Annotated in this window: 45 protein-coding genes and 1 pseudogene; 8 read left to right on the forward strand and 38 right to left on the reverse strand. The window is 75.0% G+C overall.

What is annotated here, in order from left to right:
* Positions 1-354: 354 nt before the first annotated feature.
* The 10 genes from trpC to E9565_RS09575 form a co-directional block, all read right to left on the reverse strand.
* A complete protein-coding gene (trpC, locus tag E9565_RS09530; RefSeq protein WP_236826478.1) occupies positions 355-1,164 on the reverse strand; it encodes an indole-3-glycerol phosphate synthase TrpC in 810 nt (269 codons plus the stop codon).
* A gap of 152 nt (positions 1,165-1,316) precedes the next feature.
* Positions 1,317-1,958: a Trp biosynthesis-associated membrane protein gene (locus E9565_RS09535; protein ID WP_236826479.1), complete on the reverse strand. Its 642-nt coding sequence runs from the start codon at positions 1,956-1,958 to the stop codon at positions 1,317-1,319.
* A complete protein-coding gene (locus E9565_RS09540; RefSeq protein WP_236834805.1) occupies positions 1,955-3,466 on the reverse strand; it encodes an anthranilate synthase component I in 1,512 nt (503 codons plus the stop codon). Before E9565_RS09540 ends, E9565_RS09535 begins: the two co-directional genes overlap by 4 nt.
* Positions 3,463-3,840, reverse strand: coding sequence for a phosphoribosyl-AMP cyclohydrolase (gene hisI, locus E9565_RS09545; RefSeq protein ID WP_236826481.1), 378 nt, complete (start codon positions 3,838-3,840; stop codon positions 3,463-3,465). Before hisI ends, E9565_RS09540 begins: the two co-directional genes overlap by 4 nt.
* Positions 3,841-3,865: 25 nt before the next feature.
* On the reverse strand, positions 3,866-4,534 hold the full coding sequence (locus E9565_RS09550) for a hypothetical protein (protein WP_236826482.1): 669 nt from the start codon (positions 4,532-4,534) through the stop codon (positions 3,866-3,868).
* Positions 4,535-4,544: 10 nt separating this feature from the next.
* Complete coding sequence (locus tag E9565_RS09555; protein ID WP_236826483.1) at positions 4,545-6,215, reverse strand: FAD-binding dehydrogenase; 1,671 nt, start codon at positions 6,213-6,215, stop codon at positions 4,545-4,547.
* A gap of 93 nt (positions 6,216-6,308) precedes the next feature.
* Positions 6,309-6,728 (reverse strand): hypothetical protein, encoded by a 420-nt coding sequence (locus tag E9565_RS09560; protein WP_236826484.1) that lies wholly within the window; start codon positions 6,726-6,728, stop codon positions 6,309-6,311.
* A gap of 29 nt (positions 6,729-6,757) precedes the next feature.
* Positions 6,758-7,156, reverse strand: coding sequence for a hypothetical protein (locus E9565_RS09565; protein WP_236834807.1), 399 nt, complete (start codon positions 7,154-7,156; stop codon positions 6,758-6,760).
* Between the two features lie 25 nt (positions 7,157-7,181).
* On the reverse strand, positions 7,182-9,017 hold the full coding sequence (locus E9565_RS09570; RefSeq protein WP_236834810.1) for an ABC transporter ATP-binding protein: 1,836 nt from the start codon (positions 9,015-9,017) through the stop codon (positions 7,182-7,184).
* A complete protein-coding gene (locus E9565_RS09575) occupies positions 9,014-10,789 on the reverse strand; it encodes an ABC transporter ATP-binding protein (protein ID WP_236834812.1) in 1,776 nt (591 codons plus the stop codon). The genes E9565_RS09570 and E9565_RS09575 overlap by 4 nt, the downstream gene beginning before the upstream one ends.
* A 137-nt stretch (positions 10,790-10,926) precedes the next feature.
* On the opposite strand from E9565_RS09575, the gene E9565_RS09580 reads away from it, so the two are divergent.
* Positions 10,927-11,538 (forward strand): TIGR03085 family metal-binding protein, encoded by a 612-nt coding sequence (locus E9565_RS09580; RefSeq protein ID WP_236826488.1) that lies wholly within the window; start codon positions 10,927-10,929, stop codon positions 11,536-11,538.
* On the opposite strand, the gene hisF is transcribed toward E9565_RS09580, so the two are convergent.
* Genes hisF through E9565_RS09600 form a run of 4 tightly spaced genes read right to left on the reverse strand, consistent with a single transcriptional unit; the run spans position 11,535 to position 14,333 of the window.
* Complete coding sequence (gene hisF / locus E9565_RS09585) at positions 11,535-12,329, reverse strand: imidazole glycerol phosphate synthase subunit HisF (RefSeq protein WP_236834814.1); 795 nt, start codon at positions 12,327-12,329, stop codon at positions 11,535-11,537. The two genes, E9565_RS09580 and hisF, sit on opposite strands and share 4 nt — an antisense overlap.
* Positions 12,326-12,718, reverse strand: coding sequence for a RidA family protein (locus tag E9565_RS09590; protein ID WP_236834817.1), 393 nt, complete (start codon positions 12,716-12,718; stop codon positions 12,326-12,328). Before E9565_RS09590 ends, hisF begins: the two co-directional genes overlap by 4 nt.
* Complete coding sequence (gene priA / locus E9565_RS09595; protein ID WP_236826491.1) at positions 12,715-13,446, reverse strand: bifunctional 1-(5-phosphoribosyl)-5-((5-phosphoribosylamino)methylideneamino)imidazole-4-carboxamide isomerase/phosphoribosylanthranilate isomerase PriA; 732 nt, start codon at positions 13,444-13,446, stop codon at positions 12,715-12,717. Before priA ends, E9565_RS09590 begins: the two co-directional genes overlap by 4 nt.
* 38 nt (positions 13,447-13,484) lie before the next feature.
* The gene (locus E9565_RS09600; RefSeq protein ID WP_236826492.1) at positions 13,485-14,333 is read right to left on the reverse strand and encodes an AraC family transcriptional regulator; all 849 of its coding nucleotides are present in this window, start codon (positions 14,331-14,333) and stop codon (positions 13,485-13,487) included.
* A 37-nt stretch (positions 14,334-14,370) separates the two neighbouring features.
* Between E9565_RS09600 and E9565_RS09605 the strand changes: the two genes are divergently transcribed.
* From E9565_RS09605 to E9565_RS09620, 4 genes are all read left to right on the forward strand, one after another.
* Positions 14,371-14,919 (forward strand): TIGR03086 family metal-binding protein, encoded by a 549-nt coding sequence (locus E9565_RS09605; protein ID WP_236826493.1) that lies wholly within the window; start codon positions 14,371-14,373, stop codon positions 14,917-14,919.
* Between the two features lie 33 nt (positions 14,920-14,952).
* Positions 14,953-15,555 (forward strand): nitroreductase family protein, encoded by a 603-nt coding sequence (locus tag E9565_RS09610; protein ID WP_236826494.1) that lies wholly within the window; start codon positions 14,953-14,955, stop codon positions 15,553-15,555.
* 56 nt (positions 15,556-15,611) lie between these two features.
* Positions 15,612-16,844 carry a phosphotransferase gene (locus tag E9565_RS09615; protein ID WP_236826495.1) on the forward strand — a complete coding sequence of 411 codons (1,233 nt, stop codon included), beginning with the start codon at positions 15,612-15,614 and terminating at the stop codon, positions 16,842-16,844.
* A gap of 94 nt (positions 16,845-16,938) precedes the next feature.
* Complete coding sequence (locus E9565_RS09620) at positions 16,939-17,268, forward strand: hypothetical protein (protein WP_236826496.1); 330 nt, start codon at positions 16,939-16,941, stop codon at positions 17,266-17,268.
* A gap of 55 nt (positions 17,269-17,323) precedes the next feature.
* Here E9565_RS09620 and E9565_RS09625 read toward each other — a convergent pair whose 3' ends face one another.
* The 4 genes from E9565_RS09625 to E9565_RS09640 form a co-directional block, all read right to left on the reverse strand.
* On the reverse strand, positions 17,324-17,983 hold the full coding sequence (locus E9565_RS09625; protein ID WP_236826497.1) for a response regulator transcription factor: 660 nt from the start codon (positions 17,981-17,983) through the stop codon (positions 17,324-17,326).
* On the reverse strand, positions 17,980-19,563 hold the full coding sequence (locus E9565_RS23180; protein WP_236826498.1) for a cell wall metabolism sensor histidine kinase WalK: 1,584 nt from the start codon (positions 19,561-19,563) through the stop codon (positions 17,980-17,982). The genes E9565_RS09625 and E9565_RS23180 overlap by 4 nt, the downstream gene beginning before the upstream one ends.
* Before the next feature lie 30 nt (positions 19,564-19,593).
* Entirely contained in the window at positions 19,594-19,962 is a 369-nt protein-coding gene (locus E9565_RS09635; RefSeq protein ID WP_236826499.1) for a hypothetical protein, read from the reverse strand.
* A gap of 78 nt (positions 19,963-20,040) precedes the next feature.
* Complete coding sequence (locus E9565_RS09640) at positions 20,041-22,374, reverse strand: M20/M25/M40 family metallo-hydrolase (protein WP_236834819.1); 2,334 nt, start codon at positions 22,372-22,374, stop codon at positions 20,041-20,043.
* Between the two features lie 92 nt (positions 22,375-22,466).
* Between E9565_RS09640 and E9565_RS09645 the strand changes: the two genes are divergently transcribed.
* Positions 22,467-23,231: an SDR family NAD(P)-dependent oxidoreductase gene (locus E9565_RS09645; RefSeq protein ID WP_236826501.1), complete on the forward strand. Its 765-nt coding sequence runs from the start codon at positions 22,467-22,469 to the stop codon at positions 23,229-23,231.
* Between the two features lie 5 nt (positions 23,232-23,236).
* Here the strand turns inward: E9565_RS09645 and hisH are convergent, their stop codons facing one another.
* The 6 genes from hisH to hisD all read right to left on the reverse strand — a co-directional run bounded on the left by hisH (position 23,237) and on the right by hisD (position 28,014).
* On the reverse strand, positions 23,237-23,875 hold the full coding sequence (gene hisH / locus E9565_RS09650; protein WP_236834821.1) for an imidazole glycerol phosphate synthase subunit HisH: 639 nt from the start codon (positions 23,873-23,875) through the stop codon (positions 23,237-23,239).
* 301 nt (positions 23,876-24,176) lie between these two features.
* On the reverse strand, positions 24,177-24,770 hold the full coding sequence (locus tag E9565_RS09655; RefSeq protein WP_236834823.1) for a nucleotidyltransferase family protein: 594 nt from the start codon (positions 24,768-24,770) through the stop codon (positions 24,177-24,179).
* A 35-nt stretch (positions 24,771-24,805) separates the two neighbouring features.
* Entirely contained in the window at positions 24,806-24,982 is a 177-nt protein-coding gene (locus E9565_RS09660) for a hypothetical protein (RefSeq protein ID WP_236826504.1), read from the reverse strand.
* A 16-nt stretch (positions 24,983-24,998) separates the two neighbouring features.
* A complete protein-coding gene (hisB, locus tag E9565_RS09665; RefSeq protein ID WP_236826505.1) occupies positions 24,999-25,595 on the reverse strand; it encodes an imidazoleglycerol-phosphate dehydratase HisB in 597 nt (198 codons plus the stop codon).
* A 5-nt stretch (positions 25,596-25,600) separates the two neighbouring features.
* A complete protein-coding gene (locus E9565_RS09670; protein ID WP_236826506.1) occupies positions 25,601-26,713 on the reverse strand; it encodes a histidinol-phosphate transaminase in 1,113 nt (370 codons plus the stop codon).
* Positions 26,710-28,014 (reverse strand): histidinol dehydrogenase, encoded by a 1,305-nt coding sequence (hisD, locus tag E9565_RS09675; protein ID WP_236826507.1) that lies wholly within the window; start codon positions 28,012-28,014, stop codon positions 26,710-26,712. Before hisD ends, E9565_RS09670 begins: the two co-directional genes overlap by 4 nt.
* Before the next feature lie 117 nt (positions 28,015-28,131).
* Here hisD and E9565_RS09680 point away from each other — a divergent pair, with 117 nt between their 5' ends.
* Complete coding sequence (locus E9565_RS09680; protein ID WP_236826508.1) at positions 28,132-28,935, forward strand: LON peptidase substrate-binding domain-containing protein; 804 nt, start codon at positions 28,132-28,134, stop codon at positions 28,933-28,935.
* Positions 28,936-28,995: 60 nt separating this feature from the next.
* Here E9565_RS09680 and E9565_RS09685 read toward each other — a convergent pair whose 3' ends face one another.
* The 13 genes from E9565_RS09685 to E9565_RS09745 all read right to left on the reverse strand — a co-directional run bounded on the left by E9565_RS09685 (position 28,996) and on the right by E9565_RS09745 (position 45,614).
* Positions 28,996-29,559, reverse strand: a complete 564-nt coding sequence (locus E9565_RS09685; RefSeq protein ID WP_236826509.1) for a hypothetical protein — start codon at positions 29,557-29,559, stop codon at positions 28,996-28,998.
* 47 nt (positions 29,560-29,606) lie between these two features.
* Positions 29,607-33,173: a DNA polymerase III subunit alpha gene (gene dnaE / locus E9565_RS09690; protein ID WP_236826510.1), complete on the reverse strand. Its 3,567-nt coding sequence runs from the start codon at positions 33,171-33,173 to the stop codon at positions 29,607-29,609.
* A gap of 219 nt (positions 33,174-33,392) precedes the next feature.
* Positions 33,393-33,827 (reverse strand): GNAT family N-acetyltransferase, encoded by a 435-nt coding sequence (locus E9565_RS09695; protein ID WP_236826511.1) that lies wholly within the window; start codon positions 33,825-33,827, stop codon positions 33,393-33,395.
* A 33-nt stretch (positions 33,828-33,860) separates the two neighbouring features.
* Complete coding sequence (locus E9565_RS09700; RefSeq protein ID WP_236826512.1) at positions 33,861-34,664, reverse strand: CPBP family intramembrane glutamic endopeptidase; 804 nt, start codon at positions 34,662-34,664, stop codon at positions 33,861-33,863.
* Positions 34,665-34,674: 10 nt separating this feature from the next.
* Entirely contained in the window at positions 34,675-35,622 is a 948-nt protein-coding gene (locus tag E9565_RS09705) for an RluA family pseudouridine synthase (protein ID WP_236826513.1), read from the reverse strand.
* Between the two features lie 74 nt (positions 35,623-35,696).
* On the reverse strand, positions 35,697-36,401 hold the full coding sequence (gene lspA / locus E9565_RS09710) for a signal peptidase II (RefSeq protein WP_308113117.1): 705 nt from the start codon (positions 36,399-36,401) through the stop codon (positions 35,697-35,699).
* Positions 36,377-38,029: a glycoside hydrolase family 13 protein gene (locus E9565_RS09715; protein WP_236834825.1), complete on the reverse strand. Its 1,653-nt coding sequence runs from the start codon at positions 38,027-38,029 to the stop codon at positions 36,377-36,379. The genes lspA and E9565_RS09715 overlap by 25 nt, the downstream gene beginning before the upstream one ends.
* An 86-nt stretch (positions 38,030-38,115) precedes the next feature.
* Positions 38,116-39,423: an ABC transporter ATP-binding protein gene (locus E9565_RS09720; protein ID WP_236826516.1), complete on the reverse strand. Its 1,308-nt coding sequence runs from the start codon at positions 39,421-39,423 to the stop codon at positions 38,116-38,118.
* A 55-nt stretch (positions 39,424-39,478) separates the two neighbouring features.
* Positions 39,479-40,312 (reverse strand): carbohydrate ABC transporter permease, encoded by an 834-nt coding sequence (locus tag E9565_RS09725; RefSeq protein ID WP_236826517.1) that lies wholly within the window; start codon positions 40,310-40,312, stop codon positions 39,479-39,481.
* A gap of 2 nt (positions 40,313-40,314) precedes the next feature.
* Entirely contained in the window at positions 40,315-41,280 is a 966-nt protein-coding gene (locus E9565_RS09730) for a carbohydrate ABC transporter permease (RefSeq protein WP_236826518.1), read from the reverse strand.
* Complete coding sequence (locus E9565_RS09735; protein WP_236826519.1) at positions 41,277-42,584, reverse strand: extracellular solute-binding protein; 1,308 nt, start codon at positions 42,582-42,584, stop codon at positions 41,277-41,279. The genes E9565_RS09730 and E9565_RS09735 overlap by 4 nt, the downstream gene beginning before the upstream one ends.
* 150 nt (positions 42,585-42,734) lie before the next feature.
* Positions 42,735-44,000, reverse strand: a complete 1,266-nt coding sequence (locus tag E9565_RS09740; RefSeq protein ID WP_236826520.1) for a DUF4032 domain-containing protein — start codon at positions 43,998-44,000, stop codon at positions 42,735-42,737.
* 102 nt (positions 44,001-44,102) lie between these two features.
* The gene (locus E9565_RS09745; protein ID WP_236826521.1) at positions 44,103-45,614 is read right to left on the reverse strand and encodes a potassium/proton antiporter; all 1,512 of its coding nucleotides are present in this window, start codon (positions 45,612-45,614) and stop codon (positions 44,103-44,105) included.
* A 129-nt stretch (positions 45,615-45,743) separates the two neighbouring features.
* Between E9565_RS09745 and ileS the strand changes: the two genes are divergently transcribed.
* Positions 45,744-48,914, forward strand: coding sequence for an isoleucine--tRNA ligase (gene ileS / locus E9565_RS09750; protein ID WP_236826522.1), 3,171 nt, complete (start codon positions 45,744-45,746; stop codon positions 48,912-48,914).
* A 19-nt stretch (positions 48,915-48,933) separates the two neighbouring features.
* Here ileS and E9565_RS09755 read toward each other — a convergent pair.
* Positions 48,934-49,297: pseudogene (locus E9565_RS09755) on the reverse strand (hypothetical protein); the annotation flags it as partial.

Genomic DNA, 49,297 nt, shown 5'->3' on the forward strand with positions numbered 1-49,297 from the left:
CCCAGGGCGAGGGCAGCGGGTCCACCAGGGACACCCCCACCCCCACCTGGAAGCTCGCCACCGACGACATGACCGCAGGCTAGGCCGGGGGTACGACACATCCCGGCGTCACGCCGGCGACCGCCGACGCACGGGTCTACCCGGAGCTGGGATGCCGCAGCGGCGGCTCACTCGAAAAGGGCGCGTCCCGGTCAGGGCTAGAGGTCCGGGTTGGGCTCACGCCGAGCGGAGGTGCCGTGCCGGCGGGGTCAGGACCCGGGTGGGGCAGCCGAGGTCCGCCCCACCCGATCGACCGACCCCCGTGAGCGCCGTCGCCGGCGCGGGTCACGGTCCGGAGGTCCGGAACGGAAGCGATCAGCGGGTGGTGCGCGGGGTGGCGGGGTGGCTGCCCGCCGTCACCAGGTCGGCGACCGCCTGGCGGGCGTCGCCGGCGGTGACCAGACCCTCGCCCACGAGCACGGCGTCTGCCCCGGCCGCGGCGTAGCCGATCAGGTCGTGCGGGCCGCGGACGCCGGACTCGGCGACCTTCACGACCTCCGACGGCAGCCCGGGGGCGATCCGCTCGAAGGTGGAGCGGTCGACCTGCAGCGTGGTCAGGTCGCGGGCGTTGACACCGATCACCGAGGCGCCTGCCGCCATCGCCCGGTCCGCCTCGGCCTCGGTGTGCACCTCGACCAGCGCGGTCATGCCCAGGGACTCGACCCGCTCGAGGAGCCCGACCAGGACGTTCTGCTCCAGGGCGGCGACGATCAGCAGGACGACGTCGGCACCGTGCGCGCGCGCCTCGTGCACCTGGTAGCTGCTGACGATGAAGTCCTTGCACAGCACCGGCACGTCGACGACGGCCCGGACGGCGGCGAGGTCGGCGTGCGAGCCCCCGAAGCGGCGGCCCTCGGTGAGCACCGAGATGACGCGGGCGCCACCGGCGGCGTACTGCTGTGCCAGCTGCGCGGGGTCGGCGATGGCGGCCAGGTCGCCCTTGGAGGGGCTGCGCCGCTTGACCTCGGCGATCACCCCCACACCGGGGGCGCGCAGCGCCGCCAGCGCGTCACGTGCGGGGCGGGCCGCCTGCGCGGCCGCCTTCACCTCGGCCAGCGGCACCGCGGCCTCGCGGACGGCGAGGTCGGCGCGGACGCCCTCGATGATCTCGTCGAGGACGTTCACGGCGTGGCCGCAGCCTCGGCCGAGGTCCGGTGGTCGTTCATCGTCGCCACTGCTCCTCGTACGTCGATCCCGGCGGATTCGTGGACCCACTCTAGAGGCGGGTCGGGCACCCCCCGGCCCGGGGGCGGCTCCGCCGATCCCGGGGCGTTCCGCTATGCCGAGCCGCCGGAGCGCGGGGCCGGCGGGGGCTCGGTCGGGTCCTCCCCGCGGTCCAGCGCCTTCCACGCGTCGTCCGCCCGGTCCTCGTCCGACCGCGGCGCGGCCGGGCCAGCAGCGCGCTCGTAGCGCTGCCCCATCGCCGGCCAGGCGGCCCCCCGGGCGACGACGAGCAGCCCGGCCAGCACCGCCAGCACCCCCGCGACGACGGCGAGGCCCGGCCAGACCGCCGCGACCTCCACCGTCGTCCCGGTCACGCTCGTGCCGCTGACGCCGGGCAGGTCGGCGGCCGCGTCGGCCACTCCCCCGGCGAGCACCCGGGCCCCCGACCAGGCGAGCACACCGCCGCAGACCGCCACCAGCAGCCCCACGACCGCCCGCCCCGCGCCGCGCACCGCCAGCAGTGCGACCGCAGCGGCCAGCAGCACCAGCCCGGCGGCGGTGACCAGCGGCGCCGCTGCACCGCCGGTGAGCGTGCCCGACACCGGCGGCAGCGGCGCCCGCCGCTCGGCGGTGACCTCCACCCAGCGCTGGCTCGCGGCCGTCAGCGCCAGGGCCCCGCCCAGCGCGGCGCCCGCCACCGCGGCCGTCAGCTCCCGCCGGGCCCGGGACCGGCCCTCGTCCGGGGGGCCGCTCACCCGAGTTCCCGCAGCCTCTCGGCCGTGGCGATCGCCGACAGCACCGCGCGCGCCTTGTGCCGGGTCTCGGCCTCCTCGGAGGCGGCGTCGCTGTCGGCCACGATGCCCGCGCCGGCCTGCACGTAGGCGCGGCCCTGGTGCAGGACGGCGGTGCGGATCGCGATCGCCATGTCCATGTCCCCGCTGGCGTCGACGTAGCCGACGGTGCCCGCGTACAGCGCCCGCCGGGTCGGCTCGAGCGACTCGATGATCGCCATGGCGCTGGGCTTGGGGGCGCCCGAGACGGTGCCCGCGGGGAACGTCGCGTCGAAGACGTCGAGGGCGTCGCAGCCGGGCCGGACCTCCCCCGAGACGGTCGAGACCAGGTGCATGACGTGGCTGTAGTGCTCGACCCGCATGAAGTCGGGCACCTCGACGCTGCCCGGCACGCACACCCGCCCCAGGTCGTTGCGGGCGAGGTCGACGAGCATGACGTGCTCGGCCCGTTCCTTGGGGTCGGCCAGCAGCCCTTCGGCGAGCCGCACGTCCTCCTCCGGGGTGGCCCCGCGCGGGCGCGTCCCGGCGGGCGGGTGCACGACGGCGGAGGTGCCGGCCACGGTCACCAGCGCCTCGGGCGAGGACCCCACGACGTCGAAGGGGCTCTCCCGGCCGGCGAACCGCAGCAGGTACATGTACGGCGACGGGTTGGTCGCGCGCAGCACGCGGTAGAGGTCCAGCGCCGCGACGTCGGTGACCAGCTCGAACCGCTGGGACAGCACCACCTGGAACGCGTCACCGGCCCGGATGTGCTCGCGCACCTCCTCCACGCCGTCCTGGAACACGCCCGGCGCCAGGTTGCTGCGCACCGACGCCGGCACGTCGGCGGGCTCCAGCACGGCGACGGCCGGCGGCGCCGGCCGGACCAGCGCGGCGGCCATGTCGTCCAGCCGGGCGACCGCGTCGTCGTAGGCGGTCGCCCCTCCCCCGCTGCCGGGCAGCGCGTTGGCGATGAGCAGCACCGAGCCGTCGCTGTGGTCCAGCACGGCCAGGTCGGTGACCAGCATCATCGCCAGCTCGGGCATCCCGAGGTCGTCGGTGCTGATGCTCGGGAGCCGCTCCAGCCGGCGGACGACGTCGTAGCCGAGGTAGCCCACGAGGCCACCGGTCAGCGGGGGCAGGCCCGGCGTGCGGGGCGAGCGCAGCCGCCGCGCCACCACCCGCACCGCCTCCAGGGGGTCCTCGGGCAGGTCGTCGGTGACCCCGGGGACGTCGTCCCCCAGCCACAGCGTGCGACCGTCCCGCTCGGTGAGGACACCGGCGCTGCGGACGCCGACGAAGCTGAAGCGGGCCCACCGCTTGCCCTGCTCGGCCGACTCGAGCAGCACCGTGCCCGGGCAGTTGCCGGCCAGCTTCCGGTAGAGGCCGACGGCGGTCTCGCCGTCGGCCAGCAGGCGCCGGGTGACCGGCACGATCGCCGCCCCCGAGGCCGCGAACCCCTCACGCGTGGGCGCGGTGACCCCGAACCTCACGGCGCGACCCCCTGGACGGCGGGGAGCACGCGGTGGAAGCAGCTGCGCTCGCCGGTGTGGCAGGCGGGGCCCTCCTGGTCGACGAGCAGCAGCAGCGCGTCGCCGTCGCAGTCGAGCCGCACCTCGCGGACCCACTGCCGGTGCCCCGAGGTCTCGCCCTTGACCCAGTACTCCTGCCGGCTGCGCGACCAGTAGGTGGCCCGGCCGGTGGTCAGGGTGCGGCGGAGCGCCTCGTCGTCCATCCAGGCCACCATGAGCACCTCGCCGGTGTCGTGCTGCTGGACGACGGCGGCGACCAGGCCGGCCGGGTCGCGGCGCAGCAGGGCGGCCACCTCGGGGGCCGGCGCGGGTGCGGAGGGGTCGGTCGCGGGCATGCCGCCAGTGTGCCGTGCGCCCGGGTCAGCCCTGCGGGGCGGTGAACCAGTGCCGCCCGGCGCCGAACAGCACCAACCCGAGCGACACCAGCGGGGCGGCGGCGAAGAACAGGCTGAAGACGGCGATCACGCCGCCGACGTCCTCGGTGGCCGCGGCCGGGCCGAGCAGGTCGGTCAGCTGCGCCCACCAGTAGGCGGTGAGCAGCAGCTGCACCCCGTTCGCCACCAGCAGCCCCAGCCACGCCACCCGGTTGCGCCGGCTCAGCGCCAGGATGCCGGCGGCCACCAGCAGCACCACCGAGACCACCTGGACGATCGACAGCACCCCGCCCTCGCGGGCGAAGTCGTAGGCCTGGGTGGGTGCAGCCGTGGGGCTCTCCTCGATCGCCATCTGCGCCAGCGAGGCGAAGAACCACACGTACAGCGAGGCGATCAGCACCAGCACCGCCTGGACGAAGCCGAGCACCGCGGCACCGATCACCTGGCCCGGGCGACGCCCGGCCCGGGGCGGGACCGGGCCCCACGTGCCGGGCCAGCCGTAGGGGCCGGGCGGGCCGTACGGCGGGGGCCCGTAGCCGTAGGGCGGCGCGCCGTAGGGCGACGGCGGGGGCAGCGTGGGCGGCGGACCGGTGTAGGCCGGCCCCGGCTCGGTCGGCGTCGCCGGGTCCGACCAGGGGTCGCGGGGGAAGCTCACCGCTGCCCCGTCACAGGGCGGCCGCGAGCGCGCGGCCCGCGACCCGCCCGGAGAACAGGCAGCCGCCGAGGAACGTGCCCTCGAGCGAGCGGTAGCCGTGCACCCCGCCGCCGCCGAAGCCGGCCACCTCGCCGGCGGCGTAGAGCCCCGGGAACACGTCACCGCCGGGGCGCAGCACCCGGCCGGAGAGGTCGGTCTCCAGGCCGCCGAGGCTCTTGCGGGTGATGACGTTGAGCCGGACGGCGACCAGCGGACCGGCCTCGGGGTCGAGGATGCGGTGCGGCGGCGCCACCCGGATGAGCTTGTCGCCGAGGTAGTTGCGCGCGCCGCGGATGGCGGTGACCTGCAGGTCCTTGGTGAAGGCGTTGCCGACCTCGCGGTCACGCGCCACGACCTCGCGCTCGACCTGCGCGAGGTCGAGCTCGGGGGTGCCGCCGGTGACCCGGTTCATGCCCGCCACCAGCTCGGGCAGGGTGCGCGCGACGACGAAGTCCTCCCCCTTGTCGAGGAATGCCTGGACCGGGCCGGAGACCCCCGCCTTCACGCGCGTCATCAGCAGCCGGAGGTCCTTGCCGGTGAGGTCGGGGTTCTGCTCGGACCCCGACAGCGCGAACTCCTTCTCCACGATCTTGTGCGTGGCGACGAACCAGGTGTGCTCGTGGCCGGTCTGCCCGATGTGCGCGAGCGTGCCGAGCGTGTCGAAGCCCGGGAACAGCGGCACCGGCAGCCGCCGGCCGGTGGCGTCGAGCCACAGCGACGAGGGCCCGGGCAGGATGCGGATGCCGTGCTTGTCCCAGACCGGCGAGTGGTTGGCGACGCCCTCGGTGTAGTGCCACATGCGGTCGCCGTTGACCAGGCTCGCCCCGGCCGCGACCGCCGCCTCCTGCAGCTGCCCGTCGACGTGCGCGGGCACGCCGGAGAGGAGCCGCTGCGGGGCGGGGCCGAGCCGCGCCGGCCAGTACCTGCGGACCAGGTCGTGGTTGCCGCCGATGCCGCCGGAGGTGACGACGACGGCCTGGGCGGTGATCTCGAACTCGCCCACCTGCACCCGGGAGCTGGCCTCGCCGCGGGCGACGCCGCTGGGCTCGAGGACCGCCCCGCGCACGCCGGTCACGGCGCCGTCGCCGACGACCAGCTCGGAGACCCGGTGGCGGAACCGCAGCTCGACCCGGCCCTCGGCCACCGCCGCCCGCACCCGGCGCTCGAAGGGGGCCACCACGCCGGGCCCGGTGCCCCAGACGATGTGGAAGCGCGGCACCGAGTTGCCGTGCCCGGTGGCGGTGTAGCCGCCGCGCTCGGCCCACCCGACGACCGGGAAGAAACCGATGCCCTGCTCCTTGAGCCAGGCGCGCTTCTCGCCGGCGGCGAACTGCAGGTAGGCCTCGGCCCACTGCCGCGGCCAGTGGTCGCTGTCGCGGTCGAACCCGGCCGTGCCGAACCAGTCCTGGCGGGCGAGCTCCAGCGAGTCGCGCACCCGCAGGCGGCGCTGCTCCGGCGAGTCGACGAGGAACAGCCCGCCGAACGACCACCACGCCTGCCCGCCCAGCGACGCCTCGGGCTCCTGGTCGACCAGGACCACCCGCTTGCCGGCGTCCGCGAGCTCGGCGGTGGCGACCAGGCCGGCCAGGCCTGCCCCCACCACGACGACGTCTGCCTCCATGCGGGCCTTCTCGGTGTCCACGACCGTGACGCTAGCGGGCACCCGCTGCAGCGCGCCGTCCTCCGGGGGCGCGACTCGCCCGCCCGGGTGCCGTGGGGGCCGGCCAGGGCACCGTCATCCCGCGGTCCAGCGGCGGACCCGCCGCGTCGAGGCCAGCACCGCGGCGAGGACCGGGAGGACGAGCTGGAGCAGCGCAAGGGCCGCGACGCCGCCGGCAGACTCGGCGCCGGTCACCGCGGCGGCGCCGGTGAAGAGGGCGATCGGCAGCCAGGCCAGCGCCATCGGCAGCCACCCGCGCCGGGCCAGCAACCAGAACGCGGCGAACAGCTGCACCAGCGGGGCGATCAGCAGCAGCCACGTCCACGAGACCCCGGAGGTGACCGCCTGCGAGCCCTCCAGGCCCAGGACGAGGAGGGCCAGCAGCACCGAGGGCATCGCGCCGATGACCCCGATGGCCGCGGCGGCCAGCGCGATGCCGGGGATCCGCGGGGAGGGAGCGCCCGTGTCCCCGCGCGCCCGCGGTCCAGAGCCCATCCCGGCAGGCTAGACAACACACCGGCCGCTCAACCGCGGGTGCGCCGCCGGACGCTGGGCGAAGCCGAGAGCGCGAGGGCGACGAGCAGGCCGGCGAGCAGCAGGGCGGCCGGTCCGGCGATCACCTCCCCGCCATCGGCGAGGGCGCGGACGAGGACCCAGCCGGCCAGCGCCGCGCCCAGCCCCGCACCGCCGGCCAGCACCGACCAGGTGCGCCGGAGCAGCAGCAGGACCCCACCCGCCAGGAGCAGCAGGGCCGCGGCGAGCGGCAGCAGCGCCAGGAACCGCTCCCCGGCCGCCTCGGGCCCCAGCCCGCCGAGCGCCCAGATGACGAGCGCCGCCCACAGCAGGGGCAGCGTGGCCAGGAACGCGAGCACGGCCGACACCACGGCGGCGACGCGGCCGGGGTCCTGCCGGTCCGGAGGCATCTGCCGACCGTAGGGGCTGCACCGCTCAGCGCGCGGGTTCCGGCTCCCCCGCCGAGGAGCGGCGCCAGGAGGCGTGCAGGCGCGCGTAGGGCCCTTCGGCGTCGACCAGCTCGGCGTGCGTGCCGCGCTGGACGACGTGCCCGGCGTCGACCACGAGCACCTCGTCGGCGCGCTCGGCGGTCGAGAGCCGGTGCGCGATGGTGAGCGTCGTCCGGCCCTCGGTCAGCGTGTCCAGCGCCCGGGTGAGCCGCTGCTCGGTGGCCGGGTCGACGGCGCTGGTCGCCTCGTCGAGCACGAGCAGGTCGGGGTCGGCCACGTAGGCGCGGGCGACGGCGACCAGCTGCCGCTCCCCCGCCGACAGCGACTCGCCGCGCTGCCCGACCGCCGTGCCGACCCCGGCCGGCAGGCCGGCGAGCCACGCGCCGAGGCCGAGGTCATCGAAGGCGGCGACCACGTCGTGGTCGGTCATGCCGGGGCGGCCGTAGCGGACGTTGTCGGCGACGGTGGCGTCGAACAGGAAGCCGTCCTGCGGCACCATCACCACCCGCGCGCGCAGCGAGGCGAAGGCGACGTCGGCCAGCGGCACCCACCCGGCGTCGGCGGAGCCGAGGAGCACCCGCCCCTCGACCGGGTCCATGAGCCGGGTGACGAGCTTGGCGAAGGTGGTCTTGCCGGAGCCGGTCTCGCCCACGATCGCCACCCGGGTGCGCGGGGCGATGGCGAGGTCGACGTCGTCGAGCGCCGCCCGGGCGCCGGGCGCGTACCGGAAGGTGACGTGCTCGAACCGCACGCCCAGCGGCCCGGCGGGGAGCTCGCGCACCCGGTCGGGGGTGGCCACGGCCGGGTCGCGGACGTCGGGCTCGGTGTCGAGCACGTCGAGCACCCGCCGGAAGCCGGCGACCGCGTTCTGGGCCTCGTTGAGCACCTCGCTGGCGGTCTGCACCGGGGCCACGAACAGGGTGACGAGGAAGAGGAAGGCCACCAGCGTGCCGGGCGTGATGTCGCCCGCCAGGCCGAGGAGCACGCCGACGACGACGACCGCGGCGTTGGCGACGGCGGCGACGAACTCGCCGCTGACGAACACCGCGGCGGTCACCTTCTGCGCGTCGACCTGGGCCCGGTAGTGCCGGTCGATCGCGGCGTCGAGCCGCTCGGCGGTGCGGGCGCGGACGCCGTAGGCCCGCACCGTCGAGGCGCCGACCACCGACTCGGACACCGCCGCCAGCACGTCGCCGACCCGCTCGCGGACCACGCCGTAGACCTGCACCAGCCGGCGGGCGAACCAGCGGACCGCGAACACCAGCGGGACGAAGCAGACCAGCACCAGCAGCGTGAGCTGCCAGGAGTAGACGGCCATGACGACGGTGGCGACGACGAGCTGGCCGATGCTGACCAGCCCGAGCACCCCGCCCCACTGCATGAACACCGAGAGCTGGTCGACGTCGCTGGTGACCCGCGAGACCAGCGAGCCGCGCCGCTGCCCCTGCTGGTGCAGCACCGAGAGGTCGTGCACGTGGCGGAACGCCCGCTCCCGGAGACCGGCCAGCGCCGTCTCGGTCGTGCGGAACAGCCGCACGTTCATGCGGTAGACCGCGACCGCGGTGAGCACCACGACCACCGCGCAGCCGGCCACCACCCAGGAGACCAGGCCGAGGTCGGGCCCCGCGGGCGAGCCCAGACCACGGTCGATGACCTGCTGCACGGCGATCGGGACGACCACCCGGCCGGCGGTGGCGACCAGCGCCAGCGCGAAGGTGACCGGCAGCCCGCGCCGGAACTCCGGCATCATGCGCAGACCCCGGCGCAGCGTGGCGAGGGCGCCCTCGTGCTCCCGGTCGCGGAGCTGCCCCGCGGCGGTCACGCCGGCACCTCCGCCTGCGCGTAGGCCCGTACGAGCGCGGCGTAGCCGGGGACGTCGGCCAGGAGCTGCTCGTGGCTGCCGCGGGCGACGGCGCGGCCGTCCTCCAGCCACACCACCTCGTCGGCCAGCGCGATCGTCGCCTGCCGGTAGGCGACCACGACCACGGTCGTCGGCGTCCCGCCGGCCCGGAGCGCGTCGAGGATGCGCGCCTCCACGGCCGGGTCGACGGCGCTCGTGGCGTCGTCGAGGACCAGCAGTCGGGGCCGGCGGACGACGGCGCGGGCGAGCGCGAGGCGCTGCCGCTGGCCGCCGGAGAGGGAGGCCCCGCGCTCGCCCACGCGGGTGTCCAGCCCCTCGGGCAGCGCGGCGACGAACTCGTCGGCGGCCGCGACCCGGAGGGCCGCCCACACCTCGTCGTCGTCCACCGGGGCGCCGAGGGTGACGTTGCCGCGCACCGTGTCGTCGAAGAGGAAGGCGCTCTGCGCGACGAACGCCGCCTGGGTGCTCACCTCGCCCTCCCGCAGCCGGCGCAGGTCCACCCCGTCGAGGAGGACGCTGCCGTCGGCGGGGTCGACCAGGCGCACCAGCAGGCCGGCGAGCGTGGACTTGCCCGACCCGGTGGGCCCGACGACCGCCACGGTCCGGCCGGCGGGCACGTCGAAGGTCACCGCCTGCAGCGTGGCGCGGCCCCCGTCGTCGTAGCGGAACCCGACGTCGCGCAGGCCCACCCCGGCCCCGCCGGCCCGCGGCACCGCCGCGTCCGGCCCGTAGGGCGTCTCGCCGGTAGCCGCGAGGACGGGGGTGACCCGGTCGAAGCCGGCCAGCGCCCGGGGCAGGTCGGCCAGCACCCAGCCGATGGCGCGGATGGGCAGCGCGAGCAGGGTGAACAGGTAGGCGATCGACACCAGCTCGCCGGCGTCGGTGGCGCCCTCGGCCACCCGGCCGGCCCCGATGAGCAGCACGGCGAGCGTGCCGAGGTTCGGCAGCGCCTCCATGAGCGGGTCGAACACCCCGCGCACCCGGCCGACGGCGATCAGCCCGTCGCGCAGCTCCTGGGCCCGGCCGGCGAAGCGCCCGGTCTCGGTGTCCTCCCGGCCGAGGGTCTTGACGACCAGCGCGGCGTCGAAGCTCTCGTGCGCGATCTCGCTGACCTCGGCGCGCAGCTGCTGGGCCCGCTGCATCCGGGGGCTCATCACCTGCGAGTAGACGACGTTGGCGGCGAACACCAGCGGGAACACCACCAGCCCGACGAGCGCGAGCAGGGGGTCGGTGAGCACCAGCGCCACGCTCGTGATCGCGATCATCACCAGGGCGCCGCAGGCGAACGGCAGCGGCGCGACGAAGAACCAGGCCGACTCGACGTCGGAGTTGGCGTTGGAGAGCAGCTGCCCGGTGGGGTGGCGCTGGTGCCAGGAGAGCGGCAGCCGGAGGTACTGGCCGGTGACCCGGCGACGGTACTCGGCCTGCAGCCGGTAGCTCATGATCCCGGCGAACAACCGGCGGCCCAGGATGCCCAGGATCTTCAGCAGCGCGACGCCGAGGATGGCGACCGACGACAGTGCGAGCGCCGTGCCGGTGGTGGCGCCGTCCTCGAAGGAGGGCAGCAGAACCCGGTCGGTGACCTCCCCGATGACGTAGGCGCTGGCGACCGTCATCCCGCCGTAGAGGCTGCTGGCCAGGAACGCGAGGGCGAACATCCGGGGCTGCTCGGCGATGGCCCGGCGGATGTGGCGGAGCCCGCGTCGCACGACGGCGTCTCTGCGGCGGGACACGTTGCTCCTCGTGGTCGGGTGACCGGTCCAGCATGCCGGACGGTCGTTAGGGACGCTAAGCGGCTGGAACCGCGGGCGCACCCGACTTGTTCCCGGCCCGGGTGTCGTCCGGGGCGGCCGCCCGGTATGCAGGAGCGATGAGCGCCTCTCCCCGTTCCCTGCCGGCCCGCGAGCGCGCCGCGCTGGCCGATCTCCTCGACGCGCTGGGGCCGGAGGCGCCGACCTGCTGCGAGGGCTGGACGACGGCGCACCTGGCGGCGCACCTCGCCGTCCGCGACCGGCGACCCGACGCCCTGCCGGGGTACGGGCTGGAACTGCTGCCCGGCGGCGGGCGGCTGGCCTGGTGGTCCCACCGGCTGGAGGACCGCCTGCGCGCGTCCACCCCCTACGCGGAGGTGGTCGAGCAGGTGCGCAACGGGCCGCCCGCGTGGTCGCCGATGGCGCTGCCGGCCGCGGCGGCGGCGTTCGACACCGCGGAGTTCGCCATCCACCACGAGGACGTCCGCCGCGCCCAGCCGGGGTGGGAGCCCCGACCGCTGCCCCGGGAGGAGCAGGACCAGCTGTGGGCGGGGCTGGCCCTGCACGCCCGGCGCGCCGCCGGCCGCCGCGGCCTCGTGCTCCGCCGGAGCGACGTGCCGGGCGCCGAGAAGCGGATCGGGAACGCGGGGCGCACCGTCACCGGTGAGCCTCTGGAGCTGATGCTGTGGGTCTCCGGCCGGCGCGACGTCGCCCGGGTCGAGGTCTCCTAGCCCAGCGGGGTGTCGCCCTCCCGGCGCACCGGGACGCCGGCGGCGGCGAGACCGGCCTTGACGTCGCCGACCCGGAGCTGGCCGAAGTGGAAGACGCTCGCGGCCAGCACCGCGTCGGCGCCCGCCGCGACCGCGGGCGGGAAGTGCTCGACCGCGCCCGCTCCCCCGCTGGCGATCAGCGGGACGGCGACCTCGCGGCGCACCCGGGCGATGAGGTCGGTGTCGAAGCCCGCACGGGTGCCGTCGGCGTCCATCGAGTTGAGCAGGATCTCCCCGACGCCGAGCTCGGCGGCCTGCACGCACCACTCGACGGCGTCGCGGCCGGTGCCCCGGCGGCCGCCGTGCGTGGTGATCTCGTAGCCCGAGTCGGTCACCGCGCCGTCGCGGACCCGCCGGGCGTCCAGCGACAGCACCAGCACCTGGTTGCCGAAGCGCTGCGCGATCTCGGCGATCAGCTCCGGCCGGGCGACGGCGGCGGTGTTCACCGCGACCTTGTCCGCCCCGGCGCGCAGCAGCCTGTCGACGTCGTCGACCCCGCGCACGCCCCCGCCGACGGTGAGCGGGATGAAGACGCTCTCGGCGGTGCGGCGGACGACGTCGTAGGTGGTCTCCCGGTTGCCCGAGCTCGCGGTGATGTCGAGGAAGGTGAGCTCGTCGGCGCCCTCGGCGTCGTAGACCCGGGCCATCTCCACCGGGTCGCCGGCGTCGCGCAGGTCCACGAAGTTGACGCCCTTCACCACCCGCCCGGCGTCGACGTCGAGGCACGGGATGACCCGCACGGCGAGCGTCATGCCGCGGGCTCCCGGACGGCGTCGGCCTCGATCTCCACCAGCAGCCCCGGGTCGATGAGCGCCGACACCTCGACCATCGTCGACGCCGGGCGGATCGCGCCGAACACCTCGCCGTGGGCGCGGCCGACCTCCTCCCAGCGGCTGATGTCGGTGACGTACATGCGGGTGCGGACGACGTCGGCCAGGGCGAAGCCTGCGCGCTCCAGCGCCCGCTCGATGGTGGCCAGCACCTGGCGGGTCTGGGCGGCGGCGTCCCCCGGGTGCGCGACGGCGCCGTCGACGAGCGCGGTGGTGCCGCTCACCCACGCCGTGTCGCCGCGCACGACGATCCGGCTGTAGCCGACGACCGGCTCCCAGGGGTTCTCCGAGCCGAGGTTGAGCACCGTCATGCCAGCTGCTCGGTGACCCGCAGGGCCTCCGGGAGGGTGAAGGCACCGGCGTACAGGGCCTTGCCGACGATGGCGCCCTCGACGCCGATCGCGGTCAGCCCGGCCAGTGCGCGGATGTCGTCGAGCGAGCTGACCCCGCCCGAGGCGACCACCGGCCGGGGGGTGGCGGCGCAGACCTCGCGGAGCAGGTCGAGGTTCGGGCCCTTGAGCGTGCCGTCCTTGGTGATGTCGGTGACGACGTAGCGGGCGCAGCCCTCGGCGTCCAGGCGGGCGAGGGTCTCGTAGAGCTCGCCGCCCTCGCGGGTCCAGCCGCGGGCGGCCAGCCGGGTGCCGCGGACGTCCAGGCCGACGGCGATGCGGTCGCCGTGCTCGGCGATCGCCCGGGCGCACCACTCGGGGGACTCCAGGGCGGCGGTGCCGAGGTTCACCCGCCGGCAGCCGGTGGCCAGCGCCGCCTCGAGGGACGCGTCGTCCCGGATGCCGCCGGAGAGCTCCACGTCGACGTCGAGCTCGCCGACCACCCGGGCGAGGAGCTCGCGGTTGGAGCCGCGACCGAAGGCGGCGTCGAGGTCGACCAGGTGCACCCACTCGGCGCCGTCGCGCTGCCACTGCAGCGCGGCGTCGAGGGGGTCGCCGTAGGAGGTCTCGCTGCCGGCCTCCCCCTGCACGAGACGGACGGCCTGGCCGTCGGCGACGTCGACGGCGGGGAGCAGCTGCAGCTTCGGCACGGTGCCCAGCCTAGGGACCGGCACCGGGCTCCCCTGCGTCAGCTCCCGGCAGCGTGCCGGGCGGCGAACCGGCCGGGGGTCGTGCCGGTCACCCGGGCGAAGTCGCGGGTGAAGTGCGCCTGGTCGGCGTAGCCGAGCGCCGCGGCCACCTCCCCCATGCCGGCCGGCCGCCCGCGCAGCCGCTCGGCGGCCTCCTGCAGCCGCCGGCGCTGGATGAGCCACTTCGGGGTCAGCCCCAGGCGCCGGTGCACCAGCCGCTGCAACGCGCGCTCCGAGAGCCCGAAGCGGTCGCAGACCTGGGCGACCCGGACGACCTCGCGGTGGCCCTCCACGAACGCGACCACCTCGTTGACCAGGCGGCCCTCGTCGTCGACCGGCAGGAAGGGCCGCAGCGCGCCGCCGAACGCGGCCATCGCCGCGCCGTGGGCCTCCGGGGAGCGCGGGTCCGGCGCCATCGCCGCGCGCACCCGGGCGGCGAGCTCCTCCCCCGCGTCGCCGAGCACCTCGGCGACGTCGACGTGACGGCCCGTGTACCGGCTCATCGGCCCGCCCGCGACCAGGGCGCCGGCGGCCGGGGCGCACATGACGCCGACGGCCCACCCCTCGCCGGTCAGCGTCGTCGTCGACAGGCCCGGGACCACGCCGTGGAAGCGGGCGTAGCCGGTGGCGACGACCAGCAGCGCGACCGGGTACTGCAGCACCCGCTGCGGCGCCTCCTGGCCGGGCGGCACCGACCAGACCGGGATCCAGAACCGCTGCAGCAGGCCCTCGAACTCCGGGGCCGCCGCGTAGCGGTGCACCACGTGCGAGGCGTCACCGGGGTCCCGGAGGTGGGCGCGCTCGACCACGTCCATGGCGCGCGGGGCCGCCGGGCTGTCGGGTTCCATCAAGACCGAGCCTGCCGCACGGCCCTAGGTTCCGGCCATGACCCGCACCGCCACGAGCTACCAGGCCGCCGAACGCCCGCTCACCGCCCTGCTCGACACCGTCCCCGCCACCGGCTGGTCGAGCCCGTCGCCCTGCGAGGGGTGGACCGCCGCCGACGTCGTCGACCACCTGGTCACCACCCAGCGCGACTTCCTCACGACCCACGGCGCGGACCTCGGCCCGGCACCCGACGTCGCCGCCGACCCGGCGGCCGCCTGGCGCGCGCACGCACGGCGCGTGGCCGCGGTGCTGGCCGACGACGCCGTGGCGAGCCGGGGGTTCGACGGCTTCTTCGGGCCGACGACGGTCGGCGCCGCGCTCGAGCAGTTCTACGTGTGGGACATGGTCGTGCACCGGTGGGACCTCGCCCGGGCCGTCGGCGCGGACGCGGCGCTCTCCGACGAGGAACTGGACCGGGTCGAGGCCGGTGCGGACGGCTTCGGCCCGGCGCTGCACATGGAGGGCATCTGCCGGCCCGCCGTCGAGGTGCCCGGGACCGCCGACCGCACCACCCGGGTGCTCGCCCGGCTGGGCCGGAGCGCCTGACCGGCCCGCACGCCGGTGCGGCAGGCTGACGGCGTGGAGTTCGCCGACGTCGTCCGCCGTCGCCGCATGGTGCGCGACTACGACCCCGACCGCCCGGTGCCCCCCGAGGTGCGCGAGAGGCTGCTCGAGCACGCGATCCGGGCCCCGTCGGCCGGGTTCAGCCAGGGCTGGGCCTTCCTGGTGCTGGAGACGCCGGAGGAGCGGGACCGCTTCTGGGCCGCCACCACCGACGGGGGCGCCGCCCCCGATGGCTGGCTCACCCGCATGCGCCGGGCGCCGCTGCTGGTGGTGCCGCTGGCCGACAAGAGCGCCTACCTGGACCGCTACGCCGAACCGGACAAGGGCTGGACCGACCGCGACGAGGCCCGCTGGCCGGTGCCGTACTGGGACGTCGACGCCGGCATGGCCGCGCTGCTGATGCTGCTCACCGCGGTCGACGAGGGGCTCGGCGCCTGCTTCTTCGGCGTCCCGGGCGAGCGCGTGGACGCCTTCCGGGCGGCCTTCGGGGTGCCGGCGGGGTACCGGCCCGTCGGCTGCGTCTCGGTCGGCTACCCGGGCACCGGGGACCGCCGGTCGCCGTCGCTGCGCCGGGGTCGCCGGGGCGTCGACGAGGTGGTCCACCGGGGCCGCTGGTGAGAGCTCCCTCACCGGGGTCTCACGCGGGGTTCACCCCTGCCGCCGAGGCTGGCCGGGTGGAGAACGGCCTGCTCTGCCCGGTCCGGGTGCCCCCGTCCTGGCCGCCCTCGCTGCGGCTCCTCCTCGGTGAACCGGCCGGCGACCTCTGGTCGGCCGTCCTGGAGCCGCTGTCCGGGCGGCTCCGCACGCTGGCCGCCACCTCGGTGCACCTGCGCCCGGACGGCGCGGCGACCGTGCGCCACACGGCCGTCGTCGACTGGGCCGACGGGCGCACCACCCGGGAGCACCTCGCGGCGACCACCGGGACGGCGATCCCACCGGGCGCCGCCGTCGTCGAGGGCGCGGCCGGGGGCGCGCCCCTCGCCGTGGGGCTCTGGCGTTGGCCGCTGGACCCGGCGTTGCCCGGGCTGGCCTGGGCGACCTCGGCGGCCGGGGTCGCCGGACGGCTGCGCGGCCTGGGGCTCGACGTGCCGGGCCCCCGGCTGCGGCTGCGCAGCTACCGGCCCGGCCGGCGGGCGGTCGTCGAGGTGACCTCCCCGGCCGGCCGCTGGTTCCTCAAGGTGGTCCGGCCCTCCGTGGTGGCGGACCTCGTGCACCGGCACACCGCCCTGCTCCCGGCGGTGCCCGTGGCACCGGTGCTGGCGCACACCGCCGACGGCGTCGTCGTGCTGCCCGGCCTGCCGGGCACCCCGCTGCGGGCGGCGCTGGCCGGCGATCCCGGGCAGCTGCCCGAGCCGGAGGCCCTCGACGGGCTCCTCGACCGGCTGCCGCCCGTGGCCGCCCGGAAGGGGCGCGGCGCCCCCGGCGACCCGCTGCCCGCCGTCCGGGCGCACGCGGCGGTGCTCGGGACGGTCTGCCCCGCCCTGACCCCCCGGCTGGAGCGGCTCACCGCCGCGGTGGCGGCGGCGGCGGGCCGGCACCCGGTGGTCCCGGTGCACGGCGACCTCTACGAGGCGCAGCTGCTCGTGGAGGCCGGGTCGGTGGTGGGCCTCCTCGACGTGGACACGACGGGTCCGGGGGCACGGATCGACGACTGGGCCACCCTGCTGGGCCACCTCGTGCTGCTGGAGCACCTGGCCGGGGACCCCGCGCCGATCGCCGCCTACCGCGACCGGGTGCACCGCCTGCTCGCGGGGCGCTGGCCCGGCGGCGAGCTGGCCGGCCGGGTCGCCGGGGTGCTCGTCGGGCTGGCGACCGGGCCCTTCCGGGTGCAGCAGGCCGGCTGGGAGGAGGCGACCGAGGCCCGGCTGGCGCTCGCCGAGCGGTGGTCGGCCGCCTCCGCCGGATGAGAGCTGCCTCATCGCGGTCTCCCGGGCACCTCACCGGCGGCGGGCACCGTGGTCCTCGTCAGCGCACCACCACCGTCCACGGGAGGACCGCACCATGAGCAGCAGGCCCGCTACCTGGAAGATCGTCACCTTCGGCACCGCCCTCACCGGGCTCGGCGTCGCCGGCGTCGGCGTCGCCGCGGCGGCGGACGACGGCGGGGCACCGTCGCAGCCCCCGGCAGCCGTCTCGGTCGCCGCCGACGGCAGCCCGGACGCCTCGCCCGACGACGACGCCGTCGCGGACGCCTCCGCGGACACGGCGGACGGCGACGACGCCACCCCTGATGCCGGCCCGGACGTCGACAGCCCGGACGTCGACTCCCCCGACGACGCCGGCCCGGACGCCGACTCCGCCGACACCGACTCCCCCGACACCGACGACTGATCGACCGGCCCCCGGCCCCGGACCCGTACGGGGCCGGGGCCCTCGGCCGTGCCGGTCAGGCGGCGAGGCGGTACCCCATCCCCCGCACCGTCTCGATGCGGTGGGCCCCGAGCTTCCTGCGCAGGTACCGGACGTAGACGTCGACGACGTTCGAGCCGGGGTCGAAGTCGTAGCCCCAGACGTGGCTGAGCAGCTGCTCACGGGCGAGCACCTGACCGGGGTGGCGCAGGAAGGTCTCGGCGAGGGCGAACTCGCGGGCCGACAGGTCGACGGTGCGGCCCTCGACGTGGGCGCGCCGGGTGCGCAGGTCCAGCGACAGCCCGCCGGCGGTCAGCACGGTCACCTCGCTGTCGCGGGCACCGGCCAGCCGCAGCCGGACGCGGGCGAGGAGCTCCTCGAAGCGGAAGGGCTTGGCCATGTAGTCGTCGGCGCCGCCCTCCAGCCCCGCGACGGTGTCCTGCACGCTGTCCCGCGCGGTCAGCACGACCACCGGGACGGCGCAGCGCTCGGCGCGCAGCGCCCGCAGCACGGCGAAGCCGTCGAGCACCGGCAGCCCGATGTCGAGGACGACGAGGTCGAACTCGCCGCTGCGGGCGCGGTCCAGGGCCGACAGCCCGTCGCCGACGACCGCGGTCGCGAAACCGTTGGCCTTCAGCCCCTTCTCGACGAACGCGGCGATCCGCGGTTCGTCCTCGGCGATCAGCACGCGGCTCACCGGCGTCCCCCCTCGGTCGGTGCAGAACGTGCGCCGCCGACCAGCGGCGGCGTGGACAGCGAGTCGTCGACGGTGTCGCCGACGCCCGGGAGCAGGTCGGCCGGGCGGGCATCGCGGGGCGGCGCCGGCCGGGCGGGCAGCACGAGGGTGAACGTCGCCCCGTCACCCGGCCGGCTGTGCAGCTCGACCGATCCGCCGTGGGCGGCCGCGATGGCCTGCACGATCGACAGGCCCAGGCCCGCCCCGTCGCTGCGCCGGGCACCGGAGCTGCCGCGCGCGAACCGGTCGAACACCCGCTGCTGGTCCTCCACGGGGATCCCGGGCCCGGTGTCGTCGACCCACACCAGCAGCCGGTTCCCGCTGAGCCGGCTGCCGAGCACGATCCGGTCGCCCGGCCGGGTGTGGTGGACGGCGTTGTCGGCCAGCGCGACCACCGCCTGGGTCAGCCGCTGCGGGTCCAGCAGCAGCTCGGCCCGGGCGACGGCACCCAGCTGCCAGTCGCGGTCGCCGAGCCGCTGCACCTTCCCGAACACCTCGGCGGTCACCTCGCCGACGTCCACGGGCTGCAGGCGGACGAACTCCGGCTGCTCGGCGCGGGCGAGGAGCAGCAGGTCGGAGACCATGCGGTTCATCCGCTCCAGCTCGTCGTCGACCAGCGCCACGGTCTGCCGGACGTCCTCGGGGTCGGCCGCGTCGAGCACCTCCAGGTGGCCGCGGACGATGGTGATCGGGGTCCGCAGCTCGTGCCCCGCGTCGTCGAGGAAGCGACGCTGCGCGGCCACCCCGCCCTCCACCCGGTCCAGCATCCCGTTGACGGCGACGGCGAGGTCGGCGAGCTCGTCGGCCGGACGGCCCTCGACCGGGATCCGGCCGGACAGATCGGTCTCGGTGATGCCCTGGGCGGTGGCCGCGACCGCCCGGACCGGAGCGAGAATGCGCCCCGCCACGATCCACGCTCCCGCCGCGGCCAGCAGGACGGTGAGCGCGCCCACCCCCAGCATCAGCCGGGCGGTGTCGTCGGCGGCCTGCCGTTCCTGGTCGGCGAAGTAGGCGACGACGGCGACACCGCGGGCCGGGTCGCCCTCCAGCGTCACCGGGACAGCGAGGTAGCGGACCTCCCCGGCCCCGCTGTCGTACCGGCCGGCGGTCGTCTCGGTGACCGACCCGACGAGATCGGTGAAGGCCGCGTCCTGGCTCAGCAGCACCGGCGCCTCGATCCGGCTCTGGAAGCGGTACGCGCCGTCGACGTAGCCGAGGAACTTCTCGTTGGGGCGGGCGAGGTTGTACTGGATGACGGTCTCGAGGACCTCGGCGACGGAGGCGAACGGCTCGCCGGTCTCCGGGTCGATCCCCGAGGCCACGATCTGCGAGAACTCGACGACCTCGGCGTCCAGCGCCAGGTCCATCCGCTCGTCGGTCGCGCGGATCAGCAGTCGCCAGGTGACCAGGTCGACCAGCGCCAGCGCCAGCAGGACCAGCAGCAGGACCCAGCCGATGATCCGCGTCCGGGCGGCCCGCGGTGCCCACCGACCGCGGAGCCGGTGGCGCCACCCGGTCGGGCTGGGCTGGTCGGCGCTCACGGTCGGGCCGTCCCCCTCCCTCCCGGCGTCTCAGTCGTCGTCATCGTCCCCGTCATCGTCCCCATCGTCGTCGTCGCCGTCGTCGTCGCCGTCGTCGTCGTCGTCGGGCAGCGGCGGCGGTGGGACGACCCCGGCGCCGGGGTCGGGTGCCGGAGGCCGCGGCTCCAGCGGCGCCGGTGCGGGGTCCGGAGCGGGCGCGGGGGCAGGCACCGGCTCCCGAGCAGGATCCGGGGCGGAGGGCCCGAGGGGGAGCTCCCGGGCCGGCACCTCGATCGGCGTCGGCACCGCGCGCTCCCCGGCGCCCGTGGGACCGAGCAGCGCCCACGCCGCCCCGCCGCCGAGCAGCACGGCCACCAGGCCGGCGAGCACGGCGGCGACGGGACGGGGACGCAGGCGCACGGACCGAGGGTGCAGCGGGCGGGTGTCGCACCGGTGAGACGAGGATGAGGACGCTCTCATGCGACCGGTGCGGCGCGGTCACCCCAGGGCGGTCGTCCCCGTCACCAGCACCAGGTCCGCGCCGTGCGTGCCGGCGACGTCGACGCCCTCGGGCCGGGGCTCGACCCCCGGGAGCCCGGCGAGCCCGTCGCTGCCGTCCGTCGCGCGCAGCCGCACCGGGCCGCCGCCCTCGACGGTGAAGGCCGCCTGCAGCCCGTCGGCGGGCGGCGCATGGAAGGTGACGCGCAGCCCGCTGCCACCGATCGCCGCCCCGGGCACGTCCCGTCCGGCGATCCGGCCGCGGACGACGCTGCCGCCGTCGACGGTCAGCTCGAGATCGAGCAGCCGCACCCCCGCCCGCTGCGGGGTGATCCGCACGGCGATCTCGCGCCGCCCGCCGAGGAGCTCGTCGGAGACGACGGTGACCTGGGGGGCGGGGAGGTCGGCGGCCTCGGCCGGCCCGGTCAGCAGGTCGCGGCCGGCGAGGTAGGGCAGCTCCACCCCCAGGCTGCCGCGCCCGTCGACGAAGCGGCCCGTCCACTCCCCCGGCGGCGTCTCGGTGGTCGCCCACCGGGCCTGCTCCTGGTCGGCGTCGAGCACGTAGGCCAGCCGGCTGGGCACCGGGTGGTCGGCGTCGAACCGGTCGACCGCCAGCCCCGCGGCGACGCAGGCCCACGCCGTGGCCAGCGCCACGGCGGGGACGGCGGCCACGGCCAGCCGGCCGCGCGCCCCGCTCGCCGTCCCCGGGTCGGGGAAGAGCAGCTCGAACGCCGGCAGCAGGGCCAGCCCGGCGAGGACCACCACGACCGATGGCGCCAGGGCCTGCGACAGGCCGAGGGCGGGGAAGAACAGCGCCGCCGTCGGCGCCAGCACCAGGACCGCCGTCGCCCCGGTGAGCAGCGCGGCGACGGCGGGGACGACGCGGCCCGGCGCCAGGACGGCGACGACGCCGGTGAGCGCGCCGACCAGCGCCGGCCACGCCGCCAGGTAGGAACCACCCGGCGCCGCCGCGGCGAGCACCACCGCGAGGACGGCGAGCCACAGCAGCGCGCCCGTGAGCAGCGGGGCCGCCCCCACCCGGCGGCGCAGCAGCGCATACCAGAGCAGCACCACGGCGAGCACCACGGCTACCGCAGCCAGCCGGAACCAGCCCGGCCGCCAGGGGTCCAGCATCGTGGCGTAGCCGGGGCGCGTGGCAACCAGGGCCGCCCACAGCCCCTGCGCGGCGAGCGGCCCGGCCACGAGCGGTACCAGCGCGAGCGCCGCCGCCCCCGCCGTGCGCCGCAGCGGGCTGTCCCCGCGGGCGCGCAGCGTCCACGCCAGCCCCGCGACCGCGGCGAGGGCGGCCCCGGCGACCGGCCACACCAGCCAGCCCGGGTAGCGCACCAGCAGGCCCGGGACCGGGAAGTAGGTCGCGTCCTCGTCGGCGGGCTCGGCGAGGGGGGCGAGGTCGCGACCGCCCAGCTCCCGGGTGAGCGCGAGGGTGTTGTCACCGAGCGCCTGCAGGGTGCCGCGGTCCAGCCGCTCCGGGGTGTCCTGCGGCGAGTGGTACGCGGCCGCGCCGTCGATGAAGGCGGTGTTCATGCCGGTGAACGCGCCGTCCTCGAGCAGCACGCTGAAGTCGGTGTCGTTGGGCAGCGCCCGGTAGACCTCGACGGCGACGCTGCTCGCGACCGGGTGCGGCGCGGCATCGGCGAACGCCGCGGCGAGGCCGGCGTTGCCCCGCGACGTCTCGAACATGATCGGCGGTCCGCCGGTGCCGCGGGCCTCGACGTTGAGCACCACGCCCCCACCGGCCAGCGGGTGGGAGGCGGCGAACGCCTCGGCGCCGCAGAGGCAGGCCTCCTCGGCGTCGGTGAGGACGACGACGACGTCGTTGCGCAGCCGCGGGCCCTCGGTCAGCGCCCGGACGGACTCCAGCAGCGTGGCGACCCCCGCCGCGTCGTCGGCCGCGCCCGGGCCGGCTGCCACCGAGTCGTGGTGCGCCACCAGGTACAGCCGGCCGGTGGGCTCGGTCCCCGGGAGGACGGCGACGACGTTGCGCACCCGCGCCATGCGCGCCTCGCCCCCGCTGCCGGCCCGGGCCCCGACGGCGTTCTGGACGCGGGTGTCCAGCCCGAGGCCGGCGAGGGTGGTGACCAGGTGGTCCACCACCGCGTCGTTCGCGGGGCTGCCCGCCACGTGCGGCTGGGCGGCGATCCGCTCCACGTGAGCGAAGGCGCGGGCGGCGCTGAACTCCGTGGCGGGGGCGCCGGCCGGGCGCGGGCCGGGCGGCCGGAGCCCCACGACGCTCCAGGCGGCGAGCGCCAGCAGCAGCGCGACGACGGCCAGCCCCGCGAGGCGGCCGGGACGGGACGGGCGCTCGGCGGCCACACGACCTCCTCGGACGACGACCCGGGCACCCTAGGGCGGGGACGCGTCCGGGCCCGGCAGGCGCGGCCGACGGTGCCTGGTTGACTGCCGCCATGACCAGCGCTGCGGAGTCCCGCGCCGTCCTCGTCACCGGCGCGTCCCGGGGCATCGGGCGGGCGATCGCGCACGCCTTCGCCGCCCGGGGCGACCGGGTCGCCGTGCACTCGGGCAGCTCACGGGAAGCCGCGCAGCGGGTCGCCGCGGAGCTGCCGGGCAGCGGGCACGCCGTGGTGCAGGCCGACGTCGCCGATGCGGACGCCGTCGGGGCGGCGGTCGACGAGGCCGCGACCGCCCTCGGCGGCCTGCAGGTGCTGGTGAACAACGCGGGCGTCTTCACGCCGCACCCGCCGCTGGAGACCTCCTGGGCCGACTGGCAGGCGGTGGTGGCCCGCACGCTGCAGGTGAACCTGGTCGGCGCGATGCACGCCACCTTCCGGGCGGTGCCGCACCTGGTCGCCGGCGGCGGCGGGGCGGTCGTCAACGTGACCAGCCGCGGCGCCTTCCGCGGGGAACCGGCCACGCCGGCCTACGGCGCCGCCAAGGCGGGGCTGAACGCGTTCGGGCAGTCGATGGCCCAGGCGCTCGCCCCGCACGGGATCAGCGTGGGCAGCGTCGCACCAGGGTTCGTGCAGACCGAGATGGCGCGCGAGATCCTCGACGGCCCGGGCGGCGACGCGGTGCGGGCGCAGTCGCCCTACGGCCGCGTGGCCCGGCCGGAGGAGGTCGCCGCGGCCGTGTTGTGGCTGGCCTCGCCGGAGGCCCGGTTCTCCACCGGCACGATCATCGACGTCAACGGGGCCAGCTACCTGCGCAGCTGAACGGCTCAGCCGAGGGTGTGCAGCCAGTTGGTGAGCAGCTGCGCCCCCGCGTCACCGCTCTTCTCGGGGTGGAACTGGGTGGCCGAGAGGGCGGCGTTCTCCACGCCCGCCACGAACCGGTCGCCGTGCTCGGCCCAGGTCACCTTCGGGGGCGCCAGTGGCGAGGAGGCGCCGTCCTGGCCGAGGGGGAAGTTCCGCACGCCGTAGGAGTGGACGAAGTAGAAGCGCTGGTCGGCGAGCCCGTCGAAGAGCACGCTGTCCCGCGGCGCCTGGACGGTGTTCCAGCCCATGTGCGGCAGCACCGGCGCCTGGAGCGGCTCGACGATGCCGGGCCACTCGCCGCAGCCCTCGGCGTCCACGCCGTGCTCCACGCCGCGCTCGAACAGGATCTGCATGCCGACGCAGATGCCGAGAACCGGCCGCCCCCCGGCGAGGCGGCGGCCGATGATCCGGCGGCCGTCGACGGCGTCCAGGCCCTTCATGCAGGCTGCGAACGCGCCCACGCCGGGGACGACGAGGCCGTCGGCGTCCAGCGCCGTCTGCGCATCGGACGTCACCGTCACCTCGGCGCCGACCCGCTGCAGCGCGCGCTCCGCGGAGCGCAGGTTGCCCGAGCCGTAGTCGAGGACCGCCACCTTCTTCACGCCTGCCACGCTACCGACCAGCGCCGAGGCGCCCTGACGTGTTCCCGCGCGTGTGCGGTCACACGCACGTGCACGGGGCCCGCTGTCCAGCGGCTCGGGAGACCTGTGGACACGCGGGTGACCCGCGCTTTCGGCTCGCGGGTGTGGGCACCGGCCCCGGGGCGGCGACCCTGGCCTCCGGGGCGACCATCTCCGCCGCCCGCGCCCGCTGGCTGGCCTGCGACGGCGGCATCACCCGCATCGTGCTCGGCCCCGAAGGCCGGCCCCTCGACGTGGGCCGCACCCCGGCCCCGCGGCGGGGTCAGTCCGAGCCCGCCTCCGCCCAGGGGACGACGGTGAGCTCGGGCCACTGCTGCTGCCACCGCGCGCTCTTGGCCTCGTAGACGTGCCGCGGCGCCAGCCGCCGGTTCGGCCGGACGACGAGGTCGAACAGGTCGGCGTAGCCGTGCGGCGCGTACACCTCGGGCCGCCCGCCGCGGTCCACCCGCACCCCGTAGCAGCAGCACACGGCCGCGAAGTGGTCGATCGCGTCCAGGCAGTCGCGGAACGGTGCCGCGGGCACACCGAACCGCGCCTCGTACCAGAGGTGCACCCGGGCCTCGTTGCGGATCTCCACCGGCACCGGCAGGTCGGCGAACAGCCCCGCGCCCACCCGGATGACGGCGTCCTCGGCGTCCCAGGAGGTGTCGGGGTCGAAGTAGAAGAGGTCGGCGTCCCGGATGCCGGTGCCCGGCGGCCGGCTGGTGAGCTCGTTCCAGACCGTCTGGAACAGCACCCCGGCGGTCAGCCACCACTCCCCCACGCCCAGCCCGGGCGCCCGCGCGAGCACCGCCTGCACCGTCGGGTCGGCCAGCACGATGCCGAGGAAACGCTCCTCGCCGGCGACGTCGGCCACGGCGCGCCCGGGAGCTCGCCGAGGGCCTCCCGCCATCAGACGAGGCGGAGGACACCCGCCGCGCTGGCCAGCACGGCCGCGACGAGCAGGATGATCGCGAACACCACCTGCGGGCCGGTGCGACGGCCGCCCTCGGCGTCCAGCCGCCAGACGCTCCACGCCCCGCCGAGCAGGAAGCCGCCGAGCAGCAGGAGCGGGAGACCCGCGCTCACCGCCGGCCGCGACGGGTCACAGCGCGCCCTTGGTCGAGGGGACGTCGGTGATCCGGGGGTCGAGCGCCACGGCGGCGCGCAGCGCCCGCGCCAGCGCCTTGAACTGCGCCTCCACGATGTGGTGGGCGTCGCGGCCGGCGTAGAGCACCCGCACGTGCAGGCTGATCCGGGCGTTGAAGGCGAACGACTCGAGCACGTGCCGGGTGAGCGACGTCGGGTAGTCCGGCCCGATCATCGGCGTCATGTCCTCCGGCTCGGCGTGCACGAAGTACGGCCGGCCGGAGAGGTCGACCGCCGCCTGGGCGAGCACCTCGTCCATGGGGATCGTGGCGTCGCCGTAGCGGGTGATGCCGCGCTTGTCGCCCAGCGCCTCGGCGAACGCCTGCCCGAGGGCGATCGCGACGTCCTCCACCGTGTGGTGCGCATCGATGTGCAGGTCGCCGTCGGCCTGCACGGTGAGGTCGATGCCGCTGTGCTTCGACAGCGCGGTGAGCATGTGGTCGTAGAAGCCCACGCCCGTGCTGATCGAGCTGCTGCCGGTGCCGTCGAGGTCGAGCTCCACCACGAGCTTGGTCTCGCTGGTCTGGCGCTCGACGCGTGCGGTGCGGGTCATGGGGGTCAGTCTCCCAGAGTCGTGCGGTGGGCCGGCGCGACCTCACCCAGCGCGGTGAGGAACGCGTCGGTCTCCTCGGCGGTCCCGGCCGTCACCCGCAGCCAGCCCGGCAGCCCGACGTCCCGCACGAGCACCCCGCGGTCCAGCAGCGCCCGCCACGCGGCGGGGGCGTCGGTGAAGTGCCCGAAGAGGACGAAGTTGGCGTCGCTGGCCACGCTGGTCAGCCCCAGGGCCGGCAGTGCCGCCACGATGCGGTCGCGCTGGGCCTTGACCGCGTCGACGGTCGCCAGGAGCGCCTCGGTGTGCGCCAGCGCTGCCCGCGCGGCCGCCTGGGTGAGCGAGCTGAGGTGGTACGGCAGCCGCACCAGCTGGATGGCGTCGACGACGGCCGGGTCCGCTGCAAGGTAGCCCAGGCGAAGCCCCGCCATGCCGAACGCCTTGCTCATCGTGCGGCTGACCACCAGCCGCGGCCGGCCCGGGAGCAGGGTGAGCGACGACGGAGTCCCGGCCCGGGCGAACTCGGCGTACGCCTCGTCGACCACGAGGACGCCGTCGGTGGCCTCGTAGAGGGCGGCCACGGTGTCCAGGTCGACGGCGGTGCCGGTCGGGTTGTTCGGGCTGGTGACGAAGACGACGTCGGGCCGCACCTGCTGCACCTGGGCGACGGCGGCGGCGGGGTCGATGGTGAAGTCGGCCGCCCGGTGGCCGTCGACCCACGCCGTCCCGGTGCCGGCCGCGATGATCGGGTGCATCGAGTACGAGGGCGTGAACCCGAGTGCGGTGCGCCCCGCTCCTCCGAAGGCCTGCAGGACCTGCTGCAGCACCTCGTTGGACCCGTTGGCCGCCCACACCTGCGCCGGCTCGACGGGCACGCCGCCGGTGCGGGACAGGTAGGCGGCGAGATCGGCCCGCAGCGCGACGGCGTCCCGGTCCGGGTAGCGGTTCAGCTCCAGCGCCGCGTGCCCCAGCGCCGCCCCCAGGTCGGCCAGCAGCTCGGCCGGCAGCGGGTGCGGGTTCTCGTTGGTGTTGAGCCGGTGCGCGGCGGGCAGCTGCGGGGCCCCGTAGGGCGTGCGCCCCCGCAGCTCCGGCCGCAGCGGGAGCTCGTCGAGGGACGTCACGACCGCTGCCGGACCCGCACCGCGGCCGCGTGCGCCGGCAGGTCCTCGGCGCCGGCGAGGGCGTCGACGTGCGCGGCGACGTCGGCGAGCGCCTGCTCGTCGTACTCGACCAGGTGGATGCCGCGCAGGAACGACTGCACGGACAGCCCGCTGGAGTGCCGGGCGCACCCGCCGGTGGGCAGCACGTGGTTGGAGCCGGCGATGTAGTCGCCCAGCGACACCGGCGACCACGCGCCGACGAAGATCGCCCCGGCGTTGCGCACCCGCATCGCCACGGCACGGGCGTCGCGGGTCTGGATCTCCAGGTGCTCGGCGGCGTAGGCGTCCACCACCCGCACCCCGGCGTCCAGGTCGTCGACCAGCACGATGCCCGACTGGGTGCCGTCCAGCGCGGTGGTGATCCGGTCGGAGTGCTTCGTGGCCGCGACCTGCCCGGGCACCAGGGCCAGGACCGCCTCGGCCAGCTCCTCGCTGGGGGTGACGAGCACCGCACCGGCGAGCGGGTCGTGCTCGGCCTGGCTGATCAGGTCGGCGGCGACGTGGGCGGGGTCGGCGGTGTCGTCGGCGAGGATGGCGACCTCGGTCGGGCCGGCCTCGGAGTCGATGCCGATCAGCCCGCGCAGCAGCCGCTTGGCCGCCGTCACGTAGACGTTGCCCGGGCCGGTGACCATGTCCACCGGCTCGCAGGAGCCCGCGCCGTAGCCGAAGACGGCGATGGCCTGCGCCCCGCCGACGGCGTACACCTCGGTGACGCCCAGCAGCGCGCAGGCGGCGAGCACGCCCGGGTCGGGCAGCCCGCCGTTGTCGCGCTGCGGCGGGGAGGCGACGGCGATGGACTCGACCCCGGCGATCTGGGCGGGGACGACGTTCATCACGACGCTGGACAGCAGCGGCGCGAGGCCACCGGGCACGTACAGCCCCACCCGCCGGACGGGCAGCCAGCGCTCGGTCACCGTCCCGCCGGCCACCACCTCCGTGGTGACGTCGGTGCGCCGCTGGTCGGCGTGCACCTTCCGCACCCGGGCGATGGACTCCTCGAGGGCCTCGCGCAGCGTCGGGTCGCACTCCGCCAGGGCCCGGGTCAGCGCCTCCTGCGGGACGGCGAAGTCCTCGGCGTCCACCCCGTCGAGCCGGGCGGTGATCTCGCGTACCGCCCGGGCGCCACGCAGGCGCACGTCCTCGCACAGCGGGCGGACGGTGGCGAGGACCGAGTCGATGTCGGTGGCCGCCCGCGGCAGCAGCCCGGCGAGCTCCCGGACGCCGGGCAGGGCGTTTCCACGCAGGTCGATGCGTGCCAGCACGGGGGCCTCCGGGGTCGGATCGGGGAGTGCGACGCGGCTCCCAGGGTATCCAGCCCCCTCCGGCGTCCCCGGGGCGCCCGCACGGGGCGGCGGCCCGCGACCCGTAGGCTTGCCGGGATGGGTGAGCTGATCCCGCTGTTCCCGCTCGGGCGGCCCCTGTTCCCCGGGGTCGTGCTGCCGCTGCAGATCTTCGAGCCCCGGTACCGCCGCCTCATGCGCGACCTGCTGGACCTGCCCGAGCACGGTGACCGCCGCTACTTCGGGGTGGTCGCGATCCGGCAGGGCTGGGAGGTCGAGCGGGTGGCCCCGGCGGCGGCCCTCTACGACATCGGCTGCACCGCGCGGCTGCAGCGGGTGCAGCCGCAGGCCGACGGCGGCTTCCGCATCGTCACCGTGGGCGGCGAGCGGTTCCGGCTGCTCGACGTCGTCGTGGGTGAGGACCCGCCCTACCTGCAGGCCGAGGTCGAGTGGCTGGCCGAGGAGGAGGCGGCCGAGGAGGCCGCCGGGGACGCCGAGGCGGTGACCGGCGACGGCGCAGCCGGGCTGGCACCGCCCGCGGACGCGCTGGTGAGCTCCGTGGCCCGCGGGTCCCTGGACCTGCTGGCCCGCGGGGTGGGCGACCTGTTCACCCAGTACGTCGCCGAGGTCGCGGCGCTGGGTGCCGGCGCGCACGGGGACGGCGTCGAGGCGGCGGTGCGGCTCGCCGCCGCCGCCGACGACCCCTCCGCGCTGTCCTGGCTGGTCGCCTCGTCCGCACTGCTGACCACCGAGGACCGGCAGGCGCTGCTGGCGGAGTCCGCGACGCGCCGGCGCCTGGCGGCGGAGTCCCGGCTGCTGCGCCGGGAGCTGACGCTGCTCCAGACGCTGGGCGCGGTGCCGGCGCCGTTGCAGCAGTTCGCCGCACCGATGACGGTGAACTGACCGGAGGACCCCGTCCTCCTCAGCCCTCGCGAGATCGGGCCCAGCCTCGCGACGGGCCCCTCAGTAGCGGCCGAGGCCGTCGTCGGCGGCCACCAGCGCGCACCCCACGTAGACCAGCAGCGCGGCGAAGGGCGCGGCGGCCAGGCCGGGCAGCGAGCTGAGCACCAGCCCCGTGGTCACCTGCGCGCCCACCTCGCCCAGCAGCGCCTCCGACGGCGGGGGCGCGAGCAGCTCCCCGGTCTGCCAGGCGAACACCGCGGCCGCGGAGGCCCCGACGGCCAGCGCGATGAGCATGCCCACCCCGCGACCGCGGCGGACCCGCCACGCGGCCGCCCCGGCCACCAGCCCCAGCCCGAGCAGCAGGAGCACCAGCACGGCGTCGTCGGCCACCCGGACCTCCGCCGCCGGCGGGCCCACGGCCACCGGCCCGGTCTCGGTCACCTGGAACTCCGCGCGCGGCGCCAGCAGCCACCAGAGCACCCCCGTCGGCAGCCCGGCGAGCGCCAGCCCCACCAGCAGCGGACGGGCGGCGCGCAGGTCCTCGCGGACCTCCGCCCTCCCCCGCCAGTAGGCGTGCACGGGCACCCCCGGGGCCGGCTGGACGGGCAGCGGTGAGGTGGTCACCGTCCCAGTGAACAACGATCGCCCGCCCGGGGTGGGGGCGGACCCTCCTAGAGCAGCGCCACGCTCGTCGGCCCGAGGAGCGCCTTGATGTCCCCCATCAGCGCCGTGCTCGGGCGCACCCGCAGCCCCTGGTCCAGGCGGAGCACCGTCTCGCGGCTGCCGTTGACCAGCTTGAGCTGCACCTCCGTCGTCCCCGGGTGGCTGCCCAGCACCTCGCGGAGGCGCTCGACGACCGGCGGGGTGCAGCGGGCGGCGGCCATGGACACCAGCACCGGCCCGCGCGGCCCCTCGGTGAGCTCGGGGATGATCACCTCGGAGCCGAACAGCGAGGGCTGGTCGTCCCGGCGGCTGATCCGGCCCTTGACCACGATGATCTGGTCGCGGACGACCTTCTCCGAGACCTCCGCCCAGGTCTTGGGGAAGAAGAGCACCTCGATGCCGGACTCGAGGTCCTCCAGCGTGGCGATGGCCCACGGCGCGCCCTGCTTGTTGGTGCGCGGGGAGACCGAGGTCAGGATGCCGGCGATGGTGACGTTCGCGCCGTCCTCGACCCCGCCGGCGTTGATCTCGGCGATGGGGGTGTCGGCGTTGGCGGCCAGCACGTGCTCGACGCCGTGCAGCGGGTGGTCGGAGACGTAGAGGCCGAGCATGTCGCGCTCGAACATCAGCCGCTCGCTCTTGGACCAGTCCGCGGTGGGGATCGTGATGTCCAGCGCGCTGCCGAACGGGTCCTCGGCCGCGTCGCCCTCGCCGAAGCTGCCGAACAGGTCGAACTGCCCCTCCGCCTCCTTGCGCTTGAGCCCCATGGCGGAGTCGACGGCCTGCGCGTGGATCGCGACGATCCCCTGGCGCGAGTGGCCGAGCGAGTCGAAGGCGCCGGCCTTGGCCAGGGACTCGATGACCTTCTTGTTGCAGGCCACCGTGTCGATCTTGCGCATGAAGTCGGCGAAGTCCTTGAACGCGCCCTTCTCCTCGCGGGCGCGCACGATCGACTCGACGACGTTGGTGCCGACGTTGCGCACCGACGCCAGGCCGAAGCGGATGTCGGTGCCGACCGCGGTGAAGTCCCAGGAGGACTCGTTGACGTCGGGCGGGAGCACCTTGATGCCCATCCGGCGGCACTCGGCCAGGTAGATCGGCCGGCGGTCCTTGTCGTCCTGGACGCTGGTGAGCAGCCCGGCCATGTACTCGGCCGGGTAGTTGGCCTTGAGGTAGGCGGTCCAGTAGGACACCAGGCCGTAGGCGGCCGAGTGGGCCTTGTTGAACGCGTAGTCGGCGAACGGGACGAGGATGTCCCACAGCGTCTTGATCGCGGCGCCGGAGAAGCCGTTGGCCTTCATCCCCGCCTCGAAGCCGACGAACTCGGCGTCCAGCACCGACTTCTTCTTCTTGCCCATCGCGCGGCGCAGCAGGTCGGCCTTGCCGAGCGAGTACCCGGCGACCTTCTGCGCGATCGCCATGACCTGCTCCTGGTAGACGATCAGGCCGTAGGTCTGGCCGAGGATCTCCTCGAGCGGCTCGGCGAGCTCGGGGTGGATCGGCGTGATCTCCTGCTGGCCGTTCTTGCGCAGCGCGTAGTTCGTGTGCGAGTTCGCACCCATCGGGCCGGGGCGGTAGAGCGCACCGACGGCCGAGATGTCCTCGAAGTTGTCCGGCCGCATGAGCCGCAGCAGCGACCGCATCGGCCCGCCGTCGAACTGGAAGACCCCGAGGGTGTCCCCGCGGCTGAGCAGCGCGTAGGTGTTCGGGTCGGTGAGGTCCTTGCTGATCTCGTCGAGGTCGATCGGCTCCTTGCCGTTGATCACGATGTTGCGCAGCGCGTCGTCGATGACCGTGAGGTTGCGCAGGCCCAGGAAGTCCATCTTCAGCAGGCCGAGCGTCTCGCAGGTCGGGTAGTCGAACTGCGTGATGACCGCCCCGTCGGCCTCGCGCCGCATGATCGGGATCGAGTCGATCAGCGGGTAGCGGCCGATGATGACGCCGGCCGCGTGCACGCCCCACTGGCGCTTGAGCCCCTCGAGCTTGCGGGCCTGGTCGACGACCTCCGCCGCGCCCGGGTCGGACTCGTAGCGGGCGCGGAACTCCGCGGCCTCCTTGTAGCGCGGGTGCGCCGGGTCGAAGACACCCGACAGCGGGATGCCCTTGCCCATCACGTCCGGCGGCATGAGCTTGGTCAGCTCGTCGCCCACCGAGTACGGCCGGTCCAGCACGCGGGCGGCGTCCTTGATCGCGGCCTTGGCCTTGATCGTCCCGTAGGTGACGATCTGGCTGACCCGCTCCTCGCCGTACTTCTTCGAGACGTACTGGATGACCTCGCCGCGGCGGCGGTCGTCGAAGTCGATGTCGACATCGGGCATGGAGACGCGCTCGGGGTTCAGGAACCGCTCGAAGATCAGCCCGTGCTGCAGGGGGTCGAGGTCGGTGATGCCCATGGCGTAGGCGGCCAGCGAACCCGCCGCCGAGCCACGGCCGGGGCCCACCCGGATGCCGTTGTCCTTGGCCCAGTTGATGAAGTCGGCGACCACGAGGAAGTACCCCGGGAAGCCCATCTGGGTGATGATCCCGACCTCGTAGTCGGCCTGCTTGCGCACGTGGTCGGGGATGCCGCCCGGGTAGCGCTTGTGCAGGCCGCGCTCGACCTCCTTGACGAACCAGGAGGTCTCGTCCTCCCCCGGCGGCAGGGGGAAGCGGGGCATGAGGTCGGCACCCTCGGTGAAGGTGACCTCGCACTGCTCGGCGACCAGCAGGGTGTTGTCGCAGGCCGCGCGGAGGTCGCCGGTGAACAGGGCCCGCATCTCGGCGGCGGACTTCAGGTAGTAGCCGTCACCGTTGAACTTGAAGCGGTTGGGCTCGTTGAGCCGCGACCCGGTCTGGATGCACAGCAGGGCGTCGTGCGCCTCGGCGTCCTCCTTGTGCGTGTAGTGCAGGTCGTTGGTGGCCAGCAGCGGGATGCCGAGGTCCTTGGCGATGGCCATCAACGCCGGGCGGGTCTTCTGCTCGATGGCCAGCCCGTGGTCCATCAGCTCGGCGTAGAAGTTCTCCCGCCCGAAGATGTCCTGGAAGTCCGCGGCGGCCTGGCGGGCCTTGTCCTCCTTGCCGGCGCGCAGCCACATGTTCACCTCGCCCGACGGGCAGCCGGTGGTGGCGATCAGCCCCTTGCCGTAGCGCTCGAGCAGGTCGCGGTCGAACCGGGGCTTGCGGTACTGCCCCTCGAGGCTGGCCAGCGAGGAGATGCGGAAGAGGTTGTGCATCCCCTCGGTGGTGCGGGCCAGCAGGGTCATGTGGGTGTAGGCGGCCTTGCCCCGGTTGGAGCCGCCGTCACCCTCCTCGTCGATGAGGTTGTCGCCGAAGTCGAAGGGCGCGCGGTCGAAGCGCGACCCCGGGGTGTAGTAGCCCTCCATGCCGATGATCGGCTTCACGCCGGCCGCGTTCGCCTGCTTGTAGAAGTCGTAGGCGCCGAAGACGTTGCCGTGGTCGGTCATCGCCAGCGCCGGCATGCCCTGCTCGGCCGCGGCCTTGGTGACCTCCGGCAGCTTCGCCGCACCGTCGAGCATCGAGTACTCGGTGTGCACGTGGAGGTGCACGAACGAATCGGACGGCGAACTGCTGCTCACGGGTGGTCGAGCTCCTCAACTGGTCGTGCGTGCCGGCCGGCGAGGACCGCGGCTGGCGACCGGCGGGGAAGACCGGTGGTGCGAGCACCGGGTGACGGGCACCCGGGGCGGGTCCTGCGGGGGTGCCCCGATCCTCGCACTGGATGAGTTCTACGCCGAGGGTCTGACAGGACGTGTCTCCTCACAGGGACCGATCCGTCACACCTGCCCCGGGGCGCGTCAGGGCAGCGCGCGGCGCATCGTGACGTGCGCGATGCCGGCCTCCTCGTACACCTCGCCGACGGCGGTGTAGCCGGCCCGCTCGTAGAACCGCCGGGCCGGGAGCTGGGCGTGCAGCACCACCTCGCGGGCCCCGCGGACCACCGCCTGCCGGTGCAGCTCGGCGAGCACCGCGGCGCCGTGCCCGTGGCCGCGCACCGCGGCGTCGGCGGCCATCCGGCCGATCCGCGCCGTCCCCCCGTCGAGCAGCAGCCGCCCGGTCGCGACCACGCGGCCGGCGTCGTCCCGGCTGAGCACGTGCACGGCGGTCGCGTCGGAGGCGTCCTGCTCGATCTCCGGGGGGACGCCCTGCTCCTCGACGAACACCCGGGTGCGCAGGGCCAGGACCTCGGGCCGGTCGGCGGGGCGGGCGACCTGCGCGGTGGGGCTCGGCACGGGCCCATTCTCGCCCCCGCGCCGGTGGGCCGGTCAACGCCCCGGCGGGCCGCCCGCCTCGTGCACCGACGCCGGCAGGGCGCTGGACGGCACGAGCAGGAACCGCAGGTCGATGAGGGCGTGCAGGAGCACCGGCAGCAGCAGCGAGCCGGTGTCCACGTAGACCAGCGCCATCACGCCGCCCAGCACGCCGGTCAGGACGACCCCCGCGCGGCCCTGGTAGGCGTGCGCGAGGCCGAAGGCGACCGCCGCGACGACCACGAGCACCCAGGTGGGCGGGCCGCCGGTCACGGCCGCGACCACGGCGAGGAAGAAGCCCCGGTACAGCCACTCCTCGCACACCCCGGCGGTGACCCCGACCAGCGTGAACAGCCGCCGCTCCGCCTCGGTGCGGGGCAGCAGCGCGAGCGTGGACTGACCGGGCGGCTCGGCGTGGCGCCCCTCACCGGGCCGCCGGGCCTGCCGCGCCGCCTCCAGCAGGGCGCCGGCCCGCAGCTGGCGGGTGGAGGCGACGACGAGCAGCAGCACCACCACGACGACGACCGCCGTCAGCGGCCCTGGCCACCCGCTCGGCCGGACCAGCCCGACAGCCGCGGCGTCGACCCCCGGCGAGGCCAGCCAGACGACGGCGGCGACCACCGCCAACCCCCACTCGAGCACGAGCAGCCGTCGGTAGAACGAGCGGCGCGCCCCGGCGTCGGTGCGCAGCCGCCCCTCGAACCGGCGGTGCAGCACGTGCCCCACGACGGGCTCCCCCACCACCAGGTAGGCCGCCACGACCACCGCGGCCAGCGCCGCCGGGCCGAAGGCGTCGAGGGCGACCGGCAGGGTCGTCACCGCCGCTGGGTCAGGCCTCGGCGCGCAGCACGGCCAGCGCGCCGGCGAGGTCGGGCGGGTACTCGCTGGTGAACTCGACCCACTGCCCGCCGGCCGGGTGCGGGAAGCCCAGCCGCACCGCGTGCAGCCACTGGCGCGACACCCCGAGGCGGGCGGCCAGCGTCGGGTCCGCGCCGTAGGTGGTGTCACCCACGCAGGGGTGGCGCAGGGCGGAGAAGTGCACCCGGATCTGGTGGGTGCGGCCGGTCTCCAGCCTGATGTCCACCAGGCTGGCGGCGGCGAACGCCTCGGTCACCTCGTAGTGGGTCACCGACGGCCGGCCGCCGCTGACGACGGCGAACTTCCAGTCGTGCCGCGGGTGCCGGTCGATGGGCGCGTCGATGGTGCCCCGCGAGGGGTCGGGGTGGCCCTGGACGAGCGCGTGGTACCCCTTCTCCACCGTGCGCTCCTTGAAGGCCGTCTTGAGCGCGGTGTAGGCCCGCTCGCTCTTGGCGACGACCATGACGCCGGTGGTGGCGGCGTCCAGCCGGTGGACCACGCCCTGCCGCTCGGCCGCGCCGGACGTGGAGATGCGGTACCCGGCGGCGGCCAGGCCCCCGATCACCGTGGGCCCGTCCCACCCGGGGCTGGGGTGGGCGGCGACCCCGACCGGCTTGTCGACGACCACGAGGTCGTCGTCGTCGTGCAGGACCGTCATGCCCTCGACCGGCTGCGGGGGTGCCGGCTCGCCGGGCGGGGGCGGCAGCTCCACCTCCAGCCAGCTGCCCCCGGTGAGCCGGTCGCCCTTGCCGCGCACCCGGCCGTCCACGACGACGTGGCCGGCGTCAGCGAGCTCGGCCGCCGTCGTCCGGGGAAGGCCGAAGAGCCGGGAGAGGGCCTGGTCCACCCGCTGGCCCTCCAGGCCGTCGGGCACCGGGAGGGCCCGGTGCAGGCCGGGAGTGCTGGTCACGCCACCCATTGTGCGGGTCGGGCCGGACGAGGCGGTGGAACAGCCCGGGCCCGCGAGCGGCGGCAGGGCGGGCGGCCCTCCTCCTACGCGGCGCCGGGCCGCCCGTCGGCGCCGCTGCGGGTGCCGTCGAACTCGATGCCCCGCAGGGCCAGGACCACGCCGAGCACGCCCCCGCAGACGATCGCCGAGTCGGCCACGTTGAAGACCGGCCACACGCTCCCGTCCGGGCCGAAGACGGAGAGGAAGTCGACGACGCCGCCGCGCAGGAAGCCGGGGTCGCGGAACACCCGGTCGACCAGGTTGCCGACGGCCCCGCCGAGGACCAGCCCCAGCGCCACCGCCCAGCCGGTGGACCACAGGCGGCGGGCGGTGCGCACGATGACGACGGAGACGACGGCGGCGATCAGGCTGAACACCACCGTCGCGCCCTCCGCGAAGGAGAACGCGGCGCCGGTGTTGCGCAGGTTGGTGAGGTACAGCGCGCCACCCAGGACGCGGATGTCCTCCCCCGGTTCGATGGTCGCGACGACCACCAGCTTGGTGACCAGGTCGAGGACCAGGACGGCGGCGGCCAGGGACAGCAGCAGCCGGGTGCGCGGCCGGCCGGGCGGCGCGGTGGCCGAGGAGCCACCGCCCGCGCCGTCGGCGGGGTCGACGTGCTCGGACAGGTCGGGCTCCTCGGTGGATCGGCTCCGGCCGGCTGACCCGGCGGTGCCGACGACGATAGCCGCGCGGGCCCGCCGGCCCCGGCAGGCCGGAGCGGCTACGCCGCGCCGGGATCCAGCCAGACCGCTGTGTCGGGAGCGAGCAGCCCGCCACCGGGCTGGCTGGACAGGAGGACGCGCCCCGTGCCGCGGAGGTCCAGCGGCTCCCCCGAGAGGTTGACCACGCAGCGGAACGACCGCCCGCGGTCGAACGCGATGACGTCGTCCGCCATCGCGCGCCAGGCGAAGTCCTCGCCGCGCAAGCCGGGAACGCGCCGGCGGAGATGCAGCGCGGCGCGGTACAGCGACAACGTCGAGGTCGGGTCGGCCGACTGGGCGGCCACCGTCAGCGCCGCCCACCGCGGCGGTTGCGGCAGCCAGGGGTCGACCCCCGCCACCGTGAAGCCGAACGGGGGTCGGTCGCCTTCCCAGGGCAGCGGTACGCGGCAGCCGTCGCGGCCCCGGGCGGTGCGGCCGGAGCGCTCCCAGGTCGGGTCCTGCAGCACGTCGTCCGGCAGGTCCTCCACCTCCGGCAGGCCGAGCTCCTCCCCCTGGTAGACGTAGGCGGACCCGGGCAGCGCCAGGGTGAGCAGCGCCGCCGCCCGGGCGCGGCGCAACCCCAGCTCCAGGTCGGCGCCGGACACCCCGGCGTCGAAGCCCATCGTCGCGGCGGCGCTCTCGGCCCGGCCGAAGCGCGTGACGTGCCGGGTCTCGTCGTGGCTGGACAGGACCCACGTGGCCGGGGCGCCGACGGGCTCGAGGGCGGCGAGGCTGGCGTCGATGACCGTGCGCAGGGAACGGGCGTCCCACGGCGAGGCCAGGTAGTCGAAGTTGAAGCTGGTGTGCATCTCGTCGGGCCGCACGTAGCGGCTGAGCCGCTCGGGCCCGTTCACCACCGCCTCGGTGACGAACAGCCGGCCACCCTCGTAGCTGTCCCCGATCCGCCGCCAGCGGCGGAAGATCTCGTGCACGCCGTCGACGTCCCAGTGCGGGTTGCCCACCCACGTGCGGGACTCGAACATCGCCCCGGGGCCGTGGCCGGCGTCGGGGAGCCCCTCGACCTTCGCCATCGCGGGGGCGGCATCGACCCGGATGCCATCGATCCCCCGGTCGAACCAGAAGCGCAGGATGGCGTCGAAGTCCTCCCGGACCCCCGGGTGGTCCCAGTCGAGATCCGGTTGCTCCGGGGCGAACAGGTGCAGGTACCACTGCCCCGGCGAGCCGTCCGGCTCACGCACCCGCGTCCAGGCCGGACCCCCGAAGGCGCTGATCCAGTCGTTGGGCGGCGCCGAGCCGCCCTCCCGGCCGTCGCGGAAGAAGTAGCGGGCCCGCTCGGGCGACCCCGGCCCGGCGGCCAGCGCCGCGCGGAACCACGGGTGCTGGTCGGAGGTGTGGTTGGCGACCAGGTCGGTGATCACGCGGAGGCCGTTGGCGTGCGCCTCGGCGAGCAGCGCATCGGCGTCCGCGAGCGTGCCGAACCGGGGATCGATGTCGCAGTAGTCGGCGACGTCGTACCCGCCGTCGGCCATGGGCGAGGGGTACCAGGGGGTGATCCAGAGGGCGTCGACGCCGAGCTCCGCGAGGTAGCTCAGCCGATGCCGCAGGCCGCCGAGGTCGCCGACCCCGTCCCCGTCGGAGTCGGCGAAGCTCCGCAGGTACACCTCGTACACGACGGCGCCCCGCCACCAGGTGTCCTGAGCCGTCGTCGACACCTCCGAGCCTGGTGAGGGGCTGGAACGGCCACCCTCCGGGCGCCCGCGCCGAGCCGGCGAGGCGTGGCGGGAAGGGCGGTCCTTCTTCAGGCCGAGGCCGCCGTGGCCCCACCCACCTGGGCCCCGCCCGCGCGTTCGCCGTCCGCACGTGCGCCGCCCGCCCGCGCCTGCGAGTCCTGGAGCTGCTCTTCCCGGTCCTGTGCCGCCATGCGGGTGAGCTCGGCGCCGGCCTCGGGATCGCGGGTCAGGTTCTCCCCCGACTCCGGGTCGAACACGTGCACCTTGCGGCTGTCGAGCCAGAACTCGGCCTCCCGCCCCTCGCGGATGCGGCTGGTCGCGTCGATGGACACGATCGCCTGGGTGCGGAGCTCCTCGGAGTCCAGCTCCTTGGACAGCTCCCGCAGCTGGGCCTTGATCGAGTCGGGCGCGTCGTACGGGATGTAGGCGTACTGGGAGTCGCCCAGCCACTCGGTGACGTCGACCCGGGCCCGGAACGTCGACCCGAGCGGGCGCTTGGCCTCGTCGACCAGCGAGGCGTCCTCGAAGTACTCCGGCCGGATGCCGACCAGCAGCAGGTCGCGACCGGCCACCTTGGCGGCGCGGTCGGCGTCCAGCTCGATCGTCCCGAACGGCGTCTCGAGCGTGTTGCCCTTCGCGGTCGCCGGCAGGAAGTTCATCGGCGGGGAGCCGATGAAGCCGGCGACGAAGAGGTTGACCGGCTGCTCGTACAGCTCGCGGGGCGAGGCGACCTGCTGGATCTTGCCCTTGCGCAGCACGCAGACCCGGTCGCCCAGGGTCATCGCCTCGGTCTGGTCGTGGGTGACGTAGACGGTGGTGATGCCCAGCCGGCGCTGGAGGCGGGAGATCTCGGTGCGCATCTGCCCGCGGAGCTTGGCGTCGAGGTTGGACAGCGGCTCGTCGAAGAGGAACGCCTCGGCGTCGCGGACGATGGCCCGGCCCATCGCGACGCGCTGCCGCTGACCACCGGAGAGGTTGGCCGGCTTGCGCTCCAGGTGCTCCTTCAGTTCCAGCACGTCGGACGCCGCGTTCACCTTCCGGCGGACCTCGTCGTCCGGGGTCTTGGCCAGCCGCAGCGGGAAGGCGATGTTCTCGAACACCGTCATGTGCGGGTAGAGCGCGTAGTTCTGGAAGACCATCGACAGGTTGCGGTCGCGGGGGGCGAGGTCGTTCACCCGCTTGCCACCGATGATCATGTCGCCGCTGGTGATGTCCTCGAGGCCGACGATCATCCGCAGCAGCGTCGACTTCCCGCAGCCCGAGGGGCCGACGAGGATCATGAACTCCCCGTCGGCGATGTCCAGGCTGACGTCGTTGACCGCCGGGAACCCGTCGCCGTACTGCTTGACGATGTTCTTCATCTCGATGGAGGCCATCAGTGTTCGTCCCCTCGGTGGGTCGATGAGGTGAGGCAGGTCGCGAGCACGGCGGTCAGCCCTTGACCGCGCCGTTGGTGAGACCGGCGACGATGCGCCGCTGGAAGAGGAGCACGAGGACGACGACCGGGATCGTCACGATGAGGGCCGCTGCGGCGATCGCGCCCGTGGGGTCCTCGAACTGCGAAGCGCCGCTGAACAGGCCGAGCGCCGCCGGGACGGGCCGGGCCGCCTCGGTGGAGGTGAGCACGATGCCGTAGACGAAGTCGTTCCAGGCGATGAAGAACGCGATGATCGCAGTGGTGAACACACCGGGGGCGGCCAGCGGGACGATCACCTTGCGGAACGCCTGCCAGGTGGTCGCGCCGTCGACCTGGGCCGCCTGCTCCATCTCCCAGGGGATCTCCCGGAAGAAGGCCGACATCGTCCAGATCGAGATGGGCAGCGTCAGGGAGAGGTACGGGAGGATCAACCCGGGCCAGGTGTCGTAGAGCCCGATCTGCCGCCACACGTTGAACAGCGGCGTCACGATCGAGATGACCGGGAAGATGGCGACCGCCAGCGCGGTGGAGAGGATCACCTTCTTGCCCGGGAAGTCCAACCGGGCGATGGCGTACGCGGCGAACATCGCCAGCAGGCAGGAGATGGCCGTCGCGATGAGGCAGATGCCGAACGAGTTGCGCAGCGCCGGCAGGAACAGCTCGCTGGCATCTCCGGTCAGGATCGTCTCGTAGTTGACCCAGGAGACGTCGCTCGGCAGGAACTGGCCGTTGGCGATGTCCGACGGGGCCTTCAGCGAGATGGAGATGATCCAGGCGATCGGGAACAGCGCGTAGACGACGATGATCGCGCCACCGATCCACCACATGACTTTCCTACGAGTGGACATCGTCACTCCCCCCGCGTCGAGGCCAGATCGACCTTGAACGCCTTGATGAAGCTGAACGCGATCAGCACGACCACGAGGAAGAGCAGCACCGAGACCGCGGACCCGAGCCCGATCTCCAAGCGGGCGATCGTCTGCCGGTAGGCCAGGAACGACACCGATTCCGTGCCGTTGGCACCGCCGGTCATGATGAAGATGCTGTCGAAGACACGGAACGCGTCCAGGCTGCGGAACAGCAGGGCGACCATGATCGCCGCCTTCATGTTCGGGATGGTCACCCGCCACAGCCGCTGCCACCACGTGGCGCCGTCGACCTTGGCGGCCTCCTGCAGCACCTCGGGGACCTGCGCGAGACCGGCCAGCAGCAGGAGCGAGATGAACGGGGTGGTCTTCCAGATCTCGGCCAGGCAGATGACGAGCAACGACTGCCACCTGTCGCCGAACCAGTCGGTGTTCTCGGTGACCCCGGGGATCCAGGCGAACCACGAGTTGACGAAGCCGGTGTTGATGTCGAAGGCGAACTGCCACGCGAACGCCGAGACGACCGTGATCACCGCGTACGGGATGAGGATCGCCGCGCGCACCACCGGCCGGATGCTGCTCAGCGCCTTCGCCATGACCATGGCGAGCCCGAAACCGAGCACCAGCTCCACCGCCACCGTGACCACCGTGATGAAGACGGTGACCCAGATGGCCTGCCACCAGATGGGGTCGCTGAGGATGACCCAGTAGTTGTTCAGCCCGTTGAACGAACGGTTCGCCGGGTCGGTGAGCCGGTAGGAGAAGAGCGACTCGTAGACCGCCTGCAGGATCGGGTAGGCGGTGACCGCCAGCATCACCACGAACGCCGGGCCGGCCAGCAGCCAGCCGAGCTTCCGCTCGCTGCGCGCCCGGTCGCTGACGCCGTTCTTCCTCTCGGGCGCCGACCTCGGATCGGTCTTCTCGCCAGGCGGCAGGGTCGTGGTGCTCACAGCAGTTCCTCCCCTGCCAGTACGGCCTGGATGAGTTCGGCGGCCTGCTCGCCGGTGACGCCCGGCTGGACGGAGCTCGCCGGGTGGTAGACGCGCTGCAGCGCCCCCGACACCTCGCTGTAGTAGACCGTCTGCGGCCGGGGCGCGGCCGCCTCCAGCGATTCCCGGATGAGCGGGGCCTGCGGGAAGACCTCGAGCACCTCGGGGTCGTCGTACACCGACGCCAGGGCCGCCGGGTTCCCGTTGGTGACGAAGTAGTAGGTCTGGTTCTCCTCGGAGACGATGCACTCGGCGGCCTCGTAGGCCAGATCGGTGTTCTGGCTGAAGGCGCCGACGCCGATGTTGATGCCGCCGTAAGGAGGCCTGCTCTCCTCGCCCTCGACGGTCCGCGGGTAGCGCGCCCACCCGTAGTCCTCGGGCACGGACGGCTCGAGCGTGCCCGCCTCGACGGCGCCCAGGGCCCGCGGCCAGACGAAGGGCCAGTTGACCATGAAGGCCGCGTCGCCCTCCTCGAAGTCGGTCACGTTGGCGTCCTCGCCGGCGGTGGAGAACGCCGGGCCACCGACGGGGGCCACCGACTCCATCACCCGGGCCGCCTCCACGGCGGCGTCGGAGCGGAGGCCGAGCTCGATGTCCTCGGGGGCCTCGGCGGTCTCCTCGATGATCGAGCCGCCCGCCCCCTCGATCAGCGCGTTGACCCAGACGGTGAGCGCCTCGGCGCGGATGCCCTGCGCGGCGATCTGGGTGCCCTGCTCCTCGGCCGCGGCCGCGAGCTGCTCCCAGGTGACCGGTTCCTCCATGTCCAGCCCGGCGGCCTCGGCCGCCGACTGCTTGTACCAGAGCAGCTGGGTGTTGGCCCAGAACGGCACGGCGACGAGCTCGTCGTCCCAGGTCGACCCCTCGACGGCGCTCTGCACCACGCCTTCGGTCACGCGTTCGGCGACGTCCTCGGGAACCGGGGCGAGGAAGCCCGCCTCGGCGAACTCGGGGATGTAGGGCGGGTCCAGGCTCATGAGGTCGATCGAGTCGTCCTCCGCGGCGAGCCGCCGGATCAGCTGCTCCCGCTGCTGCGAGGACTCGCGGGGCAGCTGCGCCGTCTCGATGGTGTAGGCACCGCCCGCTGCCTCGGTGCACCGGGCGGCGATCTCCGCCTGCCCGCCCGAGTCCGGGTTCGTGTACCAGGTGAGCGTCGTGTCGTCACCGGAATCGCTGCCGCAGGCCGCCAGGACGGCGACCGCGACGAGCGATGCCGCGGCACCCGCTGCTCTTCCCTTCCGGCTCTTCTCACCGGGAGCGTTCGGCATGAGTCCTCGTCTCCAATGGCGTCCGGCCCGACCGAGATCACGACGGTCCTCGGAGCGTGATACACCTCACAGGGGGTGTCAATTCGAACGGCGCCGGGCCCGGCGATCGCGACCCGACCGAGACCCGCGCCCGTCCGCTGCCCTCTCGGGCTATCCCCGGCCGGCGATGACCGAGGGGGTGGTGAGCTCCTGCGGCGTGCCCGGCAGCACGGTGGTGAAGTACGAGCGCGCGGCCTCCGTCGTCCCGACGTCGCGCCCGGCCTTCTCCGACAGGAACCAGCGGTGCTCGAGCACCTCGTGGAAGACCTCGGCCGGTTCCAGCCGGCCGCGCAGGTCCTCGGGGATCGCGTCCACGATCGGCTGGTAGACCTCGGCGAGCCAGCGGTGGCCGGCGATCGTCTCGGGCACCGGCTGCCCCGACTTCTGCTCCAGGTAGGCCCGGAACGCCCGGACGTCGTTGAGCAAGCGCTGCGCCTGCCGCTCCCGCACCTCCAGCCCGGTGAGGCGGAACAGCTCGCGGCGGTTGTGGCCCGGCTCGGCGACGCGGGTCTCCACGCGCAGCCGGGTGCCCTCGTCGGTGGTGCGCAGCTCGACCTCCCCGACGTCGAAACCCAGCTCGTTGAGCCGCTGCAGCCGCTCGGCGACGCGGTAGCGCTGCTCGTCGGTGCGGAAGACCTCCTCGCGGGTGACCTCGTCCCACAGCGCCTCGTACCGCCGCGGCAGGCCCTCGGCCACCGCGATCGGGTCGACGTCCTCGGGCAGCAGCCCGCCGAACTGGAGGTCGAGCAGCTCGGCGCCCACCCGCTCGCACGCCAGGTCGACGTCGTAGCGGCGCTGGCCGGGCGACAGCCGCGGGTGGCGCTCGACGGTCTCGGCGTCGACCAGGTAGGCGGCGAAGGTGCCGGCGTCCAGGCGGAAGAGGGTGTTGGACAGCGAGCAGTCGCCCCAGAAGATGCCGGCCAGGTGCAGCCGCACCAGCAGCACGACCATCGTGTCGAGCAGCTGGTCGGCCGACCGGCCACCGCGCGGGCCGGAGAACAACCAGCGGTAGGACATCGAGTACTCGAGGTAGCGGGTGACCAGGATCGCCGCCTGGTCGTCGGGCCGGTCGACGCAGATGCCGAGCACGGAGACCGTGGGCAGGCCCTCGGCCTCGAACTGGGCAAGCAGGGCGTACTCGTGCCGCGCGAGCCGCTCGTCGATCTCCTTCAGCGCGTAGACCCGGTCCTCGACGGCGACGAAGCGCACGACGTGGCGGGAGATGCCGCGCGAGCGGACGTCGAGCAGCAGGCTCTCGTCCCACTCCTCGAGCGGCTGGTGCCACGGCAGCGCCAGCAACCCCGCCGCGTCGTCGGCCGGTGGTCGGAAGAGGTACCGCATGGCGCGCTCCGGGGGCTGGCAGGTGCTGACCGCCACGATCCCACGCCGCGGCCCCGGCGACGCGCTGGAACGGCCGACCTCCGGGACCGGCGACGAGCGGGGGCCGAGGACGCGGGGGGCGAGGACGCGGGGCCCTGCTCAGTCCTTCTCGTCGGGGCGGCCGTCCTCGCCGCGCCAGGTGGCCAGCCGGCCCGCCCGGCTGACCGCCCGCAGCCGCCGCTCCGCCTCGGGCCGGGATGCGCGCGCCGACACCAGGAGCGCCTGGTCGCCGTGCATGAGCCGCGTCGTCTCGTCGGGCACGAACGCGCGCCCCTCGCGCACGATGAGCACCACGGCGGCGTCCTCGGGCAGGCGCAGCTCGGGCAGGTAGACGCCGTGCAGGCGCGAGCCCTCCGGCACCCGCATCTGCATGAGCTCGGCGTCGAGCTCCTCCAGCGGCGCGGCCTCCACCTGGATCTCGCGCGGCGCGACGGGCGCGCCGATCCGCAGGCGCCGCGCGACCCAGGGCAGCGACCAGCCCTGGACGATCGTGAAGACGACGACCAGCACGAACACGGTGTCGAAGATGCGCTCGGCGCCGGGCACGCCGGCGGTGACGGGGAACGTGGCGAGCACGATCGGCACGGCACCGCGGAGGCCGGCCCAGGAGACGAACGCCTGCTGCGGCCACGGCCAGCGGAACCACACCAGCGACAGCACGACCGACAACGGGCGGGCGACCAGCAGCAGCGCGCCGCCCACGACGAGCGCCGGCACCACGGCGTCGACCAGCCGGGGCGGCGAGACCAGCAGCCCCAGCAGGACGAACAGCCCGATCTGGGCCAGCGACGCCATGCCCTCGGCGAACCCGATGCTCGCCGTCCGGTGCGGCAGCGTGGCGTTCCCGAGCACGACGCCGCAGAGGTACACCGCGACGATGCCCGACGTCCACGCCAGCGTGGCGGTGGCGAAGGCGAGCACGCACAGCGACAGCGTCGCCAGCGGGTAGAAGCCTGCGAGCGGCAGCGCCACCCGCCGCAGCAGCTGCGCACCCAGCAGCCCGGAGGCGACGCCGATCACGGCCCCGCCCGCGAGCTGGCCGACCACCTGCAGGACGACCAGCCACCACGCGCCGGCCGAGGCCTCGGTGAGGACGGCGGCCAGCGTGGTGACCAGCAGGATCGCCGGGGCGTCGTTGAGACCGCTCTCGGCCTCGATCGCGGCGGCGAGACGGCGGGGCAGCGGCAGCCGGCGCAGCGCCGCGAACACCGCCGCCGCGTCCGTCGAGCCCACGACGGCGGCCAGCAGCAGCGCGAAGCCCCACGACGCGTCCAGCAGCCACACCGTGATCGCCGCGGTGACCGCCACGCTCACCGCGACGCCCACGGTGGCCAGCGTCAGCCCCGGCCCGATGGCCCGCCGGACGTCGGCCCACCGGGTGGTCAGCCCACCCTCGGCCAGGATGACCACGAGGGCGGCGACGCCGAGGGTCTGGGTGAGCTCGGCGTCGTCGAACTGGATGCCGAGGCCGCTCTCCCCCAGCACCACGCCGATCGCCAGGTAGAGCAGCAGGCTGGGCAGCCCGAGCCGGTCGGCCAGGCGCAGCGCCACGGCCGCGAGGATGACGACGCCGGCGCCGAGGGCCAGGGCGACGGTGACCGTCGTGTTCACCCTGCCCGCCCCATGGGGGCAGTCTCCCGCACCCCGTGAGCGGGACCGCCCGGCGCATGCGGACGGCGGGTCGGCGGATCCGGGGACGCACCGCCGGACCCGTTTGCCGGTTCGGGGAGAATGGGCGGCGTGAGTGCTCCCAAGGGTCCCTTCGCCGCGCTGCCCCCGCAGGTCGACCTCCCCGCGCTGGAGCACCGCATCCTCGAACGCTGGGAGCGGGAGAAGGTCTTCGACCGGTCGCTGGAGGCCTCGCAGGGCCGCCCGCAGTGGAACGTCTACGAGGGCCCGCCCACCGCCAACGGCCGCCCCGGCACCCACCACATCGAGGCGCGTGCGTTCAAGGACGTCTTCCCCCGGTTCAAGACCATGCAGGGCTGGCACGTGCCCCGGCGCGCCGGCTGGGACTGCCACGGCCTGCCGGTCGAGATCGCGGTCGAGCAGCAGCTGGGCTTCGCCGGCAAGCCGGACATCGAGCGCTACGGCATCGCCGAGTTCAACGCCCGCTGCCGCGAGTCGGTGGAGAAGCACGTCGCCGACTTCGCCGACCTCACCCGCCGGATGGGCTACTGGGTCGACTTCTCCCAGGCCTACTGGACGATGAACCCCGGCTACATCGAGAGCGTCTGGTGGTCGCTCAAGCAGATCCACGGGAAGGGCCTGCTGGTCGAGGACCACCGCGTCGCGCCCTACTGCCCGCGCTGCGGCACCGGCCTCTCCGACCACGAGGTGGCCCAGGGGTACGAGTCGATCACCGACCCGTCGGTGTACGTCCGCCTGCCGATCGTCGACGGCGAGTGGGCCGGCCGGGCCGACCTGCTGATCTGGACCACGACGCCGTGGACGCTCCCCAGCAACACCGCCGTCGCGGTGCACCCCGACGTCACCTACGTCGTCGCCCGCCCCGCCGGCACCGACGACGTCCCCGTCGTGGTGGCCCAGCCGCTCCTGGCCGCCGTCCTCGGGGACGACGTCGAGGTGCTGGCCGGCGCCCCGGGTCGCGACTGGGAGCGCACCCACTACCGGCGGCCCTTCGAGCTGGTCGAGTTCCCTGAGGGGGATGCGCACTTCGTCGTCCTGGCCGACTACGTGACCACCGACGACGGCACCGGCCTGGTGCACCAGTCGCCGGCGTTCGGCGCCGACGACCTCGCCGTCTGCCGCGGCTACGGACTGCCCGTGGTGAACCCGATCGACGCCACCGGTCACTTCCTGGCCGAGGTGCCGCTGGTGGGCGGGCACTTCTTCAAGGCGGCCGACCCCGCGCTGGTCGAGGACCTGAAGGCGCGCGGCGTGCTGTTCCGGGAGATCCGGTACGAGCACAGCTACCCGCACTGCTGGCGCTGCCACACGCCGCTGATGTACTACGCGCAGCCGTCCTGGTACATCCGCACCAGCGCGATCAAGGACCGGCTGCTCGCCGAGAACGAGCGCACCAACTGGTACCCCGAGAACATCAAGACCGGCCGCTACGGCGACTGGCTGAACAACAACGTCGACTGGGCGCTGTCCCGCGACCGCTACTGGGGCACCCCCCTGCCGGTCTGGCGCAACGACGCCGACCCGGGGCGGATGGTCGTCGTCGGCTCGCTCGCCGAGCTCTCGGAGCTGACCGGCCGCGACCTCTCCGACCTCGACCCGCACCGGCCGTTCATCGACGAGGTCACCTTCACGCGACCCGGCGAGGAGGGCACCTACCGGCGCGTGCCGCAGGTCATCGACGCCTGGTACGACTCGGGCTCCATGCCGTTCGCCCAGTGGGGCGCGCCCTACCGCAACCAGGAGCAGTTCCAGGCCGCCTACCCGGCGCAGTTCATCTGCGAGGCGATCGACCAGACCCGCGGCTGGTTCTACTCGCTCATGGCCGTCGGCACGCTGGTGTTCGAGCAGAGCTCCTACGAGAACGTGCTGTGCCTGGGCCACATCCTGGCCGAGGACGGCCGCAAGATGAGCAAGCACCTGGGCAACATCCTGGAGCCGATCCCGCTGATGGACCGGCACGGCGCCGACGCCGTCCGCTGGTTCATGCTCGCCGGCGGCTCCCCGTGGTCGGCCCGGCGGGTCGGGCACGAGACGCTGTCCGAGGTGGTCCGGAAGGTGCTGCTCACCTACTGGAACACCGCCAGCTTCTTCACCCTGTACGCCGAGACCAACGGCTGGGACGCCGCGGCCTCCCCCGCCCCGGCGCGGGCCGACCGCCCGCTGCTGGACCGCTGGGCGCTGGCCGAGCTCGCCGCGGTCACCCGCGACGTGACCGCGGCGCTGGAGGAGTTCGACACCCAGGGCGCCGGCCGGCTGCTCGCGCAGTTCGTCGACGACCTCTCCAACTGGTACGTGCGGCGGTCGCGGCGCCGGTTCTGGGACGGCGACCCCTCGGCGCTGGGCACGCTGCACGAAGTGCTCGACGGCCTGACCCGGCTGATGGCGCCCTTCACGCCGTTCGTCACCGACGAGGTGTGGCTCCGCGCGGTCGTGCCGGGCAGGAGCGCGGCGGGCGGGTCGGAGGTGCCGGACTCGGTGCACCTGGCCTCCTGGCCCGAGGTGGACGAGGACGCCCTCGACGACGCCCTCGTCGAGCAGATGGCGCTGGTCCGCCGGCTGGTGGAGCTGGGCCGCTCGGCCCGCACCACGGCGAAGGTGCGCACCCGGCAGCCGCTGGCCCGCGCCGTCGTGGCGGCGCCGGGCTGGGGGGAGCTCCCCCGCGACCTGGTCGCCGAGGTGGCCGACGAGCTCAACGTGGCCGAGGTGCTCGAGCTGGCCGCGGTCGGCGGTGACCTGGTCGACGTCAGCGTCAAGATCGACTTCCGCGCCGTGGGCCGCCGCCTCGGCAAGCAGGTGCAGGCGGTGGCCAAGGCCGTGGCCGCCGCCGACGCCCCGGCGCTGGTGAAGGCCTACCGGGCCGGCACCGCCACCGTCGAGGTCGACGGCGCGGCGGTCGCGCTGGCCGAGGGCGACCTGGTCGTCACCGAGACGCCCCGCGAGGGCTGGACGGTGGCCAGCAGCAGCGGGCTCACCGTGGCGCTGGACCTCGCGCTCACCCCGGAGCTCGAGCGGGCCGGGCTGTTCCGCGAGGCGGTCCGGCTGGTGCAGGAAGCCCGCAAGGGCAGCGGGCTGGAGGTCAGCGACCGGATCGAGCTGTCGTGGACCGCCGACGGCACCATGGCGCAGGCGCTCACCGAGCACGCCGAGCAGCTCGCCGGCGAGGTGCTCGCCGTCGCCGTCCACGCCGGCACCCCCGGCGCCGGGGAGGGTGTCGAGGGTCCGGAGGGATCGCGGTTCTGGGTGGCCCGGGCCGCCGTCTGACGCCGGCCCGGGGCGCCGCTCAGGCGCCCCGGGTCCTCCGGGCTCGGGCCCGGTCGGCGAGCTGCCGGTCGGGCCGGCACACCCCGCACGGGGTGAACCCGTCGGTGCGCGCCTCGTCCAGCGGGAGCGGGATCGGCTCGTGGCCGCGGAGGTGGACGCAGCCGGGCAGGTGGTAGCGCGGGTGCTCGTCGACCACGAGCACCTCGTCGGTGAGGTCCACGATGATCAGCAGGTCGGTCACCTCGACCTCCTCGACCGGCGGGTCCGGCAGCTCCGGCGGCGTCCCGGCCGCGGCGCTCCCGCCCGCCGCGTGATCGGCCGGGCGGCCGGCGCCCTCGCGCTCGTCCGGCCCGGCGGCGGGCGGGGCCGGCTCGGCAGCGGGC

The sequence above is a fragment of the Blastococcus sp. KM273129 genome (assembly GCF_021698995.1).
Lineage (GTDB): Bacteria > Actinomycetota > Actinomycetes > Mycobacteriales > Geodermatophilaceae > Blastococcus.

What these genes read in the sequence shown, in the direction of transcription:
- E9565_RS09720 (WP_236826516.1), bottom strand. Translation starts at nt 39,423, where the DNA reads ATGGCCTCCATCGAGATGAAGAACATCGTCAAGCAGTACGGCGACGGG.
- E9565_RS09705 (WP_236826513.1), bottom strand. Translation starts at nt 35,622, where the DNA reads ATGGGTGGCGTGACCAGCACTCCCGGCCTGCACCGGGCCCTCCCGGTG.
- E9565_RS09680 (WP_236826508.1), top strand. Translation starts at nt 28,132, where the DNA reads ATGGGTGAGCTGATCCCGCTGTTCCCGCTCGGGCGGCCCCTGTTCCCC.
- E9565_RS09590 (WP_236834817.1), bottom strand. Translation starts at nt 12,718, where the DNA reads ATGACGGTGCTCAACCTCGGCTCGGAGAACCCCTGGGAGCCGGTCGTC.
- E9565_RS09620 (WP_236826496.1), top strand. Translation starts at nt 16,939, where the DNA reads ATGAGCAGCAGGCCCGCTACCTGGAAGATCGTCACCTTCGGCACCGCC.
- hisB (WP_236826505.1), bottom strand. Translation starts at nt 25,595, where the DNA reads ATGACCCGCACCGCACGCGTCGAGCGCCAGACCAGCGAGACCAAGCTC.
- E9565_RS09605 (WP_236826493.1), top strand. Translation starts at nt 14,371, where the DNA reads ATGACCCGCACCGCCACGAGCTACCAGGCCGCCGAACGCCCGCTCACC.
- E9565_RS09565 (WP_236834807.1), bottom strand. Translation starts at nt 7,156, where the DNA reads ATGCCTCCGGACCGGCAGGACCCCGGCCGCGTCGCCGCCGTGGTGTCG.
- E9565_RS09560 (WP_236826484.1), bottom strand. Translation starts at nt 6,728, where the DNA reads ATGGGCTCTGGACCGCGGGCGCGCGGGGACACGGGCGCTCCCTCCCCG.
- hisI (WP_236826481.1), bottom strand. Translation starts at nt 3,840, where the DNA reads ATGCCCGCGACCGACCCCTCCGCACCCGCGCCGGCCCCCGAGGTGGCC.
- E9565_RS09725 (WP_236826517.1), bottom strand. Translation starts at nt 40,312, where the DNA reads ATGTCCACTCGTAGGAAAGTCATGTGGTGGATCGGTGGCGCGATCATC.
- hisF (WP_236834814.1), bottom strand. Translation starts at nt 12,329, where the DNA reads ATGACGCTCGCCGTGCGGGTCATCCCGTGCCTCGACGTCGACGCCGGG.
- E9565_RS09600 (WP_236826492.1), bottom strand. Translation starts at nt 14,333, where the DNA reads ATGGAACCCGACAGCCCGGCGGCCCCGCGCGCCATGGACGTGGTCGAG.
- E9565_RS09645 (WP_236826501.1), top strand. Translation starts at nt 22,467, where the DNA reads ATGACCAGCGCTGCGGAGTCCCGCGCCGTCCTCGTCACCGGCGCGTCC.
- E9565_RS09735 (WP_236826519.1), bottom strand. Translation starts at nt 42,584, where the DNA reads ATGCCGAACGCTCCCGGTGAGAAGAGCCGGAAGGGAAGAGCAGCGGGT.
- E9565_RS09580 (WP_236826488.1), top strand. Translation starts at nt 10,927, where the DNA reads ATGAGCGCCTCTCCCCGTTCCCTGCCGGCCCGCGAGCGCGCCGCGCTG.